Below are 43,326 nucleotides of genomic sequence, written 5' to 3' on the forward strand. Positions count from 1 at the left end.
GTGCGACCGGCCGCGGCGTGGCCACTTCCTGCTCGGCGCTCGGCCCGGTCTTTTCAGGGGTGCGGGGCTGTGTTGGATGTGCGGCTGCCGCCGCGTGGGTGCGACCGGCCGCGGCGTGGCCACTTCCTGCTCGGCGCTCGGCCCGGTCTTTTCAGGGGTGCGGGGCTGTGTTGGATGTGCGGCTGCCGCCGCGCGGGCGCGACCGGCCGCGGCGCGGCCACTTCTTGTCCGGCGCTCAGCCCGGTCTTTTCAGGGGCGCGGGGAACTGCGCGACCAGCCCACCACCACCCGCACCCGCCCCCCGAACCACCCCTCCCTCACCCTTACGGCCTTGCACTCTCAGGGGTCGAGTGCTAATCATTGGCGTTAGCACTCTCCCCGTGAGAGTGACAACGAAGGACCGAGTCGGTGAGGTTCACGGCGAGGGTGGGGCAAGGGACCACCAGACCGCGGGACCGTCCGTCGCGGGCGCGGGCGCGGTCCACTGCGGTACTCACCCCCAGTCCTGGAGGGACCACTTCACATGGCCAAGATCATCGCGTTCGACGAGGAGGCGCGGCGCGGCCTTGAGCGCGGTATGAACCAGCTCGCCGACGCCGTCAAGGTCACCCTCGGCCCCAAGGGCCGCAACGTCGTCCTTGAGAAGAAGTGGGGCGCCCCCACGATCACCAACGATGGTGTCTCCATCGCCAAGGAGATCGAGCTGGAGGACCCGTACGAGAAGATCGGCGCCGAGCTGGTCAAGGAAGTCGCGAAGAAGACGGACGACGTAGCCGGCGACGGCACGACGACCGCGACGGTCCTGGCCCAGGCCCTGGTCCGCGAGGGCCTGCGCAACGTCGCCGCCGGCGCCAACCCGATGGCCCTCAAGCGCGGCATCGAGAAGGCCGTCGAGGCCGTCTCCGGCGCCCTGCTGGAGCAGGCGAAGGACGTCGAGACCAAGGAGCAGATCGCCTCCACGGCCTCCATCTCCGCCGCCGACACCCAGATCGGCGAGCTCATCGCCGAGGCGATGGACAAGGTCGGCAAGGAAGGCGTCATCACGGTCGAGGAGTCGCAGACCTTCGGCCTGGAGCTTGAGCTCACCGAGGGCATGCGCTTCGACAAGGGCTACATCTCGGCGTACTTCGCGACGGACATGGAGCGTATGGAGGCGTCCCTGGACGACCCGTACATCCTGATCGCGAACTCCAAGATCGGCTCCGTCAAGGACCTCCTCCCGCTCCTGGAGAAGGTCATGCAGTCCGGCAAGCCGCTGCTGATCATCGCCGAGGACGTCGAGGGCGAGGCCCTGTCGACCCTGGTCGTCAACAAGATCCGCGGCACGTTCAAGTCCGTCGCCGTCAAGGCCCCCGGCTTCGGCGACCGCCGCAAGGCGATGCTGAACGACATCGCGATCCTCACCGGCGGCGAGGTGATCTCCGAGGAGGTCGGCCTCAAGCTGGAGAACACCACCCTCGACCTGCTGGGCAAGGCCCGCAAGGTGGTCATCACCAAGGACGAGACGACGATCGTCGACGGCGCCGGCTCCTCCGAGCAGGTCGCCGGCCGGGTCAACCAGATCCGCGCCGAGATCGAGAACTCCGACTCGGACTACGACCGCGAGAAGCTCCAGGAGCGCCTGGCGAAGCTCGCGGGCGGCGTGGCCGTCATCAAGGCCGGTGCCGCGACCGAGGTCGAGCTCAAGGAGCGCAAGCACCGCATCGAGGACGCCGTTCGCAACGCGAAGGCCGCCGTCGAGGAGGGCATCGTCGCCGGTGGTGGCGTGGCCCTCATCCAGGCCGCCGCGGTCTTCGAGAAGCTGGAGCTGGAGGGTGACGAGGCGACCGGCGCTGCCGCCGTCAAGCTCGCCCTTGAGGCCCCGCTGAAGCAGATCGCCGTCAACGCCGGCCTCGAAGGCGGCGTCGTGGTGGAGAAGGTCCGCAACCTCACCCCGGGCCACGGCCTCAACGCCGCGACCGGTGAGTACGTCGACCTCGTCGCCGAGGGCATCATCGACCCGGCCAAGGTCACGCGCTCCGCGCTCCAGAACGCGGCTTCCATCGCCGCGCTCTTCCTCACCACCGAGGCCGTCATCGCCGACAAGCCGGAGAAGTCCGCCGCGCCCGCCGGCGGCGGCATGCCGGGCGGTGACATGGACTTCTGATCCTCTTCCCCCTAGGGGACGGATCGGCAGTACCACTGAGGGCGGTACTCCCCAGGTACGGGGGGTACCGCCCTCGGGCGTTGTCAGAAGGGCCGGGGCCTCAGGTCTCGCTAGGCACACAGGGGACGAGCTTCCCGCCGTCCTCCCGCACCCAGACGACGTACGGCTCCACCCCCGCACTCTTCAAGGTGACCCGCCACGCCAGATACTTCCGGACGGCCTTGTCGGGCCCGCTCGTGTTCTCGACCCAGTCCGGCATGGGATCAGCGGCATCGTCCGCACACATCCCGCTAGCCACGTCGACGGCCATCCCGCCCCGGCTGATCTGCTCGGGAACGGACGCCAGGTTGAGCGCGACCTCGTCCCCCCACTCCTTCACGGTCAGCGTCACACTGCCGTCCGAGTGCTTCTCGACGGCGTAGGCGGCGGATTCGGACGACGCCCCCGGCAGCAGCGCCCACCCCACGGAGACGGCGACACACGCAACCCCGGCGACCAGCACCCTCGGCAGCGTGAACACCTTTCGCCGGGGCGCCACTTGAGCCGCACCCCGCAAGGCCGCGTCCCGCTTCAGTTCCCCGAGCAACCGCTCCTCGAAGCCGGTCATGCCCCACCTCCCGAAACAGCCGTTTCCCGGACGACGACGCCGTCCCCGCGCAACGCCTTCCGCGCCCGGTGCAACCGCACCCGAGCGGTGACCTGCCGTATCCCCAGAGCAGCGGCGGCCTCTCCCACACTCAACTGGTCGACCGCCACCAGCTCCAGGACGGCCCGCTCCCCTTCGGGCAACCGCCCCATCGCGGCCAGCGCCCGCCGCCCCGGACTCTCCGCGTCCAGCTTCTCGACCAGCCGCGCGATGTCGTCCGCGTCGACCAGCCGCCGCCCGGAGATCCGCCGCACCCGCTCGGCCTCCTGCGCGAGCCGCCGGTACTCGGCCGACACGACGTTCCGGGCGATCCCGTACACCCACGCGACCTCACTCCCGCGCCGCGCGTCGTAGGTGTGCCCCGAATCGAGCACACCGAGAAACACCTCGGCGACCAGGTCGGCAACGGTATGCGGATCATCAACCCGCCGCGCCACAAACCGAGTCACAGCCTCGACATGCCGCCGATAGAACCCTTCCAACACCTCCGGATCACTGATCCCACGACCCCGCTTCCCCAACCCACCCACAGGCGCCTCCTTAGCGTGTCGGGCGGTACGTCTGGTACTTGGCGGGGAGAGGAGGAAGCGTTACAGGGCCTGAGTGGAGGGGGAGAGGAAGCCGGAGCGCATCCTTCCAGGGACATGAACGAACGTGCTGGTAACGGCCGTTGACGGGTTCGCTGTGGACGGTGGACGTGGCGCTGTTCCGGTCGACGAGGAGGTAGACGGGTACCCCGGCCTCCGCGTACCCGAAGGGTTTGTCGAACCGTGCGCGTCGGTTGGTGCGGCCGTCGCGAGAGGTGATCTCCAGGGCCATCAGGACACCACCGGGATCGGCCCAGCCGCCCTGCCCGGCGAAGTGACCGGACGGTGCGAGGACCCCGTCAGGGATGTAGCGCCCTCTGCCGTCGGCCTCCGTTCTCACCCCGACCTCCGGGTAGAGGTCCTGGTCGGGAAGCAGAGCGAGGAACTGGCGGAGCAGCCATATGCGGATGCAGGAGTGTGTACCGTCCCCGAAAGCCTTGAACTCCAGCTCACCGTAGGCGTATTCGAGCTGGACGGTCTCAGGTGCCCGGCGCTCCAAAACCTCGAACTCCTCGACGCCGAGCGGATCTTTCGTACGGACCCGCCCGTCGACAAGTTCGAGCCGAATGTGCTCCGGCGCCGCCGCGACGACCTCTTCGAAGTCCTCGGCGGGTACGTACGGACGTTCTTCAGGGCCGGAGTTCATACACCGACGCCTTCCGCAACGCCATCGCCTGACGGATCGCCTCCGCACGGACCCGGATCTCAGGGGCGCACGGAGACGCGGCAGGTCGCGCGGGCGCACCCCCGCACGCCCCGCACACCCCTCCGGGCAACGCCTCCGCGGTCCCCGGCACCCCGCACTCGGAACACTCCAGCAGCCTCCGCACGGGAACCGGGGCCACAGGCGGAGGCGGGAGCTTGTCGACGAGGCGGCGTTCGAGGAGGCGGGACGGACTGTGGACGGGGGAGGGGAGCCCGGCGGTGAGGGCGGTGCGGACGGTCTCGTCACCGACACCCCGCGCGAACCACTCCTCGACCAGCGGAGCGAGCCGCTCGCACTCGGCGCCGGACAGCGACAGCGAGGCATGCGTACGCCCGAGCGCGGCGAGCAGGATCACGGCGCGGGACCGGGTCGGCGCCGGGACGTCCTCCCCCGGCACGTCCCCCCGAGTGAACGCCCCCCACCACACATCGTCCCGAGCGATCCGGCTGAACCACGTCCGAGTGACCCACACCTCACTCCCCGACTCGGCGGTCACCTTCTCCCGCCCTCGCCTCAAGTGCCCCGCCTTCTGCATCCGGTTGAGGGAGGTCGACAGCGCACACTGCCCGTACGGCAACGCCTTGGCCAGCGTCTTCACGGAGATGTCGGCGCCGTCGGGCAGCCGGTCGACGTACGCGGCGATGGCGGCGTCGCGGGGGTGCAGGTGGGTGAAGTCACGTTCGGCGCGGGCGCGTTGGCCGGGAGCGGTGCGTTTGCCGTAACCGGGGTTGGCCATGGGATGCGCGGACGCGGAAGGAACACTAAAGTTGGCGTTAGCCACTGAGGTCCTGACTTTCCTAGAGTCTTGGGGGATCTCGGAGGTCAAACCCCCGCAGGCGTTGCGAGCGCCGAGCGGGGGTTGATTCTTTTCCGAGTGAAGTTTGCGTTGCGTGCACGGTAGAGCCAAGTGACGGTCCGTCGCAACCTGATCGCCCGAAGTCAACTGGCAGGGTGGGAGGGTGGGTTGAGACCCTCCACCCATTCACTGCAAAGAAGGCTCGGGGCACGAAACTTGAGACTCGGGACCGTGGACGCGGGCGGCGGAAACAGGGTGCCGCCACCGACGGCCGGCCCCTAGCCTCTCCGCATGCACCAGCCCCGAAGACGCGACCGGCGACCGACTCGCCGCCCTGCGCGGAAGGGACTTGCGCGGTGCGAGGTGCCTCGACTGGAGGGTGCGGAGGTGGTCTTGGTCGGCTACTTCTCCGCGAGGCAGAGGGACTTCGGGGTACGGATGGAGTCGGCGGCGGAGGAGTTGGCGGCGCTCGGAGCTCGGGTGGTGGTGCGGGTGGTGCAGCGGAGGGGGGTCTCTGACGGTGGGGTCCGGAAGATGGGGCTGCCGTACTCCTCGCGGACGCTGCTCAGTTACGGGAAGGTTCGTGAACTGGCCGAGGAGTGTGGGCGGGTGGACGCGGACGTGGTGGTGGTCGTGCCGGTTTTGACGGAGCGGCAACGCTGGGTGCTGACGGGGATGTTGGGCCGACCTGTGGTGGGTCTGCCTGAGACTCGGGCTGCGGGGTGAGGTGCGCCGGATGGAGCCGCGACGCCGGGGAGGCGGGCGGCCCAGGGTCCAGGTCCGGGGGAGGGGGTTACGCCTGCTTGAGGTCTTCGACGAAGGCGGCCCAGGCGGGGGTGGGGAAGAGGAGTTTGGGGCCGGGGTTCTTGGAGTCGCGGACGGGGGTGAGGGTGGGGTGGCCGTCGGAGACTTCGAGGCAGTTGCCGCCTTCGCCGCCGCTGTACGTCGACTTGCGCCAACGGGCGACTTCGAGGCAGTTGCCGCCCTGGCCCCCGCTGTAGCTGGACTTGTACCAGGTGGCGCCGTCTAGATCGTACTCAGTGCTGTTCCACATGGGCGTAATCCTCTGCCACTGACTCGATCAGAGCCAATGATTCTTGAGGGGAGAGTGCGCTTGCTGCGAGGAGATTGAACATCAGGGTGTGTCGAGTCACGGTGGCCGGATCGTCGATCAGGTTGCCCATGTCCGGTGCCTCCACGAAGGAGAGCGGCGGAGCATCCGCGAACTCCATGAGCTTCAGAGATCCGTCCGTTGAGACATGAGCCCCGATGGCGAACGGCAGCACCTGCACGATGATCCGGTGCTCCCGGATCAACTCCGTGATGTGGCGCAGGTTCTTCGCCATCACGGCTGGACCACCCACCGGCCGCCGAAGCGCCGCCTCGTCCAGGATCACCCACAACAACGGCGTTGTTGGATGGTCGAGGATCTGCGCCCGCTCCAACCTCAGGGCCACGGCCTCGTCGATTTCGGCCTCAGATCCGAGCGGGTTGTACGCGCGGAACACCGCCTCGGCGTACTCCTTCGTCTGCAACAGACCGGGAATCAGCGTGGGCGCGTACTCCCTGATCTCGGTGGCCTCCGCTTCGGCCTCCACCGCCTCCGCGAAGTGGTCGGGATACTTCGACTTGGCCAGCGCTTTCGAGTGCCGGGTGAAGAAGTCCCCGGTCCCCAACTCCGTGTCCAGTTGAGGCCCCATCGTCGGGAGAATCCGCCGAATCCCCGCCTCCATCTGCCCGATGTACGACCCGCTCACGAACAGAAGCTGACCCAACGCGGTCTGACTCAACCCCTTCCGCTCCCGCGCATGCCGCAACTCCTCCCCCACCAACGCCCGCGAGGACGTCGCAGGGTCGAGGTCCTTACGTCGGGCCATAGCTTGACTCCCTCTCCAGCAACCGGCGTTGTCCGCGCACCATCCCTAGCCAGGCTAGAAGACCCCCGACCACGCTGTGTGGTGAACGGAAACACCCAGCGTGGAGGAAGTGCGCATATGAAGGAGCTGACCGGGGCCGACGAGCCCACCCCCACCCCCACCATCGACGAGGCCCACACCAGACTGAGGGACGCCCTCGCGGACGTCGGCATCACCCTCCCCTCCCTCCAGGTGGACCAGGTCTCGGCGACGCACCGCGACCCCCGGTACCACCTCCTCGAACTGGGCCGCTGCAACGTGGACGTAGCCACCCGCCTGACGGCAGCCCTGAACCGAGCCGGAGCCCCCACCCCATGACAGAGATCGGCATGTACGTCCTGGACACGAAGTCCAACCGCATCGGCGAGGTGATGGACCGCCTCAACGGCCACCTCCAACTCCGCCCGATCGGCGGCGGGGTGGAATGGGACTGCCACCCCACGGACACCGAACCCCCCACCCCGGAAGCCCTGTTGAGCGAACGGGTCCGCTCCCGCAACAAGACCACCCGCACCCGGGACCGCATGAACTCCTGATCTCTGTCGGCGACTTGGAGGCCGCGCACCCACCCCGCGCGGCCTCAGTCTTGCGGCCTCAGTCTTTGCGAGAACATTCACCTCTGACGTCAACTCCGCTGACAGCATGGCGAGTTGACTGAAGCGTGTGACACAAGGGGGAGCCGCCATGCACGCCGAAAGGCAACAACGCCCCGCGGAACCGGACCACAACCGGCCCCTCCCTCAGCACATCGACCAGACCCGCGCCGCCCCCACCTCCCCACTGTCCCCGGCGACCGCCCACGCCCTCCAGCGGACGATCGGCAACGCGGCGGTCGCGAGACTGGTGGACCGGCAACGCCACCAGCACACCCCGGACGGCCAACACGCCACCCCCACCCAGAGGTTGGCCGAAGTAATGGACGACCACACCCTGCGCCACGAACTTCAGCACGTCCGCCAACAACGTTCGGGCCAGGCCCCGTTGGGCCTCAGTCACCCCGCCGACGAGTCGGAACGGGACGCGGAGAACACGGCGACGAGGCTGGGCCGGGGGGTGACTGCGCCGGCACCGGCACCCGCACCGGCGTCAGCTCAGGACGGCGTCGTACAGCGGATGGTGTTGAAGACCTCGAACGACTTCTTCAAGAGCTGGGCCGGACAGGCGCTCAACTCTCCTCAGAAGGACTGGGTGTTGGCCCAGCTCCAAGGGATCGTCGGCACCGCGGTGGCCGTGAAGGGGCTGAAGAACGAGGAGGCACTGAAGCTGCTGGCGGACAAGGGGGTGACCAAGGCGACGATGGACGCGGCTCTCGGGACGCCTACGGCGACTTCCTCCAGCTCGTCGAGTTCGTCGAGCTCGCAGGCCCCGGCGAGCATGGCGGACTACGAGCGGGAGGCCGATGCCACGATCGCCGACGCGGCCGTCACCTGGGCCAAGTCGGCGACGGTACCGAAGCTGGAGAAGGCCACGTTCGCCATCGAGGGCCTCGGCCGGGGGACCGTCGCGATGCTCAAGAGCGCCTCCGGGCCCAGGCATTCCCACATGCTCGCGTGGTTCTCCCACGGCTACGAGGACAGGAAGCCCATCGCCGTCGGCACCGAGCGCCAGTACGGCTTCGCCGTCCAGGTCGAGCAGAGCCTGAACCGAATCGGTGCCACCCCCGAAGTCTTCGCCTCCCTGCCCGACGCCCTCGCAGGCTCCGCCCACGCACCCACCACGAACGCGCCCGGCGAGTACGTCCAGCCCCACAAGGCCAACGAGTTCGGCGTCGAACTCCCCAGCGTCTTCGGCCTGGTCGGCCAGTGCGACGTCGCGATGCTGCTCGACTTCGAATGGGCACCCAAGGTCGCCGACGAATTCAACGAAGCGGCAAAAGCCGGCACCCCACCACTGGCCGTCATCATCGACAGAGCCCCCGCCTTCACGCACTACAACTCCCTTTTGATCTACGCCTGTCGGACCCCCTGGTCGGTCAACGCGGCAGTCGAGGGCAGCAGCATGCTGAAGGCGGCCATGGTGAAGGAACTGGTCGAACAGGACGTCCTACCCGCCGAGGCGTCCCGCAGAGCGGAGGAAAGATACGTGGGCGCCCCGCAGGCGGGCAGAGTCCACGAATAACCGCCCCCCGCTCCGCTACCCGGCACCCCTCAGTGACCCACCTCGTACTGCCCCACCTCGATGAAGTACCGCAACTCCTCCGGCGTCCCGTCCATCGCCACCTGCGCCGCCGCGAAGAGCGCGGGACCGGTCTTCGGGTCCGCGAGGATACGGGCGACGGCGACCCGGTCGTCCTCGGCCTGGGCGAGCCGGTAGCCGGTCTCCAGGAAAGCCCGTAGTACTTCCGGCGTACCGTCGTCGAGGGCCTTGTTGGCCTCGCGGACGACCCCCTTGCCGGGCTTCTGCGCGAGGATACGGACGACCGCGAAGGCATCGTCCTCGGCCAGGGCCAGCCGGTACCCGCTCGTCAGGAACGCCCGCATGTCCTCGACCGTCCCGTCAAGCGCCTTGCTCGCCTCCCGCTTGACCCCTCTGCCACTGGTCGGCAACGCCATGATGCGGGAGCGCTGCCATGAACGGGCAATTTTCCAGGGGCAGTTGTTGCCGGTCAGCTTCAGAACCTCGTACCGGAACGCCCCGTACGACCCCGACCCGTACGACCCCTAGTCCTTACGTCCCGTCACCGCGACCGATACCCCCAGCCCGATCAGCGCCAGCCCGCCGAACCCGCCCACTCGGGAGAGACGTTGGGGCGAGTCCGTGAACCAGGTGCGGGCGGCGCCTGCCGTGATACCCCAGAGGGAGTCGGAGGCGATGGCGATGAGGTTGAAGACGAGGCCGAGGAGGAGCATCTGCGCGGCCGAGTGCCCGGCGTCGCGGTCGACGAACTGGGGGAGTACGGCGGCGTAGAAGACGATGGTCTTGGGGTTGGTGACGCCGACGAGGAACCCCTCGCGGAAGGCCCGCCGGTCACCGCCGTCCTCCCCGGTGACACCCGGCGCGTGCAGCACCCCGCGTTCACGCCACGCCTTCACCCCGAGGTACACCAGGTACGCGGCCCCGGCCCACTTGAGCACCGTGAACACCAGCACCGACCGCTCCACCACCGCCCCCACCCCGAGCGCGACGGCGACGACGAGCCCGTACGACCCGACGGTGTTCCCCATGACCGTCAGCAACGCGGCCCGCCGCCCCTGCGCCAGCGCCCGCCCGATCACGAACAGCACACTGGGCCCCGGGACGACGATGAGGATCAACGACAGCCCGGCGAAGGCGAGAAGACGGTCGGTGGACACCATGTCGGCATGGAAGCACGCACGGGAGAACCCGGGCGAGCCCTTTTTCCGCCTGCCCGACCCCTACCCGTAATACCCGTAGTACCCGCGGCCCTGCGGCCCGGCGGCCCCGGGCTCGCCCCTCCCCGTAGTACCCGTAATACCCGTACTACTCGTAGTGCGACCCCACCGCCGGCTGCCCCGTGTAGTTCGCCCCCGCCTCCGGGTCCGCCCCCACGTACCGGAACGGCAGCTCCACATCCCGTACACCCCTAAGGTTCAGCCGATGGTCCGCGTACACGAACCCCGCGGCCCTGAGCGCCCTCAGGGTCGTACGGGTCGCGGACATCCCGTCGGCCCGCCGTATCGAGGCCGGGTCGAAGTGCGCGGCCAGCAGCCCGCCGGGCGTCAGCCAGGACGCCGCCCGCGCGAGCAGCCCGAGCTGGTCACCGACGTAGTGCAGACCGTGGACGCAGGTGATGAGGTCGTAGGCGCGCGAGGGCGTCCAGGCGGCGACGGAGGCGGTGACCTCCTCCATCTGAGGGGGCAGGGGCAGCCGTACCAGAGGTCCTACGAGGTCCACGGCGGTCAGGTGCGCGTCGGCGGGCAGCAGCGCCGCCGCCTCCCGCATCGCCCGCCCCTCCCCGCTGCACAGGTCCAGCCAGGCCGGCGCCCGGCCGCGCAGCTCGTCCAGCGGGTCGAAGCCGAGTTCCCGGGCGTAGCTGTTCACGCCGGTATGGCCGCGCTCGCGGTTCATCGTGTTGTTCGCGACCACTGAGGTCTGTTCCAGCGCGGCCGAGGTCGTGAGGAGCTTGGGCATGCACCAGTACTACGGGCTGAGTCCCCCTCAAGTACTACGGGGTGTGCGGGATCACACCCGTAATACCCCTCGTCCGGAAATGGGGTGGACCACGGTCCGGTTGTCGTACTCGCGTAGACCCATGCGCGTGCACATACCTGCTGGTACCCCCGCCTCACGAGGAGCTAGTTCGTGACTGCCACCCCCACCCGTACGTCCGAGGTACTGTCCCGCCCGGTCACCATCAACGGCCTGACCGTCCCGAACCGCATCGCGATGGCCCCGATGACCCGCATGCACTCCCCGGAGGGCACCCCCGGCGAGGACGTCGTCTCGTACTACGCGCGCCGCGCGGCGGCGGGGGTCGGCCTGATCATCACCGAGGGGACGTACGTCGGGCACGACTCCGCGGGTGAGAGCGACCGCGTCCCCCGTTTCCACGGCGAGGAGCAGCTCGCGGGCTGGGCGAAGGTCGCGGACGCGGTGCACGCCGCCGGCGGCACGATCGTCCCCCAGCTCTGGCACATCGGCATGACCCGCAAGCCCGGCCAGCCCCCCTTCGCCGACGCGCCCCCGATGGGCCCCTCCGGCATCCGCCTCGACGGCACCGCCGACGGCCACACCATGACCCAGCGCGATCTGGACGACGTCATCGGCGCGTTCGCGCAGAGTGCGGCGGCGGCCGAGCGGACCGGTTTCGACGGCATCGAACTGCACGGCGCGCACGGCTACCTCCTCGACCAGTTCCTGTGGGGAACCACCAACCGGCGCGGCGACGGGTACGGCGGTGACGCGGTCGCCCGTACCAAGTTCGCCGCCGAGATCGTGGCCGCCGTACGCGAGACCGTGTCGCCGGAGTTCCCCGTGATCTTCCGCTTCTCGCAGTGGAAGTCCGACAACTACGACGCGCGCCTCGCCGAGACCCCGGAGGAGCTGGAGGCGATCCTCACGCCGCTGGCCGCCGCCGGCGTCGACGCGTTCCACGCCTCCACGCGCCGCTACTGGCTCCCCGAGTTCGACGGCGCCGACCTCAACCTCGCCGGCTGGGCCAAGAAGCTCACCGGCAAGCCCACCATCACCGTCGGCTCCGTCGGCCTCGACGGCGACTTCCTCCACGGCTTCGCCGGCCAGGGCGCCGAGGTGAAATCCCTCGACAACCTCCTCGACCGCTTCGAACGCGACGAGTTCGACCTCGTAGCCGTAGGCCGCGCCCTCCTCCAGGACCCGGAATGGGCCGCCAAAACCCTCTCCGGCCGCTTCGACACCCTGAAGCCTTTCGAGGCAACGTCCCTGCGCACATTGAGCTGAGCCGAGGGGGCGGGGCGGGTGAGGCGTGTCGGGCTGAGGCGAAGTGACGCGAGGGGACGGACGAAACGAGGGCCGAACCCCCCTGAGCCGAACCACACCAAGCCGAGTCGAGCAGAGCTGAACCAAGCCAAGCCCCGCCCCCCAGCCCCCCACTCTGCCGACACCATCCCCACCGCCCGCCACCCAGTCTTTTAGGGGCGCGGGGAACTGCGCGACCAGCCACCACACACCGGCACCCACCCCCCGTCCTCAGCCACCCACCGGCCCGCCCTCCACCCCTCACCCACAAGAGTGAACCTCCCCCCGATCCCCACCCCGTGGGCACCTTTGTTCGACCCGCCCCGTTGGGCGGATCAGAGGCAGACGGCGGAAGACGGAAGGAGCAGGGGATGGCGACGACGGAGAAGCCCGAGGCGATCGTTCGTACGACGTCGGGTCCGGTCCGCGGCAGCAGGGAGGACGGCCTGACGGTGTTCCGGGGCATCCCGTACGCCGCACCCCCGGTGGGCCCCGCCCGCTTCCAGTCCCCCCAGCCCCCGACCCCCTGGACGGAAACCCGGGACGCCCACGCCTTCGGCCCCCCGCCCCCACAGGAATCGGCCCTCGGAAACCGCCGGCCACACCCCTCGACACCCGACGACGACAACTGGCTGACGGTAAACGTCTGGACCCCGGACCCCACCCCCACCACCCCCCGCCCCGTCATGGTCTGGATCTACGGCGGCGCCTACAAGACGGGCCACTCCGCCGGCCCCGGCTACGACGCCCAGCACCTCGCCCGCAACGGCGACATCGTGGTCGTCACCTTCAACTACCGCGTAGGCATCGAGGGCTTCCTCCACATCGAGGACGCCCCCGCCAACCGAGGTCTCCTGGACCAGACAGCCGCCCTGACCTGGGTCCGCGACAACATCGCGGCCTTCGGCGGCACCCCGGACAACATCACGGTCTTCGGCCAGTCCGCCGGCGCCGGCTCGATCGCCTCCCTCCTCGCGATGCCCACCGCAAGGGGCCTCTTCCACCGAGCCATCACCCAGAGCATCCCCGGCACCTTCTTCTCCGTCCCCCTCGCCCAGGACATCGCCAGGGCGATCGCGGCAGAGGCCGGCGTCCGCCCGACCGCCTCCGACCTCGCGAAGATCGCCCCCAGAAAGCTCACGGAGGCCGGCGAAGCCCTGTCCGCGAAGATGCCGACGTACGACCGCTGGGGCCAGGTCGCCCCGACGGCCACCCCCTACTCCCCGGTGGTGGACGGCGAAGTCCTCCCCACCACCCCGTGGCAGGCGGTATCGGCGGGCGAGGCCGCCCACCTCGACCTCCTGATCGGCCACAACTCCCAGGAGTACCGCCTCTTCACGGTCCTGGGAAACCTCCTCGGCCGTATCACGGACGACCAGGCGACCACGACCCTGCGCAGATACGCCCCCGACGGCGACGAACCCGCCTACCGCGCGGCCTTCCCCGCCGCCACCCCGCAGGACCTCTTCGAGCAGGTCCAGTCGGAATGGCTCTTCGCCATCCCCTCCCTCCACCTCGCGGAAGCCCAGGTGAGGGCGGGCGGCCGAGCCCACCTCTACGAACTGACCTGGGCACCCCCGGCTCTGGACGGCGCCCTGCGCGGCTGCCACGGCCTGGACGTCCCCCTCCTCTTCGGCACCCACCTCGCCGACCTGGCCGCCATCCTCTTCCCGAACGCGGAGGTCCCCCAGGCCGCCCTGGACCTCACCGCCGAATTCCAGACCGCCTGGTCCTCCTTCGCCCGCACGGGCGACCCGGGCTGGCAACCGTACGACCTCGACCACCGCCCGACCCGCGTCCTGGACAGCCCCTCGGAACTCAGGCCCTACCCGGAGGAAACGGCAAGACACCTCTGGGAAGGCCACGAGTGGCACCCCCTACCCCTCCTCGACTGACCCGACCGAAAGAAGCCCGCCGACTCCCACAACCCGCACCCAACCTCCGACCGTCAGCACACCCTTCAGGGTCGCGGGGTTGTATCTGATAGCGGCTCCGCCGCAGGGCTCGACCGGCTCCCGCAACCCGCAGCCAACCTCCGACCGTCACCACACCCTTCAGGGGCGCGGGGAACTGCGCGACAAGCCACGACGTGCCCGCGCCCACCCCCTAGCTCACCCTTCACCCCCCTCCACCACCCCCGAAATCACCCGCGCACACTCCACCGCCTCCATCCGCCCCGTATCCACCTCGACGTCGTACCGCACCCCCACATGCACCACCCCCGCCTGCGCCACCGCCATCCCCGGCACCCGGTCCCCCCGAGCGATCTCCCGCCCCGCCGCGATCTCCGGATCGCACCGCACCCCCACCCACAACACGTCCAGCCCGTCCAGCACCTTCTCCCACCGCCGCTGCCCGTCACCCCCACCGAGCAGCACGTCGTCCACGATCACCCGCCCCCCGGCCCGCACCACGGCCGCGACCCCCGCCCGCCAGGCCGCCTCCGCCACCTTGAACGCCTCCCCGACACGGATGCTCCCGTCCGGGGCGAACGAGATCCCCTCCTCGGAGTTCTGCATCCGCCGAGGCAGCGCCTCCACGAACGAGTCCACCCCGAACGCCATCCAGGCCCCAGGCAGGGCCTCCTGAAGACACCGCACGATCCCGGACTTGCCGGAACTGGAACCACCGTTGAGGAAGATGAGCTGAGGAGTCATGGTCACGCCGCCACAGTAGGAGCCCCTCACACCCCCCGGACAACGGATTTCCCCCCGGAGGCCAGAGCGCCCCGCCCCTCCCGACGCCCCGTCCCCCACCGACGCCCCGACACCCACACCCTCCACCCCCTACCCTGGAACCACCGCACCCCCGGCCGGAAACCCACACCATGAACCACGCCCAGCTCACCGCCCTAGGCCGAGCCCTCCGACTCCTCGGAGAACACGGCGACGTACTCACCACGGACACCCCCGACGCCAAGCTCCACGAGGTGAAGGCGGACATCCAGCGAGCACTGGACCTGCTGGACGACAGCGTCGTGGGCGCGCCCCCCGCCACCCGCTGCGCGGAACACCCCTACGGCCCGGTGGACACCTCGGCCCCGGACCTCTGCCTCCTCTGCGAGACCCGCCGCCGCTCGGCCCGCCGCGCCGAACTGAACGGCCCCGCCCCCACCCCCCAACTCCCCTCCGCCCCGAGCCGCTACGGCGTACGGGAGGACCGCCCCCAACCCCAGCAGCGCTGGCTCCCGGAACTCTGGAACGGCCAGGAGTGGCAGCTCTGCGGCACCCCCCGCCGCGACCGCCGAGAAGCGGAAGCCTTCCTCGCGGCACTCCGCCGGGGCCCCCGCCCCGCCATGGCCTACCGCCTGGTCCACGAGTTCACGGACTACGAAGTACTACGGGTATGGGGCACCCCCCTGAAAGTGGACATCGAACCCCTGGGCAACAACCTCCAGCCCTGACCCCGCAGTTCGCCTGACAGAGAGAGTCAGGCGAGTGCGGAGTCCGGCAGCACAAATGGGCCATGGACTTCATCACCGCCCGCGGGAATCCGCGCTGACGCCGGCGAGCCCCTCAAGAATCTCCGCGTTCTCCTCGGCCACTCTCCGCCGGACCAGGGAACAGGTCGAGGAGAAAGCGGAGAACAACTCCTCGTCGATATCCTCCCGCATCACGAGGGACATCCGACTGGTCACCGGAGATCCCTCGACGGGCCGTACGGCAACCCGCCGCGAGGAAACCGAATGCACGGCGGTCGGATAGATCAGCGTCCACCCCGCACTCCCGGCCCCGAATTCGGCGACCGTGTCCTGAAGCCCGGTATAGGGCGCCCCGAGCACCGGCTCGAACCCCGCCTCCCGGCACGCCTCGACGACGGCGTCGTACAACACGGAATTCTGCCGCCGCCGGGCGATCCGCAACGGCGTCTTTGCCAGCGCGCGGAGCGGTACGGCGGACTCCTCGGCCAATGAGTGCGCCGCGGGCAACACGACCACCAGTGGGTCGTACCACAACGTCACCGACCGCATACCCGGCACATTCTCGACCCCTCGTACGAACGCGGCGTCGAGTTCCCCGACCCGCACGCCCGCCAAACGCTCCCGAACGGCGAGCGTCTGAAACTCGAACCGCGAACCCGAACCCGGTTTCGGTGAGAACGCGTCGAGGAAATGGTCGAGCCGCCGCCCGAGCGTCGAACTGATCCCGATCCGAAGAACGTCACTCTTCCGTACGGAGATCTCCCCGGCCTTGGCCGAGAACGCATCGGCGGCCCGGAGAATGTCCCGCGCCCCGGGCAGCAGTTCCCGCCCGGCCGGGGTGAGCCGCACATTCCGCCGCGACCGGTCGAAAAGGTCGACGCCCAATTCCCGTTCCAGTCGCCGGATCTGCTGGCTGACCGCCGGCTGCCCGATGTCCAGCCGCTCGGCGGCCCGCCCGAAGTGCAGTTCCTCGGCGACGGCCACGAAGTACCGGACCTGCCGCAGCTCCACCCGACCTCCCGTACGTCAGCCCTTGGCGGAGAACGTCTCCCCGCCGACCGCCCAGTTGTCGAGCGGAACCTCCTCGACGGTGAGCCACACCTTCTCCGGCGGCACGCCCGTCGCCCGCACATACGCCTCGGTCACCTCCCGGGCGATCTCCCGCTTCTGCTCGGCGGTCCGGCCGGGCGTCTGCCGAATGTGGATCAAGGGCATGGGAACCTCCAAGGTAGTCCCGTAGAGCTACGGCGGCCGGGTACGTCCCGCCCGCACACCCAAGTCCAGCACCGCGGCACCCCTCGACCCAGACGAGATCGACTCTGGCAGGCATCACGATTCGTGATGGGTACTACGGGTACTACGGGAACCCCCGCCACCGGAGGACCCCCCGGCCCCCGCCCCCACGACATCGAGCGCCTCCCGCAGCCTCCCCCCGCACTCCTCCAGCACCCGCCCCGCCGTCACCGCGTCCACCCCGCCCAGCAGCACGAGCACCGCGTTCTTCACCTCACCCCCGGTGGCGGTGAGCGCGACCTCGATCGCGGCCTCCTGCGCCCCCGTGGCCAGCGCGACGATACGCCGCGACCGCGCCCGCAGCTTCTCGTTGGACGCCCGGACGTCGACCATCAGGTTCCCGTACGTCTTCCCCAGCCGGATCATCGTGATCGTCGAGATCATGTTGAGCACGAGCTTTTGCGCGGTCCCCGCCTTCAACCGGGTGGACCCGGTGACGAACTCGCCCCCCACGACGACCTCGATCCCGTACTCCGCCGCGGCCCCCAGCGCGCTCCCCGGATTGCAGGCGACCCCCACGGTCAGCGCCCCCCTACCTCTCGCGTACTGCACGCCCCCTACCGCGTAGGGGGTACGCCCGGAGGCCGACACCCCCACCACCGTGTCGTCCGCCCTGAGGGACAACCCCTGCAAGTCCCGTACCGCCGACTCCCGGGAATCCTCGGCGCCTTCCACCGAGTCCACCATGGCCCCCACCCCACCGGCGATGAGCCCCACCACCTGCCCCGGAGACGTGTTGAAGGTGGGCGGACACTCGGAGGCGTCCAGCACCCCCAGCCGCCCGGCGGTCCCGGCCCCCAGGTAGATCAACCGCCCCCCGCGCCCCATGCGCGGCGCGATGGCGTCGACGGCGGCGGAAATCACCGGCAATTGCGAAGCGACAGCGGCGGGAACACCGGCGTCTTCCCTATTCATGAGCCGTGCGATATCGAGCGTGGGCAATTCGTCGATCCGGGCGAGATCGGCGCGAAACGACTCGGTGGGAAGAGAGGAAAGCTGAGCGAGAAGGTCAGAGGAGGACATGGAAGAACAGCTCTTTCCATCAGGAAGTTCTTAAACCGACCTCAAATGAAAGGTCACCCCTACGGTCTACCGGTGCCGGTGGGCCAGCGCCTCGTAGGACGCGGCCAGCGCGGGCGCCGCGGACTCGTAGGTCCGCTGGGCGATCCCCACGAACAGGCAGTCCACGACCAGTAACTGCCCGGTCCGCGAGGCCATCGCGGCGGGCCGCAGTTCGCTTTCCCGGGCGGAGGACGTCGTCAGCACGTGATCCGCGTACTGGGTGACCGCCCCGTCCGCCCGCCCGGTGATCGCCACGGTCGTGGCGCCCCGTTCGAAAGCCGCCCGCAAAGGCTCGATCACATCTCCCGTGGACCCCGAATGCGTAATGGCGACGGCGACATCCCCGCCCCGCAATTGCACCGCGTTGGTCACCGCGAGATGCGGATCGCTGTGCGCGTGCGCGAGCAGCCCGATCCGCAGCAGTTTCTGTACGAGATCCTGCGCGACGAGCCCGGAGGCCCCCACCCCGTACACGTCGATCCGCCGGGCGGACGCGGCGGCGGAGACGGCGGCCCCCAGCTGCACCGTGTCGAGCCCGGCAGCGGTGTCCGCGAGGGTCTGCGCCTCGGCCTGCGCGAGCTTGCTGACGACGTCCCCGATCGGGTCGTCGACGGTGATGTCCGTGGTCAGCGCGGGCGCCCGCCCCGACTGCTGATGCGCGGCGAGCCCGGCGAGCGCGAGCCGCAGATCGCGGTACCCGGGGTACCCCAGTACCCGAGCGGTACGGACGACGGTGGCCTCGCTGGTCCCCGTCCGCTCCGCGAGCCCGGTGACCGTGAGCGCCGCGCACCCCGCGGGATCGCCCGCGACGGTCTCGGCGACCCGCTGCATGGACCGGGTCATGGAGGGGGCGAGTGTACGCACCTTGGCCGCGAGTGCGCCGCCGAAAATTTCTTTCACGTCGCGGGTCACGTTCTGAAAGATATTTTCGTTTCGGCGCCCTGGTCAAGAGTGCGCACAATGAAGACATGAGCACCGACCCCGTACACCCCGTAAGCCTTCTGGAGCAGGCCCTGCACCGGGCCCGCGCCCTCGTCCTGGCCGACCTGGTCGCGGGCGAGGTGGCCGAGGCGGACGTGGTGTCGCTGGTCGAGGAGTCCGTCGTCCAGCGCCGCTGGTGGGTGGAGCAGTGGCCGGACGGCGCGCAGTACGTCGCGGGTCTGGTCGCGCAGGACGTGCAGGACGCGCTGCTGGAGCGGTACGGCCGCTGGCCGTTGTGCCCGGTCTGCGGCTCGGGCGACCCGCACGCCCTGGAGGTCGAGCCGGAGCTCGGCCCCGACCCGCACTGGGTCTGCCACAAGGCGGGCGTCAAGGTCGCGGCGGTCGGCGCGCTCGGCGCCGGGCAGGACGGGCCGTCGTCCTCATGACCGTCTACATCGACCCGCCCGCCTGGCCCGGCCACGGCCGCCTCTGGTCCCACCTCGTCAGCGATGTCTCCTACGACGAACTGCACGCGTTCGCTGAGGAGTTGGGGGTCCCGCCGCGCGCCTTCGAGCGGGACCACTACGACATCCCCGCGCACCGCTACGCCGACGTGGTGGCCGCCGGCGCGGTCGAGGTCAGCAGCCGCGAGGTCGTCCGCCTGCTGCACGGCGCGGGCCTGCGCCGCCGGAAGGCGAGCGTCCCGCAGAGCCGCCGACTCCCTTAGCCCTCAACGCCGTTGGGCCCGGGTGCGGTTAGAGCCGGTAGCGCCGCAGCTCATAGGCGTCCCCTTCCGCGTCCTCCCCGACCCCCACGAACCCGACCCGCTCCAACACCCCTCTGGACGCCAGGTTCTTGGGCTCGACGACCGCGAACACGCTGTCCACGTCCCCCTGTTCACGCCCGAGCGCCCACTCCCCGACCGCCCGCACCGCCTCCGTCGCGAACCCGTACCCCCGCGCCTCGGGCACGAGGTCGTACCCGATCTCCGTACGGCCGTCCCCGTCCGGCGCGGCGTGGAAGCCGAGGCTCCCGATGGCCAGCCCGTCCGCCCGCCGCACGAGCACGAACAGCCCGAACTCCGCCCGCAGCGACCCCTTTTCGTACGAGGAGAAGACCAGCCCGGCGGCCTCGCGGGTGCCGTCGAGGGGGCCGTCGGCCAGCCAGCTGAACCCGCCGTCGCCGAGCGCCCGCAACTCGTCGAGGGCGGCCGGGGTGGCGGACTCCAGGGTGAGGCGTTCGGTGGGCAGGACCAGGTTGTTGTGCCAGCGCCAGCCGCGCACCGGTGCCCGGCCGGGCAGCTCCCCGCGCCCGGTCGCCCACAGCAGCGTCTCCCAGGGATCGACGCCCGGCCGCACCTCGGGGAAGATCCGCTGGAGCACGAACTCGGCGAGTTCCGGAGAGGGTTGGAGGACCGTGCCGAGTCCGCGCGCGATGTCGTGGGTGTGCAGCAGGAGTTCGGCGACGCCCATCGCGGCGAACCCCTGCCGGTTCGCGCTGCGGAACGGGTACGGATGGAACGCCCGCACGCGCGGCGGCGTGGTCCGGACGGCCGCCGCGAGCAGCGCCCCGCCCGTCTCGATCACGTCCACCACACCGGAGTCGGTGGTGCCCTCCTCGAACCGGATCTCGAACGGCAGGTACGCGTCCCGCGCCCGCCCCGCCAACTGCCCCGCGTAGGCCACGAGATCGTCCGCGACGTGCTCGGCGGTCGCCCGGCAGCTCCAGTCCAGCCCCGCCGCGCGGGCGTCCCGCCAGTCCCGCTCCGTGAGGGTCCGCAGCAGCGTCACGCACTCCGCGACGGCCGCGTCCAGTTGATCTCCGCCCGAAAGACTTCTCCGCATGACGAGAGGGTAGGGCCGTCAGCCGGTCAGCCGTTCCAGTTCGGCGCCGATGTTGCGCCGCGCGTCCGCGTCCCAGTGCTCCCTCCCGTATGCCGTCCTGAACAGCCTTGGCATGTCGAGGAGTTGGCGCAGAATGTCGGCCCGGCCGGTGCGGAAGGCGTCCTCGGGGACGAAGTGGTACTCCTCGCGCACGGCGGCCGTGTACGCCGTGTACGTGTCCGGTGCGGAGGCCAGGATCGCGAGGTCCGCGTCGCACAGCGCCTCGCCGTTGCGGTCCCCGTCGGCCGGGTCGTGCCCCTGGGTGAGCCGTACCAGCCGCGCGACCTCCGCCACGCCCCGCTCCGGCACCCCAGCCTCGGTCAGCGCCCGCTCCGCGAGCCGCGCCGAACGCTCCTCGTTCGTCGACCGGTCCGGCAGGTAGACGGCGTCGTGGAACCAGGCCGCGAGCCGCACCAGGTCGGGGTCCTCGGCGTGGCTCTCCAGTACGTCGACGCGGTCCAGTACCGCCGTCAGGTGGGTGAGCGTGTGATACCTGCGGTGGGGTTCCCGCCAGCGCTCGATGAGGTTGTCGGCGTACCGGTGGGGCGCGACGGCGCAGGAGTCGTCCCCCCGCGCGGAGAGCAGGGCGGTGAGCCAGCGGGCGTGCAGGGCGTCGAGATCTGCCATGCGTCCCATTCTCCCGCCGCGGGAGCGGTGCCCTGCCCTACGTTGCCGGTATGACCCCTACTTCGGAGCTACCCCGCGACCCCGAACTCCCCGGCCGTCTCCTCGCGGCCGAGCGCGACCTCCTCGTCCCCCTCCTGCGCGCCCGCCCGGACGCCGACTTCGCTCTGCCGACCGCCGGTTGCCCGGGGTGGTCCGTGCGGGACGTGCTCGCGCACTGTTCCTCGGCCCTGATGCGGGTGGTGGAGAGCCGGTTCGAGAAGGGCGTGTTCTCTCCCGAGTCGAACGACCGTGACATCGCCGACCGCGCGGAGTGGCCCGTCGCGCGGATCGTCGACGAGCTGGAGCGCGGTATGACCGAGGCGGGTCCGGCGATCGCGGCCTCGGACGGCCGGCTCGACCTCGTCGCCCTCGGCGAGTGGGTGCACGCGGGTGACGTCCGCGAGGTCTGGGACGAACCCGGCGCCTACGCGGGCGAGACCCTCCCCGAGGCCCTCGCCCTGCTCACCTGGTACACCCGGCGACGCGGCCACGTCCCCCTCCGGGCCGACCTGGACGACACCGACGACCCCCTCACCCTCGGCCGCCCCGACGGCTCCCGCTCCCCGGCCCGCTACCTGGGACCGGCGGCCACGCTGATACGGCTGTACTCGGGGCGGTCGGTCGAGGGGGCGTCGTACGAACTGGTGGGGGCGGGGGAGGAGGAGCTGAACCTGTTCGGGTGACGGGTCGGGGTCCCTCCTGAGAGCTACGACGAGGCGGTCTCCTTCTTGAGAGCTACGACGGTGCGGCCTCCCTCTCGGGAGCCACCCGCTGACGTACCCTGATTGGACTAGACCTGTAGAGGGATACGACGACGAAAGGCACCGCATGAGCACGCGCGCGCTCCTGGAGGTGATCGCCCTCGCCCCGCAGGACGCGGTCGCGGCGCAGGCGGGCGGCGCGGACCGGGTCGAGCTGGTCACCGACATGGCGGCGGACGGACTGACCCCGGCGCTCTCGGTGTTCGGCGCGGTCCGCGCGGCCACGGACATCGATGTCCGCGTGATGCTCAGGCCGACGGCCGGTTTCGCGGCCGGTGACCTCGGACAACTCGCCCGTACGGCCGGGGAGTTCAGGGAGGCCGGCGCCGACCAGTTCGTCCTGGGCTTCCTGGACGCCGAGGGCGGCGTGGACCTGCGCGCGGTGGAGCGGCTCGTCGCCGTCCTGGACGGCTGCCGCTGGACCTTCCACCGCGCGCTCGACCACGCCGCCCACCGCGAGGACGTCCGCAAGGCGCTCACGGGCCTGCCCGGCCTGGACACCTACCTCACGGCGGGCTCGCCGTCCGGCGTCGGACAGGGCCTGGACACCCTCCTCGCGGAGGCCGGCCGCTACGACGAACGCCTCCTCGTCGGCGGCGGGTTGACCCTCGCCCACGTCCCGACCCTCCTCGCGGCCGGAGTCGACGCCTTCCACGTCGGCGGGGCGGTACGGCCGGACGGCTGGACCGAGCCGGTGTCACCGGAGGCGGTCCGCGTCTGGCGCCGGGCGATCGACCCCGCCTGATCCGGTGCGACCGGAGGGGGCAACTACCTGATCTGCTCCGGCAGTTCGGTGCCGTGCACGACAACGAGCCCGGAAACGGCGCGAGTCAGCGCGACGTACAGCCGCCGCAGCCCGGTCCGCTCGTCCGGCTCCCCGTCCACCACGGCCCGCGGTTCGTCGAGCACGACATAGTCGTACTCAAGTCCCTTCGCCAACGAGGCGGGGACCAGCGTCAGCCGGGTCTCGGCCGTCGTCTCCTGGCCCGGGTCGAGGTACGGCACCCCGGCCGCGCCCAGCGCCTCGGCGAGCACGGGAATCCGGGCGTCGGCGGCGATCAGCCCGATCGACCCCTCCCGCAGCAGCAACTCCCCGCAGGCCGCCACGACTTGCTCCACCTCGGAGACGTCCCGCAGCTCGAAGAACCCGGGGTTCTCCCGCACCGAGGCGACCGGCGTGAGACCGGGCGCGATGTACGGCAGCAGCCGGGACGCGTACGCGATGACGTCCGTCGGCACGCGGAACCCGGCGGTCAACTCCTCGACCACCGCGTCGGATTTGCCGAGATGCCCGAGCGCCTCCTCCCAACTCCGGGTCGCCCAGGGGGTGGTGCCCTGCGCGAGGTCGCCGAGGACGGTCGCCGAACCCGTCGTGCAGCGCCGGCCCACCGCCCGGTACTGCATGGGGGAGAGGTCCTGCGCCTCGTCGAGGACGACGTGGCCGAGGGAGTGCGTGCGCTCGACGACGTCGGCCGTCTCGTCGATCAACACCGCGTCCGCCGCCGACCACTTGGCGGACTTCACCGACCGCACGGGCTTGGCCCACAGGATCGTCTTCTGCTCCTCCTCGGTGAGGACACCGGCCGCGTGCTCGGCGAGGAACTCCGGTTCGCTCAGCAGCCGCAGCACCAGCTTCGCCGGATCGACGGGCGGCCAGACCGCCTTCACGGCCGCCTTCACCGCGCTGTTGCGGGCGACCGAGTCCTGCACCCGGTCGTCCGGCGCCTCCCCGGACCGCTCCATCTGGACCAGCACCGCGTGCGCGATCCGCTGCGGCAGGGCCTCGCGCGCCGCGCCGTACCGGATGTCCCGGTCCAGCAACTCCCGCACGATGTCTTCGAGTTCGTACGCCGGAACCCGCCACCGCCGGGACCCGCGCACCACGACGACCGGCTCGGTGGGCGGCGTGACGTGCGCGTAGACCGCCCGCCGCAGCACCTCCGCCATCCGGGCGTCGCCCTTCACCACGGCGGCGTCGGCGTCGTCCGCACCTCGCACCTCGACGTGCGCGACCAGGTCGTCCACCGTCGCCTGCCGGACCGCCAACTCGCCCAGGGCGGGGAGCACTTGCTCGATGTAGCGGAGGAAGGACCTGTTCGGGCCGATGACCAGCGTCCCGGTCCGGGCGAGCCGGTCGCGGTGCGCGTACAGCAGATACGCGACCCGGTGCAGACCGACGGCCGTCTTCCCGGTCCCCGGACCGCCCTGCACGCACACGCTGCCCTGGAGGCCGCTGCGCACGATCTCGTCCTGCTCGGGCTGGATCGTCGCGACGATGTCGCGCATCGGGCCGACGCGCGGGCGCTCGATCTCCTGCTGGAGCAACTTGCTGGTCCGCGCGGTCTCCTGAGGGTCGGAGAGGTGCTCGTCCTCGTACGCGGTGAGGTCGCCGCCGGTGTACCCGAACCGGCGGCGCAGCCCGACGTCCATCGGGTCCTTCTTGGACGCCCGGTAGAACGGCTGCGAGACCGGCGCCCGCCAGTCGATGACCATCGGGTCGCCGTCTCCGTCGTGCACATGCCGGCGCCCGATGTAGAAGCGCTCCCCCTCCGCCCCCTCCGCCTGTTCGGCGCCGGGCGCGTGCAGGTAGTCCAGCCGGCCGAAGAACAGCGGGGTGTCGCTCAGGTCGGCGAGCGCCTTGATCCGCTCCTCGATCTGCCGGGCCAGCACCTCCGCGTTGACCCAGTTGGCGGTCACGTCCTTGATGTCCAGCGCCTGTACGTCCTCCCGCATCGCCCGCAGCGCGGTACGGGAGGCGGAGAGGTGCGAGCGTTCACGGAACAGGGGGTCGTCGGCGGACACGGGCGTGGACAAGGGGGTGCCTCCGGGGTACGGGTACTACGGGTGGGTGCGACCGGGATGCCGCCCGGTTTCCGACCGGGCGACGGCACTCCACGGGGGAGGCGGCAAGAGCGGAGAGTGTAGGCGAGCGGTTGGTGTGGGGGCCAACGGATTAAGCGTGTCGTTGACGCGCCGGGTGCCGGGTGCCGGGTGCCGGGGGAGGCCGGGGCCGTACACCCCCTAGCTCCCGGGACGCACGTCCCCTAACTCTCGCGTCGTACGCCCTGGTGGGCGGGAGGACGTCCTCAACTCCAGCCACCCGGTGCAGACTGGGGCCTTGCCCGCTTACCCCCGGCGGCGCGACGCCGACGCACCCTCAGAGCCGCAGCCCGCCCCGACCCGGCCGCCCCGACCCGGCACCGGCTCAGTCGGACGGTGGCGGCGACGCGGAACCCTGCTCGGCCCTGGCGACTCGTTCCTCAAGGGCCCGGATGCGGTCGTAGAGATCGACCAGGGTCACGCCGTCGGCGACCACGCCGGAGCGCTGCCAGTGCCTCCGTACGAATTCCTCGCGGCTCTCCTGCTCCGACTGCTGGAATCCGTTCGAAGCCGAGGAGTGTGACGACGTCGCCGCCTGCATGGACTCCATCCGCCCGAACGAGGCGCTCATCAGCTTCCGTACGACCAGCAGAGGGAGCACGATGACCACGAGAGCCGCGCCAGGTATCAGCCACCAGCCGACCGACATGAGAACCCCCGAGTCCGTTGCGCTATGTCGAATCGACCCTATCGGTCCTCGGCCACGTCCGGAATCAGTCCTTCCAGCGCTGGTGCCGAAGCTTCTCTGCGGTTTCTTGAGCCCGTGCCGCTTGTGCCGACGCGAACCCGGCGGACGTTTCGCGGCCACATCCTCGACTCGCCGGGGCCCTCAACCGGTCGGCGCCCTCAGCTCTTCAGCGCCCTCAACGAGTTCAGCAGCGCAGCGCCCCGCTCCGCGTCGTCCACGCTCACCGCGAAGTCGCGCCCCCGGGAGCGGACGACCAGGCAGGTGCCGCCCCGCAGCATCACGGTCGTACCGAGCCCGTTGATCCGGTACCCCCAGCCGCCGGCCTGGGCCGGGGTGCGCTGCTCCACGCGTGCCGACTCGATGTCCGCGACGGACCAGCGGCGCGCGGGCCAGCCGAACGGGCCGAACCCGACCCTGAGCCCCTTCTCGCCGACGCGGACCTGGACGGACGCGAAGGTCAGGCAGAGCAGCGCGGCCAGACCGAACCCGGCCGTCAGGGGAATCCCCGGCTGGAGACCCGTAATACCTCCGAGGGACGCCGCCCCGGCCGCGAGCGCGGCGATCCCGAGGAACGCCCCGACCGCCTGGAGCGCCGGGCTGGAGAGCCGCGAGAACCACGCCACCCGCTGCCCCTCGGGGAGTTCCATGAGCGGCCCGCCGCCCTCGGCCGGCAGCGCGTGACCCGTACGACGTGAGAGCCACACGAGCCCGCCCACCGTGAGAGCCAGGATGACGACGGCGACGATCCAGCCGTCCGCCGAACCCGCCTCGTGCCAGTCGGTCACGTCCAGGTTGGCCCGTACGACCGCCGCCTGCACACCGACCACCCCCAGCGCGAGGATCGGCAGCCCGACCCGCAGCCACCCGCCCGTACCGCCCCCTGCTCCGGCCCCAGCCCCTGCCCCAGCCCGCCTTGCGGCGACCAGCGCGCCCGTCGAGAGCGCCGCCCAGAACAGCGCGGGAAACAGCACGGCGGCCCAGAACGGCATCGACCCGTCGGCCTTCCCGGCGCCGTTCCAGTGCGTGGCCATCCGGTCCGGCAGCCGCCCCCGCGCGGCCAGCGGCATGGCGACCAGCAGCACCAGCACGGCCGCGCACCCGCCGACCGCAGGCCACCCCCCGACCGCCCCCCACCCGGTCCGACCGCTCCCGCGCCCTGCCCCTGTCTCCCCGTTCATGGCATCTCCCTGATCATCTCGATGAGGTCGTTCCTGCCGTACCCGAGCCGCGCCGCGTCCGCGACCAGCTCGCGCACCCGCCCGAGGACGACGGCCCGCTGATCCGCCCCCGCGGTGACGGTCACTCCCCGCCCCCGCCGGAACTCCAGCACCCCGTCGTCCCGTAGCCCCCGTAGTCCCCGCAGCACGGTGTTCACGTTGACCCCGAGCGCCTCGGAGATCTCCCGCGCCGGCGGCAGCCGGTCTCCCGGCGCGCACTCGCCCTCGGCGATGGCACGCCGGATCGACCCCGCCACCTGCTCGTGCAGCGGCCGACTGTCTGTGACATCCAGTTTCAGCAGCATGGTGCTAATGAAGCTAGCACCATTATTTCCACAGGGGTATCCCCGTACCGAAGACCCTGAGACGAACCCCTACGACCCCTGAGGTGTCCCGTCCCTCTTGAGTCGTAGGAAACGGGCGGGAAAGTTGGCTCTGTGGACCGATGCCCTCTTTATGCCCGAGATCGCACCATAGGGACATGAGCGCAGCGACCTTCACACCAGCCCAGGCCGCCGGTCGCCCCTCCGGAGCGACCCCGATGACGGCCCCGCACAGACACCGCCTCGGCGACACCGTCCACGCGATACGCGTGTTCGCCGGTGCCGCCTTCGACGTGATGATCCTCGGTGAGTACGGCGAGGAGGCGGGCGTCCGCCGCCGCAGATGAGCCGGCGGGATCGACCTGCCGGCGTCCGGCTCGGCGAGCCCCGCCCTCAGCCCGCCTCGGGCCCGGCCAGCAGCTCGTCCGCGTCGACGATCCGGTAGGCGTACCCCTGCTCCGCCAGGAACCGCTGCCGGTGCGCGGCGAAGTCCTGGTCGATGGTGTCCCGGGCGACGACCGAGTAGAAGTGCGCCTGGTGCCCGTCCGCCTTCGGCCGCAGCACCCGCCCGAGCCGCTGAGCCTCCTCCTGCCGCGAGCCGAACGTCCCGGACACCTGGATGGCGACGGTCGCCTCGGGCAGGTCGATCGAGAAGTTCGCCACCTTCGAGACGACGAGCACGCTGATCTCCCCCTCCCGGAACGCGTCGAAGAGCTTCTCGCGCTGGGCGTTGGAGGTCTCCCCCTTGATGACGGGCGCGTCGAGATGCTCCCCCAGCTCGTCGAGCTGGTCGATGTACTGCCCGATCACGAGAATCTGCTGCCCGGCGAACCGGCGCACGATCGCCTCGGTGACCTTCCGCTTCGTCGCGGTCGTCGCACAGAACCGGTACTTCTCCTCGGCCTCGGCGGTCGCGTACGCGAGCCGCTCGGAGTCGGTGAGATTGACCCGCACCTCGACACAGTCCGCCGGCGCGATGTACCCCTGCGCCTCGATCTCCTTCCACGGCGCGTCGAACCGCTTCGGCCCGATCAGCGAGAACACGTCCGACTCCCGCCCGTCCTCCCGCACCAGCGTCGCCGTCAGCCCCAGCCGCCGCCGCGCCTGGAGATCGGCGGTGAACTTGAAGACCGGCGCCGGCAGCAGATGCACCTCGTCGTAGACGATCAGCCCCCAGTCCCGCGAGTCGAACAGCTCCAGATGCGGATAGACACCCTTCCGCTTCGTCGTCAGCACCTGATACGTCGCGATGGTGACCGGCCGGATCTCCTTGCGCGTCCCGCTGTACTCGCCGATCTCGTCCTCGGTCAGCGAGGTCCGCTTCACCAGCTCGTGCTTCCACTGCCGCGCGGAGACCGTGTTCGTCACGAGAATGAGCGTCGTCGACTTCGCCTGAGCCATCGCCCCGGCCCCGACCAGCGTCTTCCCGGCCCCGCAGGGGAGTACGACGACACCGCTCCCCCCGTGCCAGAAGTTCTCCACCGCCTGCTTCTGGTACGGCCGCAGCGCCCACCCGTCCTCGGCGAGCCCGATCGGATGCGCCTCCCCGTCGACGTACCCGGCGAGGTCCTCCGCCGGCCACCCCAGCTTGAGCAGCGTCTGCTTGATCTGCCCCCGCTCCGACGGGTGCACGACGACCGTGTCCGGATCGATCCGCGCCCCCACCAGCGGCGCGATCCGCTTCGACCGCAGGATCTCCTCCAGCACCGGCCGGTCCGTCGTCGTCAGCACCAGCCCGTGCGCCGGATGCTTGCTGAGCGTCAGCCGCCCGTACCGGTCCATCGTCTCGGCGATGTCGACGAGCAGCGCGTGCGGCACCGGATACCGGCTGAACTGCACCAACGCGTCCACGACCTGCTCCGCGTCGTGCCCCGCCGCCCGCGCGTTCCACAGCCCCAGCGGCGTCACCCGATACGTATGAATATGCTCCGGCGCCCGCTCCAGCTCCGCGAACGGCGCGATCACCCGACGACACGCATCGGCCTGCTCATGATCGACTTCAAGCAGCAGCGTCTTGTCCGACTGGACGATCAGCGGTCCGTTCACAGGGGTACGTCCTCTCCGCCGGGAGCCTCGACGGAGGCTGGGGCAAACGTCCAGTGTGCCTCATCCGGGGGCGGTCACGCGGGGCGTGCGGAGCGCTACTCCTCCGCCAGCTCCGCCACCCCCGTGATCCGGTGCAGGGGATACGTGCGGACCTCCTCCGCCGTGTGGTCGTAGGCCGTGACGAAGCCGCCCTCGACGCGGAGGGGGGCGATGACGCGCTGGGAGGCGGCGCCGTCGGCGTTGACGTAGCCGATCCAGAGGGGCTCGTTGGTGAGGACGGCGGCCTGGACGGTGGCGAGGGTATCGGCGGCGGAGGTACGGGGGAGTACGTCGGAGGTACTACGGGTGGTGTCGGGGGCGGGTTTCCGGGGGGTCGTGGAGGCCAGGTCGCCCGCGCGGACGGCGCGGACGGCCGCCGCCAGGAGCGTGGCGTCCGGCACCGGGGGGCCGTCGGGGACTGGCTCCGGAGGGGTACGGGGCGGAGTGCGGTGGGCGTCGGCGCGGTGGATGAGGACGTCGCCGTCGGGGGACTCGGCCGCCGGGGCGTACCCCATCGTGCGCAGGACATCGAGGAGGGACGCCGGGTCGGCCTGGGTCGCCAGGACCGTCGGCGCGAGGCGGCGCAGGCGCAGGGGGGTGGAGCGCTTGTCCGCGAGGATCTCGTTCAGGAGCGCGTCGTCGTCGCAGCGGACGTATGCCGAGGCCGCGCCGACCCGGAGGTGGCCGTGCCTGCGGGCCACGTCGTCGATGAGGTACGCCAGCGGCTGCGGGACCGGCGTGCGCGAGTGCGCCGTCAGGAAGGCGTGCAGGTCGGAGGCGGCGCGGCCGGCGTCCAGGGCGCGGCGCACCGAGGCCGGGGTGAACCGGTAGACCGTCGCCCCGCCCTTCGACTCGACGTCCGCCAGCACGCCCAGCATGTCCGCCAGCGGACGCCGGAGCGGGCCCGGCGCGACCGCCGTCAGGTCCGCCTGGAGCAGTACGTGGTCAAGGGGCTCGGGCAGGAGGGGGGTGAGGAGCCGGGCCGCCGCGGCCGTCGCCACGGCCTGCTCCGCGGGGGGTAGGGGTACTACGGGATGCGGCGTCGACCGGTGGTGGTGCACGGGCAGCTTGTCGCCCGCGTCCGCCGGGTCCGGAGCGGAGGCGGAGGCCGAGGCCGAGGTGGTCGGGCCGTCGCCGGGTACGGCTCGCCGCTCGCCGTCTCCGACTTCGGACGACGCCGACCCGCCGCCCCCTGCCTCTGGCGACGACAGCCCGCCCCCGGCACCTCTCAGGGGACCCTCCGCCACAGCCCCCCGACCCTCACCCGACCCCGACCCCGACCCCGACCCCAGCCCCAGCCCCAGCAACGCCCGCCCCTGCCCCGACAGCGCCCCCCGCCCCGTGACCCCCAGCAACTCCGCCTCGTTCAGCGTCCATTGCGCGAGCCGCGTCCGCAGATCGCCCTCACCCCGCTCGGGCCCCCGCAACGGCCGCTCCCAGCGCAACCGCGCCAGTAGCGCCTCGGAGCCAGGGGATGTCCCCTCCGGGAGATCCGCCAGCAGCCCGAGCACCCGCCGCCGTACCTCCGGCGCCGCCGAACGGTCCAGCCCGGCACCGAGCGCCGAGAGCGTACGGTCCTTCGCGTCCCGCCCGCCCACCAGCCCCGACGTACGGGTCGCCGCCAGCCACACCTCCGCCAGCCGGGCCCAGCGCTCCGCCGCCGGACGCTCCCGCCACTCGTCGTACTCGGGAGTGGCCGCGTACCGCTCGTCCGCCTCTCCGTCGGACGCCAACAGTCCCGCCGCGTAGGCGAGTTCGACCCAGAACGCGGCCACCGGCTCCGACACGTCCAGCGCCACCGCCGTCCGCTTCAGGTCCCGCACGCTGAGCCCGCCGGCCCGTAGTACCGCAGGACCACCCTCGTCCCAGTCCTTGAGCAGCTCCTCGACGGTCGCGAGCGCCGTGTACGCCTGCCCGGCCGCCGTCGCGTCCACAAGCTGTGGACGGTGAACTCCCGCCGCCTCCACGGCCGGCGGCCACGGCTCCACCACCCGGTGCGCCCGCCCGCCCCGCAGATGCAGCGCCACCTCCCGGGGCAGGACGACCGTCCCCGGCGCCGTCGGCAGCAGCAGCCCCCGGTCCAGCAGCCAGCGCAGCCGCGCCGCCGGAGTGGCGGTGACCTGCCCGTACGGCGGCCCCCACACCAGCCGCTCCAGCACCTCCAGCGACTCCGCCGGAGCCTTCGCCAGCAGCGACTTCAGCTTGCGGCGGCTGGAGAACAGCGCCGTGAGCCCGGCCACCGCGCTCACCGAGTCGTGTGTGGACGGCAGCCCGGCCGTCGCCACGATCTCCTGCACCCGCCCCGGCGACATCCCCGCCGTCGCCTCCTGCACGCTCGGCCCGAGACCCGTAGGGGACGGGTGCTGCGGCGAGGGGGCGAGTAGCTCTCTGGCGGTACGCACCAGCCGCAGCCGGCTGTCGTCGCCCCACACCAGCGCCTGCTCCCGCAGCGTCGCCACCGCCCCGGGCAGCGCCGCGACCACCGCCGGGTCCTTCGCGTCCCCGGCCATCAGACCCAGGAGCTCCGGGTACGACGCCGGGTCCGCCGCGACGGCCAGCGCCTCGGCGGTCTGGAGCGCGAACCGGTCCAGCCGCTCCAGCGCCCGTACGACGGACGCGCGGGTACCCGCTCTCGTCGCCAGCTGGGTCAGGTCGGTCGGCACCGGCGCGATGAGGTCCGGCCGGCTGCGCAGCAGGGCGGCGAGGGACCGGTCGTCGCGCGAGCGGAGCGCCTCGGCGAGGGAGCGGGGAGTGCTCATCTGACCCACGGTAGCGGGTAGTGCCGGGGGAGGGGTCCCCCGCGAGAGTTACGCCCTGTGAGCCACAGGCTCTCGCCGCCCGTCCCGTAAGCCCCCTACAACCCCAGACCTACTGGACGAAGTCCCCCGCGCGGTAGCTTCTTCCCGTGGGGATCGAAAGCGACCAAGTCGTCTACGAGTACCTGAGCCGTGTCGGTGACGTGGCTCAGCAGCAGCAGTTGGCGTCGGGGGCCCGGATGCGGCTCGTGTCGGAGCTGCGCAACGAGATCGACCAGCGCCGCGCGAAGGCGACGGTGGACAGCCCCGCGGCGGTCCGGAAGATCATCGCCCGGCTCGGCAGCCCGGACGACGTCGTCGCGGCGGCGGGCAGCGGCGCCGGTACGCCCGAGGCGCCCACGGTGGCCGTACCCGTACAACCCGCGTCCCCCGCCGGACACTCCGCCCCGCCGAGGCCGTCCGCGCCCGCGTCCCCCGCCGGGCGCCCCGACTCCGACCCTGACCCCGGTTCGGGCTCCGACCCGGGTTTCGGCTCCGGCTCCGGCTCCGGCGACCCCCTGTCCTTCCCCGCCCCCCGCTCCTCCGGCGACCCCCTCCCCGACTGGTGGCTCAGGGGACCCGTAGGTCTGGAGAGTGACCACGACGAATTCCCGGGCTTCGTCGGCGGCGTCGAGATCCCCGAACTCCTCAAGTCCCCGCGCGCCCGGGCCGGAGCCGACGCCGGGGAGCCGAAGGAAAAGGCCGACAAGGAACCCCCGGCCGACACCCCGCCCCCGGCGGGCGAGCAGGCCGAGACCGCCGGGAAGACCGGCGAGGCACGGCAGCCCCGGCGCCGCCGACGCCTCGTCCCCCGCCCGTCCCGCTCCTCCCGTCCCTCCCAGCCCTCCCGCACCTGGAGCAACCCCCTCCTCCTGCTCGCCGCCGCCGCGCTCGTCGCGGGCGCCGTCCTCGGCAACCTCCTCGCGCTGGGCGCCGGTTGGCTCATCGCCTACATGTCCAGGCGGCTGACCGACCAGGAGACGAAACTCGCCGTCCTCTGGATTCCGGGCGGCGCGGTGGCGTCGGGGCTGGTGTGGCTGTGGGGGCGCAACGAGGGCCGCTGGGGCGAGCCCATCGTCCCCGGCCACATGAACGACGCGGTCTCGGAGACCTGGCCGTGGGTCGTACGGGGCGCGGCCGTCGCGTCGGCGCTGTACCTGGTCTGGCGCTCGCAGCGGAACAAGTAGGACCCGTAGACCCCGTAATACTCAAGAGCCACCAAAGCGGGCCGAACGGGCGCCGGTCGGCTGAGACACTCGGAGGTATGACCTCCCTCGTACCCCCCGTCGTCGGCTTCGACCTCGACATGACCCTCATCGACTCCCGCCCCGGAATCCGCGCCTGCTACCAGACCCTCGCCGAGCGGACCGGCGCGCGCATAGACGCCGATCTCGTGGTCAGCCGGCTCGGGCCGCCGGTCGAGGAGGAGATGGCGAACTGGTTCCCGGCCGAGGAGATCGCCGAAATGGCCGCGCTCTACCGCCGGTTGTACCCCGAGTACGCCGTCACCGGGACCCTCGCCCTGCCCGGCGCCGCCGAGGCGATCGAGGCCGTCCACGCGGCGGGCGGGCGCGTCGTCGTCGTCACCGCGAAGCACCAGCCCAACGCGAAGCTCCACATGGAGCACCTGGGCCTCGACCCCGACGTCGTCGTCGGTGACCTCTGGGCCGAGCGGAAGGCGGAGGCGCTGAAGGAATACGGCGCCCACGTCTATGTCGGGGACCACGTAGGGGACGTCAGGGGCGCGCGGGCCGCCGGAGCGCTCTCCGTAGGGGTCACCACCGGGCCGTGCGATGCGGAGGAATTGCGGACGGCCGGTGCGGATGTGGTGCTGGATGATCTTCTCGCGTTCCCGGGTTGGCTTTCGGCCTATCTCGCGGATGCCCCGGAAGCCGCCGATCCCTCCCTCGCCTGACGCCGTCCGGCGGCGATCGAACGCAGTACACCGGCGCCCGCGATGAGGAAGCCGACGCCCATGAGCATGCTCAATCCGAACATGTACGTAGGAAAAGGCGTCGTACCGAGGAACAGCGGGGTCACGGTGACGAGAGTGGCCACCGTACCGGCGAAGAACACGATCGCACCGGCGCGGATCAGTCGGTCACCGGGAGCGGCGGAATTCGTTTGGGTTTTGTCACGCACCGGACCAGGGTAGTTCCCAGCCCGAAGGAACAACCGGGGGACGTCTTGTCACCCGCGCACAGACCATTAGCCTTGGTACCGGCGGGTCATGGTCGACCCGCTGTACTGCTATCCGGAGCCGTTCGCGCGGTGCCAAGGCGCCGAGGTGCCAGGTTCCACGGGCGGTTTTGAGAAGCGGTTTTACGACAGAAGCAGTTTTCCGACGAGTACGAGGACGAGGACAGACGTGCCTACCGGCAAGGTCAAGTGGTTCAACAGCGAGAAGGGCTTCGGCTTTCTCTCCCGCGACGACGGCGGTGACGTCTTCGTCCATTCCTCGGTTCTCCCCGACGGAGTCGAGACACTCAAGCCGGGACAGCGCGTGGAGTTCGGAGTCGTCGCCGGTCAGCGTGGCGATCAGGCCCTTTCGGTGGTTCTCCTCGACCCCACTCCTTCGGTCGCCGCGGCCCAGCGCCGGAAGCCGGACGAACTCGCCTCCATCGTCCAGGATCTGACCACCGTCCTGGAAAACATCACGCCCATGCTGGAGAAGGGGCGCTATCCGGACAAGGCTTCCGGAGCGAAGATCGCCGGATTGCTGAGGGCGGTCGCGGACCAGCTCGACGTGTAAGCCGTACTCGGCGTACGGGTTGTACGGGATTTCCCGTACCCCTCCAGAGTTACGGGGGCGCCCCTGAGGGCCCCCGTAACTCCCAGGTAGCCCCCGAGAGGGTCCCGCCACGGACCTCGGGGAAACCGGCCTCAGGGGAACCGCAGCGCGTCCGGCCCCAGCGCCGGTACCAGCCCCTCGGCCGCCGCCCGCGTGAGCAGCCCGCGCACGGCCGCGTAACCCGCCTCGCCGAGGTCTGCCGTGAACTCGTTGACGTACAGCCCGATGTGCTGGTCGGCGACGGCCGGGTCCATCTCCTGCGCGTGCTCCATGACGTACGGCCGGGACACCTCGGGGTCGTCCCAGGCGGCCCGTACGGACGCCCTGATCGACTCCGCCAGCAGCTCCAGCCGGTCGGCGCCCAGGGAGCGCTTGGCGATGATCGCGCCCAGCGGGATGGGCAGACCGGTCGTCCCCTCCCAGTGCTCGCCCATGTCCGCGAGCTTGTGCAGCCCGTAGTTCCGGTACGTGAACCGCGCCTCGTGGATGACGAGCCCCGCGTCGACCTTCCCGTCCCGCACGGCGGGCATGATCTCGTGGAACGGCATCACGACGATCTCCCCGACCCCGCCGGGCACCGTGTCCGCCGCCCACAGCCGGAACAGCATGTACGCCGTCGACTTCTCGCTCGGCACGGCCACCGTACGACCTTCGAGGGAGACGCCCGCCTCCCTCGTGAGGACCAGAGGGCCACAGCCGCGCCCCAGGGCCCCGCCACAGGGCAGGAGGGCGTAGTCCTCAAGTACGTACGGAAGGACGGCGTACGACACCTTCAGGGCGTCGTACTCGCCCCTCTGGGCCATGCCGTTGGTGATGTCGATGTCCGCGAACGTGACGTCGAGCGCGGGGGCGCCCGCGACGCGGTCGTGCGCGAGGGCGTCGAAGACGAACGTGTCGTTCGGGCAGGGGGAGTAGGCGATCCGTAGCGGCGCTTCGGGGGCCGGGTCAGAGGTCATGCTGTTTCCAACTCTCCAGAACGGGGGCGAGCTTCCCGAATCCCGCCGTCAGCGACTCCAGCGCGTCCTTGATCCGCCAGGCCGAACGGTCGCGCGGGCCCACGGCGTTGGAGACCGCGCGCAGTTCGAGGACGGGGACGCCGTGAGCACCGGCCGCCTCCGCGACCCCGAACCCCTCCATGGCCTCGGCGAGCGCCTCGGGGTGCCGGGCGCGCAGGGCCTCGGCCCGGCCGGCGGTGCCGGTGACCGTCGAGACGGTGAGGACGGTTCCGGCGCGCGCCCCAGTGGCGGTCGCCGCGCGGCGTACGAGGTCCGTGGGCGGGGTGTGGGTGACGACCCCGAAGCCGAGGTCGGTGACGGGGAGGAACCCCTCGGCGGTCTCCGCGCCGAGGTCGGCCGCGGTGATGTGGTCCGCGAGTACCAGGGAGGCTACGGGTGCGTCGGGGGCGAACCCGCCCGCGATCCCGGCCGACACGACCAGGTCGTACGGGTCACCTTCAAGAGCCGCGGCCGTCAGGGCGGTTGCCGTGGAGGCGGCGGCGAGCGCGGGGCCGACACCGGCGGCGAGGAGGTCGTAGCGGTGTGGAGCGGCGGTGATGTGACGGAGGGTCACTAGCCCTGGAAGGGTACGGGTCTCCCCGTAGGGGTCCGGGAACGCCTGTGCCACCGCGTCCCGTTCGGCCGGGACGGCGGTGGCGACAAGGATGCGGACGGCGGACGTGGTCAGTTGTCCGTCTTCTTCAGGCGGAAGGACCACAGACCCGTGACGGCCTGGCTGTCCTTCTTGCCGTCACCCGCCTTGATGGTCACGAGCGTGGAGTTGCCCTGCGCGCCGTACTGGGCGTTGAAGAAGACGCTGCCCGGGATGGTCAGGTAGGTCTTCGTGTTCTCGCCGGTCAGCGGCTGGCCGTTCATCAGAACCGTCCAGCGCTTGTCGGCGACCTTGGGGTCGACGCCGATGCGGACCGTGTCCACCTCGGAGTCCACCTTGATCGACTTGATGTCCTCGTCCTTCAGGCACGCCGTCAGCTTCGCCGTGTCCAGCGCGGAGTCCTCACCGCCGCAGGTGGCCTCCTCGCTGACCGACGACCTGCCGACGGTGATCGTCGAGATCGGGGTCGGCTTGTCGCACGCCGAGAGCACGAGCAGTCCGGCGGACACGGCGCCGGCGGCGGCGACGGCGCGGCGGCGTCGCACAGCAGCGGATTGCTTGGTCATGGGGCGAAGGTTATCGGGCCCGCCCGGCGCTCCTCCTACGCGGGGTGCGGCGTCGCTGTGCGTTAGGCCACGCGGGGTGGACGGCGGCTTGGGGTGGGCGACAGCTCTCGGGTACTACGGGTACTACGGGTACGACGCCGTCGCGCCCCCGGACCGGCACCGCCCGCCTCCGCCTCGCACCCCGCCTCCCCCGCGAGTACTACGGGTCCTACTCCACCCGCCCCCGCCCCCCGCCCCCGTGCCGAGCCGACCCCAGCAGACCCTTCGCCGTGGCCACCAAGCCTACCGCCACCACGCCCGCCGCCACCGACAGCCCCAGCGCCCCGTTCAGCGGCATCACGATCCCCACCGCCCCGCCGAACACCGACGACACCTGGAGCATCGTCTCCGACCGGGCGAACGCCGACGTCCGCACCAGCTCGGGCACGTCCCGCTGGATCAACGCGTCCAGCGACAGCTTGGCCAGCGCCTGCGAGAACCCGGCGACCGCCGCGAGACACGCCACCAGGAACGCCCCGAACAGCAGCGCCGCCGTGATCGTCGCCCCGAGGACCACCGCGACGACCGTCACGACGATCAACTCCGGTGCCCGCGACCGCAACCACGCCCCCACCGCCGTACCCAGCGCGTTCCCCGCGCCCGCCGCGACGGCGACCATGCCGAGCGAGACGGCCGCGCTCTGCCCGGTCAGCGGGTGCTCGCGGAGCAGGAACGCGAGGAAGAAGGTGAGGAATCCGGAGAGCCAGCGCAGCGCGGCGTTCGCGCCGAGGGCGTGGGTGACGGCGATGCCGACGGTGCGCAGACCCGGCCGTTTGGCGGACTTGAGGGGCCCGTGCAGGTGGTCCGCGTCGGCGGCGAGCAGCGCGACGTCCTCCCCCTTCGCGGAGTCCACCTTCGGCGGCAGCGTGAACGACAGGAACGTACCGGCGACGAAGATCACGAACGCGCCGTACAGCGGCCACCCCGGGCCGATCTGGTGCAGCCCCGCCGCGATGGGCGCGGCGATGCCCGTGGCCAGCAGTCCCCCCAGGGTCACCCGGGAGTTGGCCTTGACCAGCGAGAGCCGTGGTGGGAGTAGTCGGGGTACTACCGCGGAGCGAACGACCCCGTACGACCTGGAGGCTACGAGTACCCCCAGGGCCGCCGGGTACATCTCCAGACTGCCCGTCGCGACGGCACCCGAAAGTACTAGGGCGAGCAGAGCCCGCGCGAGCATCGCACCGGCCATCGCCGCCCGCCGCCCGTGCGGCAGCCGGTCCAGCAGCGGGCCGACGACGGGGGCCAGGACGGTGAACGGCGCCATCGTGATCGCCAGGTAGAGCGCGACCCGCCCGCGTGCCTCGTCCGTCGGGACGGAGAAGAAGACGGTGGAGGCGAGCGCCACGGTGATCATGACGTCGCCCGCGCCGTTCACGGCGTGCAGTTCGATGAGTTTGCCGAGGCCCGACTCGCCCGCGCCGTGCGCGTGCGTGGCCTTTCTGATGCCCCGGGCCGTCCCGGTGAACGGGAAGTGCAGGGCACGGCCGATCGAGCGGACGGGTCCGCCCAGCCGACCCGACCCGCCGCCTCTCCCCTTCCCCTGCCCGCCGATACCGGTCGCGCCCTGGGGTGTCCGCGCGGTTGCCACGACGTTCATAGTGCCCCGAGAAAGCTGTGCGTAGTGCGGTTACCGCGCGTACGGGTGGGGACTTCTCGCGGTTTCCGCCACTGGTTCCCGGGTATTACGGGTCCTCTCGCTCGGGTATTACGGGTCCCATCTCGATCGTCGTGTCCCGTCGGTGTGGGCTGAGCGCCCATGAACAGGTAGCGTGCGTATCTCAGCCATCCCGCACAATGGATGGCACAGGTGCGCCCGAGCACGATCGGACGCGGACGTCGACGCGGCCCACAGGTCCGCTCCGTCCGTTCCGCGGCCCGAGACACCGCACCCGACAGACGGCGTAGGAGAGAAGCGATACCTGTGAGCGCAGCGACCACGCGAAGCCGCACCCCCGACCGCCTGTGCGCCGAGGCCGTCGACCTCGCACGCACCGCAGCCGAGGAGGCGGCGGCCCCCGGAGTCGTCGGTGAGCACGTGGGCGTCGTCTCCGACGGTGACCGCGTCGTCACCCACTTCTTCGAGTGCAAGGAACTCGGCTACCGGGGCTGGCGCTGGGCCGCGACGGTCGCCCGCGCCTCCCGCGCCAAGATCGTCACGCTCGACGAGGTAGTACTCCTGCCCGGCCCCGACGCCGTCCTCGCGCCCGAGTGGGTGCCGTGGAGCGAGCGCCTGCGCCCCGGCGACCTCGGCCCCGGCGACCTCCTCCCGACCGACGCGGAGGACATCCGTCTGGAGTCCGGGTACTCCGGGTACTCCGGGTACGACGACCGTCTCGCCCCCGGCGACTCCGGCGACGACGACCCCGTAGCCCTCTCCCCCGCCCTCGCGGAACTCGCCGAAGCCGAGGACATCGAGGACGCCGAGGACACCTCCGACCTCGCCACGCCCTCCGCGCGCAGCACGATCACCTCCGTCGCCGACGAACTCGGCCTCCGCCGCGCCCGCGTCCTCTCCCGCTACGGCCTCCACATCGCGGCCGACCGCTGGGAAGAGGCGTTCGGCGCGCAGACCCCGATGGCCCAGGCCGCCCCTGCGACCTGCGTGAGCTGCGGTTTCCTCACCCCGATCGGCGGCAGCCTCGGCCAGGCGTTCGGCGTTTGCGCCAACGAGTTCTCCCCCGCCGACGGCCGCGTCGTCTCCCTCACGTACGGCTGCGGCGGCCACTCCGAGGCGGCCGTCATGCCCGCCCCGCCGCGCCCGGCCGAGCCGGTCGTCGACGAGAACCGCGTGGACCCCTTCCCGCTCCGCCCCGCGGCCGACTCGGGGTCGGTGCCCGTAGGGGACGGCGACGAGGAGACGGCCGAGCTGGGGCACTCGTAGCTCTTTCGGCCGCCTGCGTGTGGGTGGCTACCTGAGAGCTACTACCCGGGGGTTAGCCCATGTGGGGTGCTACCTGAGGGGTGCGCCTTGAGGGGTACTACCTGAGAGGTGCGCCCTGTGGGCGGCTACCTGCGAGGTAGTACCCGGGAGCTACCACCTGAGAGCCGCTACCTCAGAGCCACTACCTGGGTATGACGGTCCCCGAGGCGGTCCGGGCGGGCGGCAGTCCAGGCAGAGGGTGCCTGGGGTGGTGGGGTGCCGGTAGGGGCGCTCGCAGTCGGGGCAGGTGGGGGTGGGTAGGCGGGGGCCCGGAGGTACTACGGGTAGTACGGGTACGGGGCTGTCGGCGCCGTCCGGTGGGGGCGTGCCCGGGGCGGGGTCCACGGGTACGGGGTCTACGGGTATTACGGGGCGTCCGGGGCCGTAGGGGACCGGTGGGAGCAGGGCCGTCAGGCGGTGGGCGATGAAGGACGCCGGGCGGTGCAGGGGTTCTACGGGGAGGTTCTCCGACAGGGCGCGGCGGACGGTGCCCGGGGTGACGTCGCGTTCCAGCCAGGCGGCGACGCCGGGGGCCAGGTGGGTGATGTCCTCGGCGGAGAGGTAGAGGCGGGGGTCGTGGCGGCGGAGGTCGGCGAGGACCTCGGACGCCTGCTGGAAGATCGCCGGGGCCTGGCAGGTGGGCTCGGGTACTACGGGTAGGGCCTTCTTGCGGGGTGGCTGCGCGGGCTTGGGGCGGGGGGATGGGCAGGGTGACGGGGTGTCGTGAGCGGTGGGCGGGTTGGGGGCGTCGGCGCTGTGAGCTGCCTTTTTGTCGCGCCCTGCGTGAGAGCCGTGGGTGCGGTGGGGGTGGTGGCCCGGCTGGTTGCAGGACACCGTGCGCGTGATGATGCGTCCGCCCTGGACCTGTTCGCGTTCGCGGCGGAGGTAGCCGTGGGTCTCCAACTCCCGTAGGCCCGCCGAGATTCGGTCGGCGCCTTCCGGGAAACGGCCGACGAGGGCCTTGATGGCGACCGGGGAGCCGGACGGCAACGACTGGATGTGGACGGCCAGTCCGATCGCGAGGAGCGACATGTCCGGGTGCTGGGCGAGGTGGTTGCCGATCACCGTGAAGCGGGTGGTGTGGCGGGTGTTGTCGTGAACCAGACCTGCGTGCGGATGACGCCGGTTCGGGTGTTTCCCGTCACGGGGACGGGACTGGGCGTGCGAGGGCACGCTAATGTCCTGGGTATCCATCGGGAAGGTATGTCTTCCTAGGTGGTGAGGCCCTCGCTGTGGGATGCCAGTCCCCGCGAGGGCCGTTGAATGTCTGGAGTTGTGAGGCAGAGCGTAAGGCATACAACCCGCCCCGGATCAAGTCCGGTTGGCGAACTTCACCCACCGGAGTGACCGAACCTCCCCACGCCGGCTGCTGCTCGGGCGGGTGGGGTGGGGCTTGGTTGGTTTCTTTTTGCTCACAGTTCTTTATGGAAGGAGCCCGCCCCGCCGAAGCACGGAGTTCCGGGTTCCGGAGCGGGCAACGCGATCTCGGCCCAGACGGTTTTGCGGGGGAAGGGGCCTTCGGTGACGCCCCAGGTGGTGGACAAGGCGTGGACCAGGGTGAGCCCGTGGCCGGACTCGGCGTCGGGTCGGGGGAGTTGGGGCTGAGGGAGCCGGTCCGTGCGGGTGTCGGAGACCTCGATACGCAGGGTGCCGCCGAGGTCCTGGACGAGCAGAAGGAAGTCCCGCCCGGGGACGCGGCCGTGCTGGACGGCGTTGTTGGCGAGTTCGGCGATGACGAGACGGGCGGGGTCCAAGGGGAGTCCCCAGGAACGAAGTTGTTCCGCGGAGAGGAGGCGGGCGAGGCGGGCGCCGCGGCGGGTGGGGGAGAGTTGGAGGGTGAAGTGGCGGGCGGGGGTGGGGGGTTGGGGGGAGGGCTGCTGAGGCGGGGGAGTTTTCTGAATCACGTCACACAGAGTGGTCGGATTCGCTTACCGTTTCAGTGATATCGCCACTGCGTAGAGCGACTGTCCAATGGTTGTCCAACCGTGTCGACGCGGTCGAGGCTGATCTGGGGGCAGAGCGAGGGGAAAGCCGTACGACCGAGGGGATACGGGATGCAGTGCGAGGGACGGGTCAGGGCCGAGGAAGGCGGACCGGGGTGGGATGTCGATCCCAAGGATGAGTGGGGAGTCGCTGTACTCGTCTGCGTGGGAAGGCAGTTGAAGCTGCGGCGTGAGGCGGCGGGGATGAGGGTCGCCGATTTCGCCAAAGCGATCGGGTACAGCGAGGACATGGTCTACAAGATCGAGTCCGGGATGCGTATTCCTCGGCAGTCGTATTTGGACAAGGCCGACAGTGTGTTGGGAGCGGGTGGGCTCGTCTCGGCGATGTGGGAGGACGTGGAGAAGGTCAAATACCGGAAGAACTCGCGGAGTTTGGCTGATATGGAGATGAAGGCTGTCCAACTGATGTCGTACGGAAGCAGGCATGTGCACGGCCTGCTCCAGACCGAGGAGTTCGCGAGGGCGCTGATGGGGACAGGGCACCCGCCGCTCCTTGATGACCCGCTTGAGAAGGCTGTGGCCCGCCGTGTGGCCAGGCGGGCTATCTTCGGTCGCTCACCGGCTCCCGCCCTCAGTTTCGTTGTCGAGGAGATGGCGTTGCGGCGGCCGGTCGGGGGCGTACGAATCTGGCGGGGTCAGTTGTAACACATCCTGGATGTGGGTCAGTTGAGAGGCGTGGAGATCCAGGTACTACCGACCGACCGTTGGAACCACCCCGGCAACGGAGGTCGGATTCAGGTGCTCAAGTTCGCGGACGGCACGGCGATCGGTCGTCAGGAGGACGGAGACGGCCGCCCCGTCGACGACCCGAGAGACCTGATGGTTCTCGAAATGCGTTACGGCGCCATCCGTGGCGAGGCTCTGTCCGTGAGCGAATCCCGAGTGTTCATCGAGCAGCTGTTGGGAGAGACATGAACCACGAATCCGCGCCCAGTGAAGCCCCTCGACTGACGTGGTTCAAGAGCAGCTACAGCAGCGGCAGCGAGGGCGACTCCTGTGTCGAGGTCGCCAACACCCCCAGCACCATCCACATCCGCGACTCCAAACACCGCGACTCCAGCCCCCGCCTCGCTGTGACCCCCGACACCTGGACCGGCTTCCTCACCTACGCCGCCCAGTAAGGATCTTCAGCGGTGACGCTCAAGGGTGAGAACCGCCTTCACGATTGACGTGAGTCGGTTGGGGCTGATGCGGGCTTTGCGGAAAATGC

Annotated in this window: 46 protein-coding genes and 2 pseudogenes; 19 read left to right on the top strand and 29 right to left on the bottom strand. The window is 70.8% G+C overall.

All coding sequences use genetic code 11. The features are described from left to right. Positions 1-523: 523 nt before the first annotated feature. Positions 524-2,146: a chaperonin GroEL gene (groL, locus tag ABZX85_RS45770; RefSeq protein WP_355883737.1), complete on the top strand. Its 1,623-nt coding sequence runs from the start codon at positions 524-526 to the stop codon at positions 2,144-2,146. A 100-nt stretch (positions 2,147-2,246) separates the two neighbouring features. Here groL and ABZX85_RS45775 read toward each other — a convergent pair whose 3' ends face one another. The 4 genes from ABZX85_RS45775 to ABZX85_RS45790 are packed head-to-tail and all read right to left on the bottom strand — an operon-like array spanning position 2,247 to position 4,821. Next, positions 2,247-2,753, bottom strand: a complete 507-nt coding sequence (locus tag ABZX85_RS45775) for a hypothetical protein (protein ID WP_355883739.1) — start codon at positions 2,751-2,753, stop codon at positions 2,247-2,249. Continuing rightward, complete coding sequence (locus ABZX85_RS45780; RefSeq protein WP_355883741.1) at positions 2,750-3,322, bottom strand: sigma-70 family RNA polymerase sigma factor; 573 nt, start codon at positions 3,320-3,322, stop codon at positions 2,750-2,752. Before ABZX85_RS45780 ends, ABZX85_RS45775 begins: the two co-directional genes overlap by 4 nt. A 10-nt stretch (positions 3,323-3,332) precedes the next feature. Then, positions 3,333-4,025, bottom strand: a complete 693-nt coding sequence (locus ABZX85_RS45785; protein WP_355883744.1) for a Uma2 family endonuclease — start codon at positions 4,023-4,025, stop codon at positions 3,333-3,335. Beyond that, positions 4,009-4,821 (bottom strand): hypothetical protein, encoded by an 813-nt coding sequence (locus ABZX85_RS45790; RefSeq protein ID WP_355883746.1) that lies wholly within the window; start codon positions 4,819-4,821, stop codon positions 4,009-4,011. The genes ABZX85_RS45785 and ABZX85_RS45790 overlap by 17 nt, the downstream gene beginning before the upstream one ends. Positions 4,822-5,244: 423 nt before the next feature. Between ABZX85_RS45790 and ABZX85_RS45795 the strand changes: the two genes are divergently transcribed. After that, positions 5,245-5,607: a hypothetical protein gene (locus tag ABZX85_RS45795; RefSeq protein ID WP_355883749.1), complete on the top strand. Its 363-nt coding sequence runs from the start codon at positions 5,245-5,247 to the stop codon at positions 5,605-5,607. 67 nt (positions 5,608-5,674) lie between these two features. Here the strand turns inward: ABZX85_RS45795 and ABZX85_RS45800 are convergent, their stop codons facing one another. Then, positions 5,675-5,935 (bottom strand): DUF397 domain-containing protein, encoded by a 261-nt coding sequence (locus tag ABZX85_RS45800; RefSeq protein ID WP_355883752.1) that lies wholly within the window; start codon positions 5,933-5,935, stop codon positions 5,675-5,677. Beyond that, entirely contained in the window at positions 5,919-6,758 is an 840-nt protein-coding gene (locus tag ABZX85_RS45805) for a helix-turn-helix transcriptional regulator (RefSeq protein ID WP_355883754.1), read from the bottom strand. The genes ABZX85_RS45800 and ABZX85_RS45805 overlap by 17 nt, the downstream gene beginning before the upstream one ends. A gap of 117 nt (positions 6,759-6,875) precedes the next feature. On the opposite strand from ABZX85_RS45805, the gene ABZX85_RS45810 reads away from it, so the two are divergent. The 3 genes from ABZX85_RS45810 (at position 6,876) to ABZX85_RS45820 (ending at position 8,915) form a co-directional block, all read left to right on the top strand. Next, positions 6,876-7,115 (top strand): hypothetical protein, encoded by a 240-nt coding sequence (locus ABZX85_RS45810; protein WP_355883757.1) that lies wholly within the window; start codon positions 6,876-6,878, stop codon positions 7,113-7,115. Then, entirely contained in the window at positions 7,112-7,333 is a 222-nt protein-coding gene (locus ABZX85_RS45815) for a hypothetical protein (protein ID WP_355883760.1), read from the top strand. Before ABZX85_RS45810 ends, ABZX85_RS45815 begins: the two co-directional genes overlap by 4 nt. 148 nt (positions 7,334-7,481) lie before the next feature. After that, positions 7,482-8,915, top strand: coding sequence for a hypothetical protein (locus tag ABZX85_RS45820; protein ID WP_355883763.1), 1,434 nt, complete (start codon positions 7,482-7,484; stop codon positions 8,913-8,915). A 29-nt stretch (positions 8,916-8,944) separates the two neighbouring features. On the opposite strand, the pseudogene ABZX85_RS45825 reads toward ABZX85_RS45820, so the two are convergent. The 3 genes and pseudogenes from ABZX85_RS45825 to ABZX85_RS45835 form a co-directional block, all read right to left on the bottom strand. Continuing rightward, positions 8,945-9,355: pseudogene (locus ABZX85_RS45825) on the bottom strand (ALF repeat-containing protein); the annotation flags it as partial. 102 nt (positions 9,356-9,457) lie between these two features. Beyond that, positions 9,458-10,093, bottom strand: a complete 636-nt coding sequence (locus ABZX85_RS45830; RefSeq protein WP_355883766.1) for a LysE family translocator — start codon at positions 10,091-10,093, stop codon at positions 9,458-9,460. 145 nt (positions 10,094-10,238) lie between these two features. Continuing rightward, positions 10,239-10,889, bottom strand: a complete 651-nt coding sequence (locus tag ABZX85_RS45835) for a methyltransferase domain-containing protein (RefSeq protein WP_355883769.1) — start codon at positions 10,887-10,889, stop codon at positions 10,239-10,241. Positions 10,890-11,060: 171 nt separating this feature from the next. On the opposite strand from ABZX85_RS45835, the gene ABZX85_RS45840 reads away from it, so the two are divergent. After that, positions 11,061-12,176, top strand: coding sequence for an NADH:flavin oxidoreductase (locus ABZX85_RS45840; protein ID WP_355883772.1), 1,116 nt, complete (start codon positions 11,061-11,063; stop codon positions 12,174-12,176). A gap of 389 nt (positions 12,177-12,565) precedes the next feature. After that, complete coding sequence (locus tag ABZX85_RS45845) at positions 12,566-14,089, top strand: carboxylesterase family protein (protein WP_355883775.1); 1,524 nt, start codon at positions 12,566-12,568, stop codon at positions 14,087-14,089. Between the two features lie 216 nt (positions 14,090-14,305). Here the strand turns inward: ABZX85_RS45845 and cpt are convergent, their stop codons facing one another. Then, a complete protein-coding gene (cpt, locus tag ABZX85_RS45850) occupies positions 14,306-14,851 on the bottom strand; it encodes a chloramphenicol phosphotransferase CPT (protein WP_355883868.1) in 546 nt (181 codons plus the stop codon). Between the two features lie 170 nt (positions 14,852-15,021). Here cpt and ABZX85_RS45855 point away from each other — a divergent pair, with 170 nt between their 5' ends. Next, entirely contained in the window at positions 15,022-15,597 is a 576-nt protein-coding gene (locus ABZX85_RS45855; RefSeq protein WP_355883778.1) for a hypothetical protein, read from the top strand. A 72-nt stretch (positions 15,598-15,669) separates the two neighbouring features. On the opposite strand, the gene ABZX85_RS45860 is transcribed toward ABZX85_RS45855, so the two are convergent. From ABZX85_RS45860 to ABZX85_RS45875, 4 genes are all read right to left on the bottom strand, one after another. After that, positions 15,670-16,626, bottom strand: a complete 957-nt coding sequence (locus ABZX85_RS45860) for a LysR family transcriptional regulator (RefSeq protein ID WP_355883781.1) — start codon at positions 16,624-16,626, stop codon at positions 15,670-15,672. Positions 16,627-16,641: 15 nt separating this feature from the next. Further along, positions 16,642-16,830, bottom strand: coding sequence for a 4-oxalocrotonate tautomerase family protein (locus ABZX85_RS45865; RefSeq protein WP_355883784.1), 189 nt, complete (start codon positions 16,828-16,830; stop codon positions 16,642-16,644). Positions 16,831-16,944: 114 nt separating this feature from the next. Continuing rightward, positions 16,945-17,931, bottom strand: a complete 987-nt coding sequence (gene murQ / locus ABZX85_RS45870) for an N-acetylmuramic acid 6-phosphate etherase (protein WP_355883787.1) — start codon at positions 17,929-17,931, stop codon at positions 16,945-16,947. Positions 17,932-17,997: 66 nt separating this feature from the next. Beyond that, complete coding sequence (locus ABZX85_RS45875; RefSeq protein ID WP_355883789.1) at positions 17,998-18,882, bottom strand: MurR/RpiR family transcriptional regulator; 885 nt, start codon at positions 18,880-18,882, stop codon at positions 17,998-18,000. A 56-nt stretch (positions 18,883-18,938) separates the two neighbouring features. Between ABZX85_RS45875 and ABZX85_RS45880 the strand changes: the two genes are divergently transcribed. Both ABZX85_RS45880 and ABZX85_RS45885 read left to right on the top strand, forming a co-directional pair. Next, positions 18,939-19,337 carry a hypothetical protein gene (locus ABZX85_RS45880; RefSeq protein ID WP_355883792.1) on the top strand — a complete coding sequence of 133 codons (399 nt, stop codon included), beginning with the start codon at positions 18,939-18,941 and terminating at the stop codon, positions 19,335-19,337. After that, positions 19,334-19,618 carry a DUF4031 domain-containing protein gene (locus ABZX85_RS45885; protein WP_355883795.1) on the top strand — a complete coding sequence of 95 codons (285 nt, stop codon included), beginning with the start codon at positions 19,334-19,336 and terminating at the stop codon, positions 19,616-19,618. The genes ABZX85_RS45880 and ABZX85_RS45885 overlap by 4 nt, the downstream gene beginning before the upstream one ends. Before the next feature lie 28 nt (positions 19,619-19,646). Here the strand turns inward: ABZX85_RS45885 and ABZX85_RS45890 are convergent, their stop codons facing one another. Both ABZX85_RS45890 and ABZX85_RS45895 read right to left on the bottom strand, forming a co-directional pair. Then, positions 19,647-20,735, bottom strand: coding sequence for a GNAT family N-acetyltransferase (locus tag ABZX85_RS45890; protein ID WP_355883798.1), 1,089 nt, complete (start codon positions 20,733-20,735; stop codon positions 19,647-19,649). Positions 20,736-20,753: 18 nt separating this feature from the next. Beyond that, positions 20,754-21,401, bottom strand: coding sequence for a hypothetical protein (locus ABZX85_RS45895; protein WP_355883801.1), 648 nt, complete (start codon positions 21,399-21,401; stop codon positions 20,754-20,756). A 50-nt stretch (positions 21,402-21,451) separates the two neighbouring features. Between ABZX85_RS45895 and ABZX85_RS45900 the strand changes: the two genes are divergently transcribed. Both ABZX85_RS45900 and ABZX85_RS45905 read left to right on the top strand, forming a co-directional pair. Further along, positions 21,452-22,123 (top strand): maleylpyruvate isomerase family mycothiol-dependent enzyme, encoded by a 672-nt coding sequence (locus ABZX85_RS45900; RefSeq protein WP_355883804.1) that lies wholly within the window; start codon positions 21,452-21,454, stop codon positions 22,121-22,123. A gap of 145 nt (positions 22,124-22,268) precedes the next feature. Beyond that, a complete protein-coding gene (locus ABZX85_RS45905) occupies positions 22,269-22,946 on the top strand; it encodes a copper homeostasis protein CutC (protein WP_355883807.1) in 678 nt (225 codons plus the stop codon). A gap of 23 nt (positions 22,947-22,969) precedes the next feature. Here the strand turns inward: ABZX85_RS45905 and ABZX85_RS45910 are convergent, their stop codons facing one another. From ABZX85_RS45910 to ABZX85_RS45925, 4 genes are all read right to left on the bottom strand, one after another. Next, entirely contained in the window at positions 22,970-25,015 is a 2,046-nt protein-coding gene (locus tag ABZX85_RS45910) for a UvrD-helicase domain-containing protein (RefSeq protein ID WP_355883810.1), read from the bottom strand. Positions 25,016-25,406: 391 nt separating this feature from the next. Further along, on the bottom strand, positions 25,407-25,730 hold the full coding sequence (locus tag ABZX85_RS45915; protein WP_355883813.1) for a hypothetical protein: 324 nt from the start codon (positions 25,728-25,730) through the stop codon (positions 25,407-25,409). Positions 25,731-25,927: 197 nt separating this feature from the next. After that, the gene (locus tag ABZX85_RS45920) at positions 25,928-26,857 is read right to left on the bottom strand and encodes a DUF1648 domain-containing protein (protein WP_355883816.1); all 930 of its coding nucleotides are present in this window, start codon (positions 26,855-26,857) and stop codon (positions 25,928-25,930) included. A gap of 86 nt (positions 26,858-26,943) precedes the next feature. Further along, positions 26,944-27,291 carry a GntR family transcriptional regulator gene (locus tag ABZX85_RS45925; protein ID WP_355883819.1) on the bottom strand — a complete coding sequence of 116 codons (348 nt, stop codon included), beginning with the start codon at positions 27,289-27,291 and terminating at the stop codon, positions 26,944-26,946. A gap of 176 nt (positions 27,292-27,467) precedes the next feature. On the opposite strand from ABZX85_RS45925, the gene ABZX85_RS45930 reads away from it, so the two are divergent. Further along, complete coding sequence (locus ABZX85_RS45930) at positions 27,468-27,656, top strand: hypothetical protein (RefSeq protein ID WP_355883822.1); 189 nt, start codon at positions 27,468-27,470, stop codon at positions 27,654-27,656. A 46-nt stretch (positions 27,657-27,702) separates the two neighbouring features. On the opposite strand, the gene ABZX85_RS45935 is transcribed toward ABZX85_RS45930, so the two are convergent. Both ABZX85_RS45935 and ABZX85_RS45940 read right to left on the bottom strand, forming a co-directional pair. Continuing rightward, complete coding sequence (locus ABZX85_RS45935; protein WP_355883825.1) at positions 27,703-29,355, bottom strand: DNA repair helicase XPB; 1,653 nt, start codon at positions 29,353-29,355, stop codon at positions 27,703-27,705. A gap of 95 nt (positions 29,356-29,450) precedes the next feature. Beyond that, on the bottom strand, positions 29,451-32,153 hold the full coding sequence (locus ABZX85_RS45940; RefSeq protein WP_355883828.1) for a helicase C-terminal domain-containing protein: 2,703 nt from the start codon (positions 32,151-32,153) through the stop codon (positions 29,451-29,453). A 146-nt stretch (positions 32,154-32,299) separates the two neighbouring features. Between ABZX85_RS45940 and ABZX85_RS45945 the strand changes: the two genes are divergently transcribed. Both ABZX85_RS45945 and ABZX85_RS45950 read left to right on the top strand, forming a co-directional pair. Further along, positions 32,300-33,376: a hypothetical protein gene (locus tag ABZX85_RS45945; protein WP_355883831.1), complete on the top strand. Its 1,077-nt coding sequence runs from the start codon at positions 32,300-32,302 to the stop codon at positions 33,374-33,376. 77 nt (positions 33,377-33,453) lie between these two features. Then, positions 33,454-34,104 (top strand): haloacid dehalogenase-like hydrolase, encoded by a 651-nt coding sequence (locus ABZX85_RS45950; protein WP_355883834.1) that lies wholly within the window; start codon positions 33,454-33,456, stop codon positions 34,102-34,104. Here ABZX85_RS45950 and ABZX85_RS45955 read toward each other — a convergent pair. Beyond that, the gene (locus ABZX85_RS45955) at positions 34,059-34,331 is read right to left on the bottom strand and encodes a hypothetical protein (protein WP_355883837.1); all 273 of its coding nucleotides are present in this window, start codon (positions 34,329-34,331) and stop codon (positions 34,059-34,061) included. The genes ABZX85_RS45950 and ABZX85_RS45955 overlap by 46 nt on opposite strands. A gap of 226 nt (positions 34,332-34,557) precedes the next feature. Here ABZX85_RS45955 and ABZX85_RS45960 point away from each other — a divergent pair, with 226 nt between their 5' ends. Beyond that, positions 34,558-34,941, top strand: coding sequence for a cold-shock protein (locus ABZX85_RS45960; protein WP_010351235.1), 384 nt, complete (start codon positions 34,558-34,560; stop codon positions 34,939-34,941). Positions 34,942-35,072: 131 nt separating this feature from the next. Here the strand turns inward: ABZX85_RS45960 and ABZX85_RS45965 are convergent, their stop codons facing one another. From ABZX85_RS45965 to ABZX85_RS45980, 4 genes are all read right to left on the bottom strand, one after another. Further along, positions 35,073-35,936: a 1,4-dihydroxy-6-naphthoate synthase gene (locus ABZX85_RS45965; protein ID WP_355883839.1), complete on the bottom strand. Its 864-nt coding sequence runs from the start codon at positions 35,934-35,936 to the stop codon at positions 35,073-35,075. Further along, entirely contained in the window at positions 35,926-36,693 is a 768-nt protein-coding gene (locus tag ABZX85_RS45970) for a futalosine hydrolase (RefSeq protein ID WP_355883842.1), read from the bottom strand. Before ABZX85_RS45970 ends, ABZX85_RS45965 begins: the two co-directional genes overlap by 11 nt. After that, on the bottom strand, positions 36,660-37,154 hold the full coding sequence (locus ABZX85_RS45975) for a DUF2771 domain-containing protein (RefSeq protein ID WP_355883844.1): 495 nt from the start codon (positions 37,152-37,154) through the stop codon (positions 36,660-36,662). The genes ABZX85_RS45970 and ABZX85_RS45975 overlap by 34 nt, the downstream gene beginning before the upstream one ends. Before the next feature lie 208 nt (positions 37,155-37,362). After that, a complete protein-coding gene (locus ABZX85_RS45980; protein ID WP_355883847.1) occupies positions 37,363-38,781 on the bottom strand; it encodes an MFS transporter in 1,419 nt (472 codons plus the stop codon). Positions 38,782-39,114: 333 nt separating this feature from the next. On the opposite strand from ABZX85_RS45980, the gene ABZX85_RS45985 reads away from it, so the two are divergent. Then, positions 39,115-40,074, top strand: coding sequence for a DUF3027 domain-containing protein (locus ABZX85_RS45985; protein ID WP_355883849.1), 960 nt, complete (start codon positions 39,115-39,117; stop codon positions 40,072-40,074). A 150-nt stretch (positions 40,075-40,224) separates the two neighbouring features. Here the strand turns inward: ABZX85_RS45985 and ABZX85_RS45990 are convergent, their stop codons facing one another. Then, positions 40,225-41,307: a helix-turn-helix domain-containing protein gene (locus tag ABZX85_RS45990; protein WP_355883852.1), complete on the bottom strand. Its 1,083-nt coding sequence runs from the start codon at positions 41,305-41,307 to the stop codon at positions 40,225-40,227. Positions 41,308-41,525: 218 nt separating this feature from the next. Continuing rightward, complete coding sequence (locus ABZX85_RS45995) at positions 41,526-42,017, bottom strand: ATP-binding protein (protein WP_355883855.1); 492 nt, start codon at positions 42,015-42,017, stop codon at positions 41,526-41,528. Between the two features lie 150 nt (positions 42,018-42,167). Between ABZX85_RS45995 and ABZX85_RS46000 the strand changes: the two are divergent. Together ABZX85_RS46000 and ABZX85_RS46005 are read left to right on the top strand one after the other, a co-directional pair. After that, a pseudogene (locus ABZX85_RS46000) lies at positions 42,168-43,031 on the top strand (helix-turn-helix transcriptional regulator). Beyond that, the gene (locus ABZX85_RS46005; RefSeq protein WP_355883858.1) at positions 43,028-43,237 is read left to right on the top strand and encodes a DUF397 domain-containing protein; all 210 of its coding nucleotides are present in this window, start codon (positions 43,028-43,030) and stop codon (positions 43,235-43,237) included. Before ABZX85_RS46000 ends, ABZX85_RS46005 begins: the two are co-directional and overlap by 4 nt. Positions 43,238-43,326 lie beyond the last annotated feature (89 nt).

This window comes from Streptomyces sp. NPDC004539 (assembly GCF_040610055.1).
Taxonomy (GTDB): Bacteria; Actinomycetota; Actinomycetes; order Streptomycetales; family Streptomycetaceae; genus Streptomyces.

Bases quoted from the DNA above. Each gene is read 5' to 3' on its own strand.
- groL (WP_355883737.1), top strand. From the start codon at position 524: ATGGCCAAGATCATCGCGTTCGACGAGGAGGCGCGGCGCGGCCTTGAG.
- ABZX85_RS45775 (WP_355883739.1), bottom strand. From the start codon at position 2,753: ATGACCGGCTTCGAGGAGCGGTTGCTCGGGGAACTGAAGCGGGACGCG.
- ABZX85_RS45785 (WP_355883744.1), bottom strand. From the start codon at position 4,025: ATGAACTCCGGCCCTGAAGAACGTCCGTACGTACCCGCCGAGGACTTC.
- ABZX85_RS45790 (WP_355883746.1), bottom strand. From the start codon at position 4,821: ATGGCCAACCCCGGTTACGGCAAACGCACCGCTCCCGGCCAACGCGCC.
- ABZX85_RS45800 (WP_355883752.1), bottom strand. From the start codon at position 5,935: ATGTGGAACAGCACTGAGTACGATCTAGACGGCGCCACCTGGTACAAG.
- ABZX85_RS45805 (WP_355883754.1), bottom strand. From the start codon at position 6,758: ATGGCCCGACGTAAGGACCTCGACCCTGCGACGTCCTCGCGGGCGTTG.
- ABZX85_RS45810 (WP_355883757.1), top strand. From the start codon at position 6,876: ATGAAGGAGCTGACCGGGGCCGACGAGCCCACCCCCACCCCCACCATC.
- ABZX85_RS45815 (WP_355883760.1), top strand. From the start codon at position 7,112: ATGACAGAGATCGGCATGTACGTCCTGGACACGAAGTCCAACCGCATC.
- ABZX85_RS45820 (WP_355883763.1), top strand. From the start codon at position 7,482: ATGCACGCCGAAAGGCAACAACGCCCCGCGGAACCGGACCACAACCGG.
- ABZX85_RS45830 (WP_355883766.1), bottom strand. From the start codon at position 10,093: ATGGTGTCCACCGACCGTCTTCTCGCCTTCGCCGGGCTGTCGTTGATC.
- ABZX85_RS45835 (WP_355883769.1), bottom strand. From the start codon at position 10,889: ATGCCCAAGCTCCTCACGACCTCGGCCGCGCTGGAACAGACCTCAGTG.
- ABZX85_RS45845 (WP_355883775.1), top strand. From the start codon at position 12,566: ATGGCGACGACGGAGAAGCCCGAGGCGATCGTTCGTACGACGTCGGGT.
- cpt (WP_355883868.1), bottom strand. From the start codon at position 14,851: ATGACTCCTCAGCTCATCTTCCTCAACGGTGGTTCCAGTTCCGGCAAG.
- ABZX85_RS45855 (WP_355883778.1), top strand. From the start codon at position 15,022: ATGAACCACGCCCAGCTCACCGCCCTAGGCCGAGCCCTCCGACTCCTC.
- ABZX85_RS45865 (WP_355883784.1), bottom strand. From the start codon at position 16,830: ATGCCCTTGATCCACATTCGGCAGACGCCCGGCCGGACCGCCGAGCAG.
- murQ (WP_355883787.1), bottom strand. From the start codon at position 17,931: ATGTCCTCCTCTGACCTTCTCGCTCAGCTTTCCTCTCTTCCCACCGAG.
- ABZX85_RS45880 (WP_355883792.1), top strand. From the start codon at position 18,939: ATGAGCACCGACCCCGTACACCCCGTAAGCCTTCTGGAGCAGGCCCTG.
- ABZX85_RS45885 (WP_355883795.1), top strand. From the start codon at position 19,334: ATGACCGTCTACATCGACCCGCCCGCCTGGCCCGGCCACGGCCGCCTC.
- ABZX85_RS45890 (WP_355883798.1), bottom strand. From the start codon at position 20,735: ATGCGGAGAAGTCTTTCGGGCGGAGATCAACTGGACGCGGCCGTCGCG.
- ABZX85_RS45895 (WP_355883801.1), bottom strand. From the start codon at position 21,401: ATGGCAGATCTCGACGCCCTGCACGCCCGCTGGCTCACCGCCCTGCTC.
- ABZX85_RS45900 (WP_355883804.1), top strand. From the start codon at position 21,452: ATGACCCCTACTTCGGAGCTACCCCGCGACCCCGAACTCCCCGGCCGT.
- ABZX85_RS45905 (WP_355883807.1), top strand. From the start codon at position 22,269: ATGAGCACGCGCGCGCTCCTGGAGGTGATCGCCCTCGCCCCGCAGGAC.
- ABZX85_RS45915 (WP_355883813.1), bottom strand. From the start codon at position 25,730: ATGTCGGTCGGCTGGTGGCTGATACCTGGCGCGGCTCTCGTGGTCATC.
- ABZX85_RS45925 (WP_355883819.1), bottom strand. From the start codon at position 27,291: ATGCTGCTGAAACTGGATGTCACAGACAGTCGGCCGCTGCACGAGCAG.
- ABZX85_RS45930 (WP_355883822.1), top strand. From the start codon at position 27,468: ATGAGCGCAGCGACCTTCACACCAGCCCAGGCCGCCGGTCGCCCCTCC.
- ABZX85_RS45940 (WP_355883828.1), bottom strand. From the start codon at position 32,153: ATGAGCACTCCCCGCTCCCTCGCCGAGGCGCTCCGCTCGCGCGACGAC.
- ABZX85_RS45950 (WP_355883834.1), top strand. From the start codon at position 33,454: ATGACCTCCCTCGTACCCCCCGTCGTCGGCTTCGACCTCGACATGACC.
- ABZX85_RS45965 (WP_355883839.1), bottom strand. From the start codon at position 35,936: ATGACCTCTGACCCGGCCCCCGAAGCGCCGCTACGGATCGCCTACTCC.
- ABZX85_RS45975 (WP_355883844.1), bottom strand. From the start codon at position 37,154: ATGACCAAGCAATCCGCTGCTGTGCGACGCCGCCGCGCCGTCGCCGCC.
- ABZX85_RS45990 (WP_355883852.1), bottom strand. From the start codon at position 41,307: ATGGATACCCAGGACATTAGCGTGCCCTCGCACGCCCAGTCCCGTCCC.
- ABZX85_RS46005 (WP_355883858.1), top strand. From the start codon at position 43,028: ATGAACCACGAATCCGCGCCCAGTGAAGCCCCTCGACTGACGTGGTTC.